At 34.6% G+C, this 57,671-nt stretch carries 50 protein-coding genes (1 of these 50 running past the window's edge); 33 read left to right on the top strand and 17 right to left on the bottom strand.

Going from position 1 to position 57,671, the window contains the following annotated elements; translation table 11 throughout:
* A protein-coding gene (locus tag K8B81_RS11775) for a GumC family protein (protein ID WP_223681708.1) crosses the window boundary here: on the top strand, positions 1-1,431 show its 3' portion. It extends 963 nt beyond the left edge of the window; 1,431 of the gene's 2,394 nt are visible here — the last part of the coding sequence; the start codon falls outside the window, past its left edge; the stop codon is at positions 1,429-1,431.
* Between the two features lie 79 nt (positions 1,432-1,510).
* On the opposite strand, the gene K8B81_RS11770 is transcribed toward K8B81_RS11775, so the two are convergent.
* Positions 1,511-2,248: a tyrosine-protein phosphatase gene (locus tag K8B81_RS11770; protein ID WP_223681706.1), complete on the bottom strand. Its 738-nt coding sequence runs from the start codon at positions 2,246-2,248 to the stop codon at positions 1,511-1,513.
* Between the two features lie 253 nt (positions 2,249-2,501).
* Here K8B81_RS11770 and K8B81_RS11765 point away from each other — a divergent pair, with 253 nt between their 5' ends.
* From K8B81_RS11765 to K8B81_RS11715, 11 genes are all read left to right on the top strand, one after another.
* Positions 2,502-3,665 carry a glycosyltransferase family 2 protein gene (locus K8B81_RS11765; protein ID WP_223681704.1) on the top strand — a complete coding sequence of 388 codons (1,164 nt, stop codon included), beginning with the start codon at positions 2,502-2,504 and terminating at the stop codon, positions 3,663-3,665.
* 83 nt (positions 3,666-3,748) lie between these two features.
* Positions 3,749-5,059: a dihydrolipoamide acetyltransferase family protein gene (locus K8B81_RS11760; RefSeq protein WP_223681702.1), complete on the top strand. Its 1,311-nt coding sequence runs from the start codon at positions 3,749-3,751 to the stop codon at positions 5,057-5,059.
* Positions 5,060-5,220: 161 nt separating this feature from the next.
* Positions 5,221-5,991: a 3'-5' exonuclease gene (locus tag K8B81_RS11755; RefSeq protein ID WP_223681700.1), complete on the top strand. Its 771-nt coding sequence runs from the start codon at positions 5,221-5,223 to the stop codon at positions 5,989-5,991.
* 67 nt (positions 5,992-6,058) lie between these two features.
* Positions 6,059-6,670 (top strand): fumarylacetoacetate hydrolase family protein, encoded by a 612-nt coding sequence (locus K8B81_RS11750; protein ID WP_025572170.1) that lies wholly within the window; start codon positions 6,059-6,061, stop codon positions 6,668-6,670.
* Positions 6,670-7,014 (top strand): Hpt domain-containing protein, encoded by a 345-nt coding sequence (locus K8B81_RS11745; protein ID WP_025572169.1) that lies wholly within the window; start codon positions 6,670-6,672, stop codon positions 7,012-7,014. The genes K8B81_RS11750 and K8B81_RS11745 overlap by 1 nt, the downstream gene beginning before the upstream one ends.
* Positions 7,015-7,202: 188 nt before the next feature.
* Positions 7,203-8,453, top strand: coding sequence for a CinA family nicotinamide mononucleotide deamidase-related protein (locus K8B81_RS11740; protein ID WP_223681698.1), 1,251 nt, complete (start codon positions 7,203-7,205; stop codon positions 8,451-8,453).
* Positions 8,454-8,526: 73 nt separating this feature from the next.
* Positions 8,527-8,763 (top strand): 50S ribosomal protein L28, encoded by a 237-nt coding sequence (rpmB, locus tag K8B81_RS11735; protein ID WP_008468080.1) that lies wholly within the window; start codon positions 8,527-8,529, stop codon positions 8,761-8,763.
* A gap of 27 nt (positions 8,764-8,790) precedes the next feature.
* The gene (rpmG, locus tag K8B81_RS11730) at positions 8,791-8,973 is read left to right on the top strand and encodes a 50S ribosomal protein L33 (RefSeq protein ID WP_017495179.1); all 183 of its coding nucleotides are present in this window, start codon (positions 8,791-8,793) and stop codon (positions 8,971-8,973) included.
* A 70-nt stretch (positions 8,974-9,043) separates the two neighbouring features.
* On the top strand, positions 9,044-9,196 hold the full coding sequence (locus K8B81_RS11725) for a DUF4295 domain-containing protein (protein WP_070261881.1): 153 nt from the start codon (positions 9,044-9,046) through the stop codon (positions 9,194-9,196).
* A gap of 304 nt (positions 9,197-9,500) precedes the next feature.
* Positions 9,501-10,454, top strand: a complete 954-nt coding sequence (gene ftsY, locus K8B81_RS11720) for a signal recognition particle-docking protein FtsY (protein ID WP_025572163.1) — start codon at positions 9,501-9,503, stop codon at positions 10,452-10,454.
* A gap of 15 nt (positions 10,455-10,469) precedes the next feature.
* Complete coding sequence (locus K8B81_RS11715; protein ID WP_223681696.1) at positions 10,470-10,634, top strand: hypothetical protein; 165 nt, start codon at positions 10,470-10,472, stop codon at positions 10,632-10,634.
* A gap of 97 nt (positions 10,635-10,731) precedes the next feature.
* Here K8B81_RS11715 and K8B81_RS11710 read toward each other — a convergent pair whose 3' ends face one another.
* Positions 10,732-11,796, bottom strand: coding sequence for a serine hydrolase domain-containing protein (locus K8B81_RS11710; protein ID WP_223681693.1), 1,065 nt, complete (start codon positions 11,794-11,796; stop codon positions 10,732-10,734).
* A 249-nt stretch (positions 11,797-12,045) separates the two neighbouring features.
* On the opposite strand from K8B81_RS11710, the gene K8B81_RS11705 reads away from it, so the two are divergent.
* The gene (locus tag K8B81_RS11705) at positions 12,046-12,486 is read left to right on the top strand and encodes a hypothetical protein (protein ID WP_223681691.1); all 441 of its coding nucleotides are present in this window, start codon (positions 12,046-12,048) and stop codon (positions 12,484-12,486) included.
* Positions 12,467-12,763 carry a DUF721 domain-containing protein gene (locus K8B81_RS11700; RefSeq protein WP_223681689.1) on the top strand — a complete coding sequence of 99 codons (297 nt, stop codon included), beginning with the start codon at positions 12,467-12,469 and terminating at the stop codon, positions 12,761-12,763. Before K8B81_RS11705 ends, K8B81_RS11700 begins: the two co-directional genes overlap by 20 nt.
* A gap of 154 nt (positions 12,764-12,917) precedes the next feature.
* Here the strand turns inward: K8B81_RS11700 and K8B81_RS11695 are convergent, their stop codons facing one another.
* From K8B81_RS11695 to bshC, 3 genes are all read right to left on the bottom strand, one after another.
* Positions 12,918-13,337 carry a nucleoside-diphosphate kinase gene (locus tag K8B81_RS11695; RefSeq protein ID WP_223681687.1) on the bottom strand — a complete coding sequence of 140 codons (420 nt, stop codon included), beginning with the start codon at positions 13,335-13,337 and terminating at the stop codon, positions 12,918-12,920.
* A gap of 177 nt (positions 13,338-13,514) precedes the next feature.
* Positions 13,515-14,786, bottom strand: coding sequence for an acyltransferase family protein (locus K8B81_RS11690; protein WP_223681685.1), 1,272 nt, complete (start codon positions 14,784-14,786; stop codon positions 13,515-13,517).
* Between the two features lie 115 nt (positions 14,787-14,901).
* Positions 14,902-16,491 carry a bacillithiol biosynthesis cysteine-adding enzyme BshC gene (gene bshC, locus K8B81_RS11685; protein ID WP_223681683.1) on the bottom strand — a complete coding sequence of 530 codons (1,590 nt, stop codon included), beginning with the start codon at positions 16,489-16,491 and terminating at the stop codon, positions 14,902-14,904.
* A 262-nt stretch (positions 16,492-16,753) separates the two neighbouring features.
* Between bshC and K8B81_RS11680 the strand changes: the two genes are divergently transcribed.
* From K8B81_RS11680 to K8B81_RS11660, 5 genes are all read left to right on the top strand, one after another.
* The gene (locus K8B81_RS11680) at positions 16,754-18,031 is read left to right on the top strand and encodes an MFS transporter (RefSeq protein WP_223681681.1); all 1,278 of its coding nucleotides are present in this window, start codon (positions 16,754-16,756) and stop codon (positions 18,029-18,031) included.
* Positions 18,032-18,618: 587 nt separating this feature from the next.
* On the top strand, positions 18,619-20,010 hold the full coding sequence (locus K8B81_RS11675) for an RtcB family protein (protein WP_223681679.1): 1,392 nt from the start codon (positions 18,619-18,621) through the stop codon (positions 20,008-20,010).
* A 2-nt stretch (positions 20,011-20,012) separates the two neighbouring features.
* Positions 20,013-20,702, top strand: coding sequence for a peptide chain release factor H (gene prfH / locus K8B81_RS11670; protein WP_025572149.1), 690 nt, complete (start codon positions 20,013-20,015; stop codon positions 20,700-20,702).
* Positions 20,703-20,736: 34 nt separating this feature from the next.
* Positions 20,737-21,270 carry a tetratricopeptide repeat protein gene (locus K8B81_RS11665; protein ID WP_223681677.1) on the top strand — a complete coding sequence of 178 codons (534 nt, stop codon included), beginning with the start codon at positions 20,737-20,739 and terminating at the stop codon, positions 21,268-21,270.
* A 109-nt stretch (positions 21,271-21,379) separates the two neighbouring features.
* Complete coding sequence (locus K8B81_RS11660; protein ID WP_223681676.1) at positions 21,380-23,566, top strand: B12-binding domain-containing radical SAM protein; 2,187 nt, start codon at positions 21,380-21,382, stop codon at positions 23,564-23,566.
* Here K8B81_RS11660 and K8B81_RS11655 read toward each other — a convergent pair whose 3' ends face one another.
* From K8B81_RS11655 to K8B81_RS11645, 3 genes are read right to left on the bottom strand one after another with little or no spacing between them, the layout of a single operon-like run.
* On the bottom strand, positions 23,567-24,331 hold the full coding sequence (locus K8B81_RS11655; protein WP_025572141.1) for an MBL fold metallo-hydrolase: 765 nt from the start codon (positions 24,329-24,331) through the stop codon (positions 23,567-23,569).
* A 54-nt stretch (positions 24,332-24,385) separates the two neighbouring features.
* Positions 24,386-25,069 (bottom strand): response regulator transcription factor, encoded by a 684-nt coding sequence (locus K8B81_RS11650; protein WP_025572139.1) that lies wholly within the window; start codon positions 25,067-25,069, stop codon positions 24,386-24,388.
* A gap of 2 nt (positions 25,070-25,071) precedes the next feature.
* A complete protein-coding gene (locus K8B81_RS11645; RefSeq protein WP_223681675.1) occupies positions 25,072-26,328 on the bottom strand; it encodes a sensor histidine kinase in 1,257 nt (418 codons plus the stop codon).
* Between the two features lie 165 nt (positions 26,329-26,493).
* On the opposite strand from K8B81_RS11645, the gene K8B81_RS11640 reads away from it, so the two are divergent.
* Positions 26,494-26,907 carry a DUF1573 domain-containing protein gene (locus K8B81_RS11640; protein WP_223681674.1) on the top strand — a complete coding sequence of 138 codons (414 nt, stop codon included), beginning with the start codon at positions 26,494-26,496 and terminating at the stop codon, positions 26,905-26,907.
* A gap of 130 nt (positions 26,908-27,037) precedes the next feature.
* Positions 27,038-28,615 carry a L,D-transpeptidase family protein gene (locus K8B81_RS11635; protein ID WP_223681673.1) on the top strand — a complete coding sequence of 526 codons (1,578 nt, stop codon included), beginning with the start codon at positions 27,038-27,040 and terminating at the stop codon, positions 28,613-28,615.
* Between the two features lie 165 nt (positions 28,616-28,780).
* Here K8B81_RS11635 and K8B81_RS11630 read toward each other — a convergent pair whose 3' ends face one another.
* Positions 28,781-29,293 (bottom strand): C40 family peptidase, encoded by a 513-nt coding sequence (locus K8B81_RS11630; protein ID WP_223681671.1) that lies wholly within the window; start codon positions 29,291-29,293, stop codon positions 28,781-28,783.
* Between the two features lie 180 nt (positions 29,294-29,473).
* Here K8B81_RS11630 and K8B81_RS11625 point away from each other — a divergent pair, with 180 nt between their 5' ends.
* The 4 genes from K8B81_RS11625 to K8B81_RS11610 all read left to right on the top strand — a co-directional run bounded on the left by K8B81_RS11625 (position 29,474) and on the right by K8B81_RS11610 (position 35,797).
* Entirely contained in the window at positions 29,474-30,568 is a 1,095-nt protein-coding gene (locus K8B81_RS11625) for an SGNH/GDSL hydrolase family protein (RefSeq protein WP_223681670.1), read from the top strand.
* Complete coding sequence (locus K8B81_RS11620) at positions 30,558-31,934, top strand: sialate O-acetylesterase (RefSeq protein WP_223681669.1); 1,377 nt, start codon at positions 30,558-30,560, stop codon at positions 31,932-31,934. Before K8B81_RS11625 ends, K8B81_RS11620 begins: the two co-directional genes overlap by 11 nt.
* A 271-nt stretch (positions 31,935-32,205) precedes the next feature.
* Complete coding sequence (gene bglX / locus K8B81_RS11615; RefSeq protein ID WP_223681668.1) at positions 32,206-34,503, top strand: beta-glucosidase BglX; 2,298 nt, start codon at positions 32,206-32,208, stop codon at positions 34,501-34,503.
* Between the two features lie 337 nt (positions 34,504-34,840).
* Positions 34,841-35,797: an aldo/keto reductase gene (locus tag K8B81_RS11610; protein ID WP_223681667.1), complete on the top strand. Its 957-nt coding sequence runs from the start codon at positions 34,841-34,843 to the stop codon at positions 35,795-35,797.
* A 119-nt stretch (positions 35,798-35,916) separates the two neighbouring features.
* Here the strand turns inward: K8B81_RS11610 and K8B81_RS20960 are convergent, their stop codons facing one another.
* The 8 genes from K8B81_RS20960 to K8B81_RS11570 form a co-directional block, all read right to left on the bottom strand.
* Positions 35,917-36,642 carry a glycoside hydrolase family 97 catalytic domain-containing protein gene (locus K8B81_RS20960; RefSeq protein ID WP_262902718.1) on the bottom strand — a complete coding sequence of 242 codons (726 nt, stop codon included), beginning with the start codon at positions 36,640-36,642 and terminating at the stop codon, positions 35,917-35,919.
* A complete protein-coding gene (locus tag K8B81_RS11600) occupies positions 36,623-37,903 on the bottom strand; it encodes a glycoside hydrolase family 97 N-terminal domain-containing protein (RefSeq protein ID WP_262902717.1) in 1,281 nt (426 codons plus the stop codon). Before K8B81_RS11600 ends, K8B81_RS20960 begins: the two co-directional genes overlap by 20 nt.
* Positions 37,904-37,978: 75 nt before the next feature.
* Positions 37,979-39,268 carry a glycoside hydrolase 5 family protein gene (locus K8B81_RS11595; protein WP_223681666.1) on the bottom strand — a complete coding sequence of 430 codons (1,290 nt, stop codon included), beginning with the start codon at positions 39,266-39,268 and terminating at the stop codon, positions 37,979-37,981.
* Between the two features lie 113 nt (positions 39,269-39,381).
* Positions 39,382-40,587 carry a glycoside hydrolase family 26 protein gene (locus K8B81_RS11590; protein WP_223681664.1) on the bottom strand — a complete coding sequence of 402 codons (1,206 nt, stop codon included), beginning with the start codon at positions 40,585-40,587 and terminating at the stop codon, positions 39,382-39,384.
* A gap of 135 nt (positions 40,588-40,722) precedes the next feature.
* The gene (locus K8B81_RS11585; protein ID WP_223681663.1) at positions 40,723-41,913 is read right to left on the bottom strand and encodes an AGE family epimerase/isomerase; all 1,191 of its coding nucleotides are present in this window, start codon (positions 41,911-41,913) and stop codon (positions 40,723-40,725) included.
* 6 nt (positions 41,914-41,919) lie between these two features.
* Positions 41,920-43,107, bottom strand: coding sequence for a glycoside hydrolase family 130 protein (locus K8B81_RS11580; protein WP_223681662.1), 1,188 nt, complete (start codon positions 43,105-43,107; stop codon positions 41,920-41,922).
* Between the two features lie 12 nt (positions 43,108-43,119).
* Complete coding sequence (locus tag K8B81_RS11575) at positions 43,120-44,523, bottom strand: MFS transporter (RefSeq protein ID WP_223681661.1); 1,404 nt, start codon at positions 44,521-44,523, stop codon at positions 43,120-43,122.
* A 34-nt stretch (positions 44,524-44,557) separates the two neighbouring features.
* The gene (locus tag K8B81_RS11570) at positions 44,558-45,697 is read right to left on the bottom strand and encodes a glycoside hydrolase family 26 protein (protein ID WP_223681660.1); all 1,140 of its coding nucleotides are present in this window, start codon (positions 45,695-45,697) and stop codon (positions 44,558-44,560) included.
* Between the two features lie 301 nt (positions 45,698-45,998).
* On the opposite strand from K8B81_RS11570, the gene K8B81_RS11565 reads away from it, so the two are divergent.
* From K8B81_RS11565 to K8B81_RS11530, 8 genes are all read left to right on the top strand, one after another.
* A complete protein-coding gene (locus K8B81_RS11565; RefSeq protein WP_223681659.1) occupies positions 45,999-46,877 on the top strand; it encodes a helix-turn-helix domain-containing protein in 879 nt (292 codons plus the stop codon).
* 313 nt (positions 46,878-47,190) lie between these two features.
* The gene (locus tag K8B81_RS11560) at positions 47,191-50,355 is read left to right on the top strand and encodes a SusC/RagA family TonB-linked outer membrane protein (protein WP_223681658.1); all 3,165 of its coding nucleotides are present in this window, start codon (positions 47,191-47,193) and stop codon (positions 50,353-50,355) included.
* 11 nt (positions 50,356-50,366) lie between these two features.
* The gene (locus tag K8B81_RS11555) at positions 50,367-51,917 is read left to right on the top strand and encodes a RagB/SusD family nutrient uptake outer membrane protein (protein ID WP_223681656.1); all 1,551 of its coding nucleotides are present in this window, start codon (positions 50,367-50,369) and stop codon (positions 51,915-51,917) included.
* 29 nt (positions 51,918-51,946) lie between these two features.
* Positions 51,947-53,008, top strand: a complete 1,062-nt coding sequence (locus tag K8B81_RS11550) for an IPT/TIG domain-containing protein (RefSeq protein ID WP_223681654.1) — start codon at positions 51,947-51,949, stop codon at positions 53,006-53,008.
* 88 nt (positions 53,009-53,096) lie between these two features.
* Positions 53,097-54,329, top strand: a complete 1,233-nt coding sequence (locus K8B81_RS11545; RefSeq protein WP_223681652.1) for a glycoside hydrolase family 27 protein — start codon at positions 53,097-53,099, stop codon at positions 54,327-54,329.
* An 11-nt stretch (positions 54,330-54,340) separates the two neighbouring features.
* On the top strand, positions 54,341-55,303 hold the full coding sequence (locus K8B81_RS11540) for a glycoside hydrolase family 5 protein (RefSeq protein ID WP_223681651.1): 963 nt from the start codon (positions 54,341-54,343) through the stop codon (positions 55,301-55,303).
* Between the two features lie 584 nt (positions 55,304-55,887).
* On the top strand, positions 55,888-56,946 hold the full coding sequence (locus K8B81_RS11535) for an outer membrane beta-barrel protein (RefSeq protein ID WP_223681649.1): 1,059 nt from the start codon (positions 55,888-55,890) through the stop codon (positions 56,944-56,946).
* A 543-nt stretch (positions 56,947-57,489) separates the two neighbouring features.
* Positions 57,490-57,671 (top strand): transposase (locus tag K8B81_RS11530; RefSeq protein WP_223681647.1); only part of this gene is annotated, 182 nt, incomplete at its 3' end.

Genomic DNA, 57,671 nt, shown 5'->3' with positions numbered 1-57,671 from the left:
GCCAAGCTTTTTATTGAGGGTTCGAATGAATATGATAAAAAGGGTGTGGAGACTGAAATTCAGTTGAATGTAGTTTCGTCCTTGCTGGATTTTATTAAAAAAAGTACAAATTCAGATTTACTTCCAACCAACATCATAACGGATAATGGGGAAACTGGTGGATTAATCACGTCATACAATCAGTTAGTTTTAGACCGTAACCGAATTTTAAAATCGGCTACTACCGAGAATCCTTCAGTAGTAAAATTAGATGCACAGATTTCATCACTTAAAGCCAATGTTGCGACAAGTTTAAAAAGGATGCAGTCTAATTTACAGATCCAAAACCGCGATTTAAAAAGTCAGGAAAGAATTTTGAATAGTAAAATTGGTAAAATTCCGGTACAGGAGCGTCAGTTTAGGGTGATTGCCAGACAGCAAAAAGTAAAAGAAGAATTGTATTTGTATTTGCTGCAGAAACGGGAGGAAACTGCGATTTCTTTGGCTGCTACTGAACCTAATGCACGTGTTATTGATGCTGCTAAAGCAAATAAGATTCCAGTAAGCCCAAAGAAAAAAGTTATTTATCTTGCAGGTTTGTTAATAGGTCTTTTGATCCCCTTTGGAATTATCTACGGACATGATTTGTTAGATACTAAAATTAAAAGCAGACTAGATCTGGAGGGAAAAACCCAGATACCTTTTATTGGCGATATCCCTACTTCTGAAGATGCAAATGAACTGATCAAAACTGAGAGCAGGACAAGTTCAGCAGAGGCGATACGTATTGTCAGGACAAACCTAGAATTTATGTTGACAAATGTCCCGGATGGTTTAGCAAAAACTATTTTTGTGACCTCTACTTTTCCTGCGGAAGGTAAAACATTAGTATCTGTAAATCTGGCTGCTACTTTCGCATTATCCGGAAGAAAGGTTTTGTTGATAGGAATGGATATTAGAAATCCAAAATTTATGGACTATTTTGCGATGCCAAATTTTGGATTAACGAATTATTTGTCTTCCAATGATACAGATATAAGCAAATACATTATTAAGCATAATGATTATGAGAATTTCTACATACTGCCTTCTGGCGTAATCCCTCCTAATCCTGCAGAGTTGTTGATGAGTAAAAATGTAGATACTCTATTTGAAACATTAAAAAAGGAATACGATTACATTATAGTAGATACAGCTCCTGTCAGTTTAGTAGCTGATACATTACTGGTAGCTAAAAATGCAGATACTTTTGTATATGTAATGCGTGCGAATGTTTTAGAGAAAAGAATGTTATCTATCGCAAATACATTTTATAGAGAAAAGAAATTGCCAAATATGTGTATTGTGCTTAATGACACTGATTCGACCAAAGGATATGGCTATGGTTATGGCTATGGTGTTAAAATAGAAAAAAAATCATGGTTTAGAAAAATCAAAAAAGATATAAGTTAAATATAGTCTGTTTTATGAAAAATTAAAAGGTTCAAATAATTTTGAACCTTTTTTTAGTTATAGGTAAAACTAATGAATTTTAAAATTTAAAAAATTGATTATTGGATATGATTTCCTTCAATCCTTCAATTGCATTTATTTTTACTCTTTTATCAAAGGCAGCTATGTGATTGTTATGATGTACATCTGTACCCACAAAATCATACATTCTCTTTTTCAATAACTGTTCAGAGATTTTAGTAACTTCTTCACCGTAGTAGCCTACAACAGCCAATAAATTCAATTGAAACAAACACCCTGCTTTTTTTAGTCTTTCGTATTCAATGAAATTTTTATGATAAAATAAATATCGTTCCGGATGCGCTAAAACGGGTTTGTATCCTGCGACCTGTAAATCAAATAAAATTTTATACAACTGTATTGGTGCATTTATATATGACATTTCTACCAAGACATAATTGTCTTTTAATGGAAGAAGCTTTTCATTTTGAAAATGCTTTTCAAACCAGTCGTCCATAAAGTATTCTGCTGCAGCCAAAAAAGGTTTGGATGCATTAGTGTTGCTTAATAGTGTGCTTGTTTCGGCATGATTTTTTTGAATAGTCTGAGGAGAATTATTCCATATATAATGACTAATATGGGGCGTCGTTATAAATTGCGAAACCCCAATCTTTTCGAATGATTTTATTAAGCTCTCTGTGTCAGATATTGTTTTGGCACCATCGTCTATGCCTGGCAATAAATGCGAGTGGATATCAATATAATCACCTGATAAAAGATCCTTTAAATGTGGTTTTTGTTTTAAGAATGATAGCATGAGGCAAAAGTAGAAAAAATGCAACAACTTTTTTTGTTTATTGCCGGAGTTTTACCATTGAGATGTGAAGAAATATGAATTAACATTTATCCGAATATTTTGAGTTCTATTGCAAGAATCATTTCTAAAATTATATAAATAAAAAATAGTGGTATCTGGTGCCGTATCTTCTGAAGAGCGAAAATGTCTTTTATCACTTTGGGTTTGATTGAAAATTTTTAACTTTCCCAAATATTTCAACTTAAATTTTTTGATGCAGTTATCAGTTGTTATTCTTAATTATAATGTACGCTATTTTTTGGAACTGTGCGTATTGAGTGTGCAGGAAGCCCTTTCTGGTATTGATGGGGAAATCATTGTGGTGGATAATAATTCTGATGATGATAGCTGCATAATGATGAAAAACAGGTTTCCGAAGGTACGACTAATAGAAAATAAAGAAAATTCAGGATTTCCAAGAGGAAATAATATTGGTGTAGCTGAGGCTAAAGGCAAATATATTTGTATTCTTAATCCCGATACAGTAGTTGCAGAAGATACTTTTATAAAAATTCTGGCTTTCGCCGAAGAAAAAAAGAATCTCGGTATTATCGGCTGTAAATTAATTGACGGGACAGGAAATTTTCTGCCTGAAAGCAAACGCGGAACCCCAACGCCGTGGGTTGCTTTTACAAAAATTTTTGGTTTATATAAGTTTTTTCCAAATCAAAAGCTTTTCAATCAGTATTATGCACAGCATTTGTCAGAAAATAAAACAGGAAAGGTTGATATTTTGGTAGGTGCATTTATGGTGATGGAACGCGAATTGTACTTGCAAATCGGAGGTTTTGATGAAAATTGTTTTATGTATGCAGACGATATAGATTTATCTTATTCTGTTTTACAAAAGCAAAAAAATAATTATTATTTTCATGAAACATCAGTACTACATTATAAAGGAGAAAGTACTGTTAAGGACGAAAAATACATGAGACGATTTCAGGAGGCAATGGAATTTTTCTATAAAAAACATTTTAGAAAATCCTTATTTTTTTCGGTTTTTATTAAAGTTGGAATTCTTCTTTTTTCGGTTGTAAAAATGTTTCAGGGAAAACCTAAGTCAAATCCATTACCAGAAAGTTATGTTTTCTTTTCGGAAAATGAAATTTTGAGTACCCAATTGTCTTCAGTTTTAAAAAATAATGTCAATTTTTTAGATTTCAAAAAGGAAAAAATGGTAAATTCGTGCCTCCTTTCAGGGGGTAAAAGAATTGAGATTATTTTAGATAATCAATACGTTTCTTTTAAAAAATGTATCGAAATCTTAGAAAGTCTTAAACGTACTAATATTACTTTTAAAATTTTACCTAAAAAAACTAGTTTTATAATTGGAAGTAATTCTAAAAATGAACGTGGTGAAATAATAAAAATTCAGTAAAAATTAAATTTTATGTAATTTATATTTTGAATATTTAGTAATTTCGCAATCTTAAAATCAAAATCACCTTTTAGGTTAATAATATGGCAAGATTTGAATTGAGACTTCCGAAAATGGGAGAAAGTGTAGCTGAAGCAACCATTACAAACTGGTTGAAAGAAGTTGGAGACAAAATTGAAGCTGACGAAGCGGTACTGGAAATTGCAACAGACAAGGTTGATAGTGAAGTACCAAGTGAAGTGTCGGGGATTTTAGTTGAACAATTATTTGGCAAAGATGATCTGGTTCAGGTTGGACAAGTTATAGCAATTATTGAAACAGAAGGAGATAATGCTTCAGAAGTAAAATCGATTGAAAAAACAGTAATTCCTGCTGAGGCAATTGAAATTGAGAAAACAATTGATGCTGCAAGAGAAGCTGTTTCAACTCCTCAGAATTTCTCTGATTCGGATAAATTCTTTTCCCCATTGGTGAAAAATATAGCTAAGGAAGAAGGTATTTCTGTTTCTGAATTAGAAGCTATTCCAGGTTCAGGAAAAGAAGGACGTGTTACGAAAGAAGATATTTTAAAATACATTGAAAACCGTAAATCTGATGATAAAAAAGTAGAAGTTGTACTTTCTCCAAAATCAGCAGAACTAATACCTCAAAAAACGCAACACACAGTTCCGGTTTCTGTTAATGGAGAGGATGAAATTGTTGAAATGGACAGAATGCGTAAATTAATTTCTGGCTATATGACAGCATCGCTTCAAACTTCTGCGCATGTTCAGTCTTTCATTGAAGTGGATGTGACGAATATTGTCAAATGGAGAGAAAGGGTTAAAGCTGCTTTTGAAAAAAGAGAAGGCGAAAAACTTACCTTTACACCTATTTTTATGGAAGCTGTTGCAAAAGCAATAAAAGATTTTCCTGGAATTAATATATCAGTTGAGGGAGATTACATTATCAAAAAAAAGAATATAAATTTAGGAATGGCTGCAGCTTTGCCAAATGGCAATCTGATTGTGCCTGTTATTAAAAATGCAGATCAGTTAAATCTTGTCGGAATGGCAAAAGCGGTAAATGACTTGGCAAATCGTGCTAAAACCGGAAAGCTAAAACCTGATGATACTCAGGGAGGCACATATACTGTGACAAATGTAGGTACTTTTGGAAGTGTTTTTGGAACTCCAATTATCAATCAGCCACAAGTTGGAATCCTGGCTTTAGGTGCTATTCGAAAAGTTCCTGCAGTTATAGAAACGCCTGAAGGTGATTTTATAGGAATTCGTCAGAAGATGTTTTTATCGCATTCTTATGATCATAGGGTAGTAGATGGTGCTTTAGGCGGAAGCTTTGTGAAACGTGTGGCGGAGTATTTAGAAGCATTTGATGTTGATAGGGATTTTTAAAATAATATATTTTAGAATGTTAAATCCGGCATAATTCAATTTTGCCGGATTTTTTATTTTCGTAATATCTGCCTTTATAAAATAATTTAACAGTTGTTTGCGGTAATTGTTAGTGATAATTCGGCTTTAAAAATTACTTTTGTAAATTCAAAAATAAAAAAATGGAACTCAAACTCAGCAGACCAATCTGCTTTTTCGATTTAGAAACGACCGGAATTGATATCGGGAAAGACAGGATTGTAGAAATTTCAATATTTAAAGTTTTTCCAAACGGAAATAAAGAAAGCAAAACCTGGTTAGTTAATCCAACAATTCCAATTCCACCGCATACAACCGAAGTACATGGCATAACAGATGAAAAAGTGGCGAACGAACCAACGTTTAATGAGTTGGCTCTTCAAGTATACAATATGATTAAAGACAGTGATCTGGGAGGTTTTAATTCAGATCGTTTTGACATTCCTTTATTAGCTGAAGAATTACTTCGTGCAGGAGTTGATTTTGATATGAAAAATAAAGTTTCTGTAGATGTTCAGACTATTTTTCATAAAATGGAAGAGCGTACATTAAGTGCTGCATTCAAATTTTATTGCGGAAAAAGTCTTGAAAACGCACATTCTGCAGAAGCAGACACAATGGCAACTTATGAAATATTGAAAGCGCAGTTAGATCGCTATCCTGAACTGGAAAATGATATTAAGTCATTGTCAGAATTTACAACCCGCAAAAAAATTGCTGATTTTGCCGGAATGATTGCTTTTGATAAAGACAATGAAGAAGTTTTTACTTTCGGAAAACATAAAGGTGCAAAAGTTGAAAAAGTTTTAGAGTCAGAACCTGGCTATTTTAGCTGGATTCAAAATGCTGATTTTCCTCTATATACGAAAAAAGTTTTGACAGCAATTAAATTAAGAAAGTTAAACACCAAGTAAGTTAATAGTTGTTTGTTGATTGTTTTTGTAACTAGCAACCGACAACTGGAAACCAACAACAATTGATATGAAAATAATCTGCATCGGGAGAAATTATACCAATCATATTGAAGAATTAAAAAATGAAAGGCCTTCAGAACCTGTTATTTTTATGAAACCGGATTCGGCGGTTTTATTAAAGCAGCATCCGTTTGTTATTCCGGAATTTTCAGAAGATATTCATCATGAAATCGAGATTGTTGTAAAAATTAATAAGGTGGGTAAGTATATAGAGCCTAAATTTGCACATAAATATTACGATGAAATTAGCGTAGGGATTGATTTTACAGCTCGTGATTTACAAACAAAGTTAAAAGAGAAGGGACTGCCGTGGGAAAAGGCCAAAGCTTTTGATGGTTCTGCAGTAATTGGGGATTTTTTATCAAAGACACTTTTTAATTCTGTTGAAAATATTAATTTTGAACTTCTGAACAACAACAAGACAGTTCAGAAGGGGAATACAAGTCTTATGTTGTGGAAAATAGACGAGCTTATTTCGTATGTATCACAGTATTTTACTCTAAAAATAGGTGATGTTATATTTACCGGAACGCCGGCAGGAGTTGCGGCGGTTAAGCCAAATGATGTTTTAGAAGGCTTTTTAGAAGATAAAAAATTATTTAGAATACAAGTAAAATAATGGCATTAAAATATAATTTATCAAAAGTTTACGCGCTTTCAGACAATGATTCGGAATTTGTAAATGAAATTCTAAGGTTGTTTGTTACTGAAGTGCCGGAAGATTTGAAGCAAATAAAAGAGGGGATTAAGAAGAAAGATCACAAACATGCCTATTCTTATGCGCATAAAATAAAACCAACCCTTGATTTGATGGGTTTGAATGTAGCTTTTGAGGAAATTTTGCAGGTTGAGGCCTGGACCAAGGCTGAAGGTAAAAAGAAAGAAATTATAGAAACTTTTAAAAGCATCAAAAAACAAGTAAATGATGCTGTTAAAGAGATAAAAAAAGACTTCGATGTTTAATACTTGGCATTATTTTAGCCTTAAAAAGCAGGATTAAAATTAGCAAGGTGCTGCTATGCCTCTTGTCCGGAAATTTTTCGACAAGCCGTTTTTTAATGTCGCAAAGGATTCCGTTTCTACTATCGCGCAATTCTGCTCACAGTTTTACTTCTGCAAACAGCTTAAAGTTGAATAGAAAAAAATCAAAAATGAAAGCAACAATCGTTACTATTGGTGATGAAATTTTAATAGGTCAGATTATTGATACTAACTCCGGATTCATTGCTAAAGCATTAGATCGAATTGGAGTTGAGGTCAGGGAGATGATTTCGATAAGCGATGATAAAAAGCATATTTTAGATGCTTTTTCACAACTCCAGAATAAAGTCGATCTAGTGATTGTAACAGGAGGATTAGGCCCAACTAAGGATGATGTCACAAAAAAAACTTTTTGTGAATATTTTGATGACCAGCTGGTTGTAAATCCGGAAGTTTTGGCTCATGTTACCCAATTAATCGAAGGTTATTTTAAGCGTCCGATTACGCAGATGAATAAAGATCAGGCTCTGGTTCCTTCCACTTGTACTATACTTCATAATAAAGTTGGTACAGCGCCCGGAATGTGGATGAAAAAAGAAAATACTGTTTTTATTTCACTCCCTGGTGTGCCATATGAAATGAAATATCTGGTTGAAGAAGAGATAATTCCTAAAATTGTCCGCGAATATAAACGCCCTTATATTATTCATAAAACCATTTTGACTTACGGGCAGGGCGAGAGTTTAGTTGCAGAACGTATTGAGCATTGGGAAAATAATTTACCGGATTTTATTAAGCTTGCCTATCTTCCAAATCCCGGTCGTGTTCGTTTGAGATTGACCGCGAGAGGTACAGATAAAGATGTTTTGGAGGCTGCAATAGAAGAAAATGTAAAGTCGTTGGATGCTATAATTCACGATATTATAGTAGGTTTTGATGACGATGAAACTATCGAAGTTGCGGTAGGGAAATTGCTGGTTCAGCAAAATAAAACTATTTCGACTGCTGAGAGTTTTACTGGCGGGAAAATAGCTTCATTGTTATCAGCTGTTCCAGGTGCGTCTAACTACTTTAAAGGCAGTGTTGTTTCCTATGCAACAGAGGCAAAAGTTAATGTTCTTGGTATTTCGCAGGATTTGGTAGATGAATTTTCGGTAGTAAGTGCAGAGGTAGCATTGGCTATGGCTTTGAATGTAAAACAGTTGCTTAAAACTGACTATGCTATTGCTACGACTGGGAATGCGGGTCCTTCCAAAGGTGATTCAGATGCTGAAATTGGAACTGTGTTTATTGCTTTGGCCACGCCAAATGGAGTCATTACAGAAGAATTTAACTTTGGGCAACCTCGTGAAAAAGTGATAGATAGGGCTACCATTAAGAGTCTGGAAATATTGCAGAAAGAAATTTTGAAAATTGTGTAATATTTTTTTGTTAAATGGTTTATTTTTCTTTTCTTTGCACCCTGATTTTGAATAACGATAAAAGATAAGTATAATGTCAAGAGTTTGTGACCTTACAGGTAAAAGAGCGATGGTAGGAAATAACGTTTCTCACGCTATGAACAAAACTAAGAGAAAGTTTTCTGTAAACTTAGTTAAAAAGCGTTTTTATCTTCCAGAAGAAGATAGATGGATTACTCTTAGAGTAGCAGCATCTACGATAAAAACAATTAATAAAAATGGAATCACTGCTGTTTTGAAAAAAGCGCAGTCAGAAGGATTTATCAAATAATCTTTTCCTAAATAAATATATAGCAAGATGGCAAAGAAAGGTAATAGAATCCAGGTAATTTTAGAATGTACTGAACACAAAACTTCTGGTGTTGCAGGGACTTCAAGATACATCACAACAAAGAACAAAAAAAATACTCCGGACAGATTAGAGATTAAAAAATTTAATCCTATCTTGAAAAGAGTAACTGTTCACAAAGAAATTAAGTAATAATTAGAGGTTTAATAAAATTTCAAATCCAGTCATTTGTTTTTTTATTAATTTCAATAACATTTGAATCATGGCAAAGAAAACCGTAGCATCGTTACAAACAGCTTCTAAGAGATTGTCAAAAGCCATCAAAATGGTAAAATCTCCTAAAACTGGTGCATATACATTCGTAGAATCTATTATGGCTCCTGAAGAAGTTGATGAATTCTTGAAAAAGAAATAATTACAATTACATTATATAGAAAAGCTACTTTCATTCGGAAGTAGCTTTTTTATTTTTTATATTTGTTTAAAATTTAAAGAAGCATTGCAAATTGGCTTTTTTTGATAATGGATTCCTGCTTTTTGCTACAAGTTTTATTCTGAAGTCCAGAATAAAGGTGTTTTGGCTAAAAACGTAGTTCACTGAACTCCGATCGAAATGTAAATTATGTGAAGTAATCGGGGCTAAATTATGCAATGGGCTTTCTTTAAAGATTTGGATTTCAGATTATCTAAAATCTTAACATCTTAAACCTACAAAATAAATGAGTTTTTTTAAAAAATTATTCTCTTCCGATAAAAAAGAGACTTTAGACAAAGGTCTTGAAAAAACAAAAACAACTTTTTTCTCAAAGTTAAGCAAGGCTGTAGCCGGAAAATCCAAAGTTGATGATGATGTATTAGATAATCTGGAAGAGATTCTGGTAGCATCTGATGTAGGGGTAAATACTACTCTGAAAATTATCGAAAGAATTGAAAAACGTGTTGCTGAAGATAAATATTTAGGGACAGACGAATTAAACCAGATTCTTCGAGATGAAATCGGGGCTTTATTGTCTGAAACCAATACAGGTGAAGCAACAGAATTCGAAATTCCAAAAGATAAAAAACCATATGTTTTAATGGTTGTCGGGGTAAACGGAGTAGGTAAGACCACTACTATTGGTAAGTTGGCGTATCAATTTAAAAAAGCCGGACACAAAGTGGTTTTGGGAGCTGCAGATACTTTTCGTGCGGCTGCAATCGATCAATTACAGGTTTGGGCGGACCGTGTTGATGTTCCAATTGTGAGACAAAATATGGGAAGCGATCCTGCTTCTGTCGCTTTTGATACTTTGCAGTCAGCCGTAGCACAAAATGCTGATGTGGTAATTATTGACACAGCAGGCCGTTTGCATAATAAAATTAATCTGATGAACGAACTTTCAAAAGTAAAACGTGTAATGCAGAAAGTTATAGCTGATGCTCCTCACGATGTACTTTTGGTTTTGGATGGTTCTACAGGTCAAAATGCTTTTGAGCAGGCAAAACAGTTTACAGCAGCAACTGAGGTAACTTCCCTGGCTGTTACAAAATTAGACGGAACTGCAAAAGGCGGTGTTGTAATTGGTATTTCAGACCAGTTTCAAATTCCGGTTAAATACATTGGCGTTGGCGAAGGAATTGAAGATTTGCAAGTCTTTAATAAATATGAATTCGTTGACAGTTTTTTTAAATAATTCCTTAAACATAAAATGAAAAATATACCTCCTGTTGCATTTTATTTTGCAAGTGTTCTTTGTTTTGTTATTGCAAATGTCTCAAAAGATAAAAGCTTGTCTTTTTATTATGTTCTATTGGTATTGGGGCTGGCTTTCTTTTTTGCAGGAATGTTGAAAAGAATCCGTACAAAAAGATAGTTTTCTATTTGCTTTTTTTATTTATTCAAAAAGCTTCTGCAGGGAATGCAAAAGCTTTTTGAAAGTAAGGGATGGAAATTACTGTAATTATTTTGTGTTATTGGTATAATGCACTAATTTTCTGCCATAAGACCTTATCAAAATCAGATAAGGCCAGATTTACATTGTCAGCAGCATCTCCCATTCTAATGACAACCATTTTTTTGCTTGGAATAACATAGATTTTTTGATCGTTTTTTCCCAGGGCCATAAACATATCGCTTGGAGCAGTTGGAATTACACTTCCCTGAAAAGTAAGTTGTGACTGAGGAAGATGATAATTCGCTTTTCCGTTTAGCCACCAGAGGTAACCGTATCCTAAATTAATGTTTTGAGATGTATTAGTGGCTTCATTGAAATAAGTTTCATTCAAAATAGTATTGTTATCCCATTTTCCTTTATTCAGCATCAGTAAACCAAAACGCGCCATGCTTCTGGTAGTACTTGTATAAACGCTGTTTACGCCTAATTGAACCCAAGCGCCATCCATCCCAATTTTATCTCTCAATTTAGCGTTGAAATAGGCTGACCAGTTCTGTTTGCTCGCTGCTGCGACAACATCCTGAAGTTTTACGTAAACATTATGATATGCCCAGCGTGTACCTGCATCGGCTTTGTAGATTAGATTGGCTGGTTCAACATCATCAGTGCTGTCATCAAGACCTGATGTCATTGTTAATAGATGTTTGCAGGTAATTAAATTCTCTTTCGCAAGTGTTTCGCTTGTCCACCCAGTGCCTAGATATTGTGAGACTTTATTGTTAATGTTGATGAGGTCTTCTTGTTGGGCAATTCCTGTAACGGTAGAGGTTAATGTTTTTCCTGCACTTGCCCAATACCAGTTTTTGGTTGCTGAATGGTCTCCGAAGTAATTTTCTAAAACGATTCGGCCATTAACCAAGATGATAAATGATTTAGAGTTTTTGAGTTCTAAATAATCTAAAAGCGGCTGAACAGCATTTTGGTTCCACTTTAGGTCTGAAATAGATTGGGTTTCCCAAGTATTTCCTGTCAGAGGAGGAAAATACATGTTTTGTGTTGGAGTGGTGTCAGAGCTGTTGTCTTCTTTACTACAGCTGATGCATACTAACAGAATCAGAATCTTGTAAATTGTTTTAGTCATGGTTTATGTTTTTGGTTTGTGGTATGACCAAAAATATATAAAATAGTTTAATGTGTTTAGCAGATTTTTATTTCTTTTAAAGTTTATAAAGTTAACTTTGTAGTTCTCTAAAAATCTTTTGAAAACCGGAGCCCTAGCCCTGATGGAAGCGGCATCTCCCGATTTAGAAAAACAAGGCTTTTAGCCGTAGTTTTTGTTAATAGGGAATACAGCGGACAGCAGGAATAGCTTCTTATTAAAATATATAGTATGAAAAACACTTTTATGATTTTAGTTGTATCGCTTTTGTTTGTGGGCTGCAAGCAGGAAATTAAACCGGCAGATATTGCAAAACTGAATGGCTATTGGGAAATTGAAAAGGTGGTTTTTGATAAAGGTGAGGAGAAGTTATACGGAATGAATGAGAACTTCGATTATTTTCAGATTAAAGGGGCTAAAGGGACGCGGACAAAAGTGATGGCGCAGCTTGACGGAACTTTTTTGACAACAAATACTTTTGAAAATGTATCTGTTCGTTTTACAGATAAAGGAGCGTTTCTGGATTATAAAACGGATTATGCAAAGTGGAGCGAAGAGCTGATTGCAATTTCAGATGAGACTTTTGTTGTGAAAAATAATCAGAATAAAGAATATCATTATAAAAAATCAGGACCAGTAAATTTATTAAAAGATGGCGAAAAGACTAAATAACGAAAGTACGATTGGAGCTGTTTTGCAGCAGATTATTCAGGTAAATAAATTGCAGCCCGGAATGGATCAGATTGATGTAAAAGAGGCGTGGGCAAATTTGATGGGGAATGGCGTAAAAACGTATACAAGAAATGTTATCCTTAAAGGGACTACACTTTATGTAGAACTGGCATCAGCTGTTTTACGTGAAGAATTAAGCCACGGAAAATCTAAAATCGTTAAAATGATAAATGAAGAACTTGGTCGTGAGGTTGTGAAGGATGTGGTTTTGAGATAGATTTACTTAGACTTATTAGATTTTTAGACTGACTTAGATTAAAAGATTGTTAGATATAAAAAAAACAGACCCACTTCATTGAAAGTGAGTCTGTTTTTTTATAAGATCTATCTAAGTAAGTCTAAAAATCTAACCATCTAAGATGATGTCTAAATTAAAATTGTTCTCTTCCTGCAAAGTGGAATGCACTTTCGATAGCGGCATTTTCATCGCTATCAGATCCGTGAACTGCATTTTCTCCAATAGAAGTTGCGTATGCTTTACGAATAGTTCCTTCAGCAGCTTCAGCAGGATTTGTAGCTCCGATTAGAGTTCTAAAATCTTCTACAGCGTTTTCTTTTTCTAAAATTGCCGCAACAATTGGGCCGCGTGACATGAATTCAACTAATTCTCCGTAGAAAGGTCTTTCTGCGTGAACTGCGTAAAATGCTTTTGCATCGGCAACAGTTAATTGTGTTAATTTTAATGAAACGATTTTGAAACCTGCGTTAGTAATCATTGCCAGGATATTACCGATATGTCCGTTTGCAACAGCATCCGGCTTAATCATGGTAAAAGTTCTATTTGTAGCCATTTTTTGTGTTTTTTAAATTTGGTGCAAAAATAGAACTTTTTTGCGAATTGATTTTAATAAATTCATAATTAAAGTACAGCAGAATGATGTTTTGGTTAAGAAAATTGAGAATTGAGAATTGCGGATCAAAAAAAAGAAGATGTACTGCTGTGCGTCTCTACAAATTTTAAATGTTATTTAAACTTTGAAAATCAACTTGTTTCTGTAGAAAATCCATAGAATAAAGGTCCAGATGCAAACGTAAACTAATGCACCGGCTAATGAGGCTGTCATTGGGTTACTGAAGAATGGCGCAATCCAGAAACGATATAAGAAATCTAAAAGATTAGTTTGTTCTTCGGGATTTTTTGGATTTTGAAACTGGATCATTACCAAAGCCTGCGGTATAATTTGAGAACTAAAAAATACAATCATCGGATTTACACCCCAGATAAGGAAGGGTTTAAATCCTTTTTTGTAATCGGCAATATCAATCAGATAATACAAAATGGTAAAAAATACGGTTGCCAATCCAGTTGTAAATAAAACGTAACTGCTTGTCCAAAGCGATTTGTTTATTGGAAAAAACAAATCCCAAAGTAATCCTGAAATGATAAGAAAAGCGCCAATCCTGCCCATTTTTAATGCTTTTTTTAATTTAGAACTATCACTTTGTAGAAATTGTCCAATTAATAGTCCGATAATTCCATTTACAATTGATGGAATAGTACTTAAAATTCCTTCCGGATCCCAGGTGACAGTACCGCTGTACATATGGCCTTCCAGTAAAATGCTATCCAGCCATGAAGCCAGATTGGTTCCTTTTTCAAGATTAGCAGCTCCAATTCCGGGAACGGGTATTAGTGTCATTGCAGCCCAATATCCTAATAATAAAACAGCTCCGGTTATAATTTGTGTTTTTTGTGTCGTTTTTAAATATAAAAGCGAGACTACGAAATATACAATGGCAATTCGTTGTAAAACCCCAGGAAGCCTTACATCATGATAGGCTTCGATACCGCTGTAAGCCAAAACCAAATAAATAAGCAGAATTGAAAAGGCTAAAATATTTTTGACTTTAGAATTAAAACTTCCCATTAAAGCATAACCAACAGCAATAGTTATGGCTAAACGTCCAATTAAAAGTGGAATTCCATCAAGCCTAAATAATTGAATTTTACCAAAAAAGTTGAAGAAAATCCCCAAGCATAACATTCGAAGTGAGCGGACTAAAATTTTATTGAATGTTGTACTGTCATAAAATTTTTCAGGCATCGCAAGCGGAACTGCCACTCCCATAATAAAAACAAAAAAAGGAAATACCAAATCGGTTAGGGTGCATCCGTGCCAGTCGGCATGTAAGAGAGGAGGATAAACATTGCCCCAGTCTCCCGGATTATTGACAATTGTCATTAATAAAATAGTGAGTCCACGAAAGACATCTAGCGAAATTAAGCGTTCTTTTACCATTTGTTTTGGGTAAATTGGTTAGTTAATTATTTTAAAAATCGCTATTTGGTTTGCAACAATAATCCGGAACGGAGTGGTTATTTTATTCTGAATTATTGTCGTATTTTGTATGTAATTATATTGTAATAATAGAAAAATTAGTTTCTAAAGGTCTTAATTTTTGAGTTAGTAATGGAATTAATTGTTCGCCTTTTTCTAAATAAAATTCAGAGAAATTGGCCTGACGTTCCTGCAAACTGCTATTTGGAAAAAGCTCACACTGCAAATCAGTAACTCTTTCTAATTGATCCTGCAGTTTTCTTTTTTGTGCTTTAAGCAAACGTTTTTCAAGATTCTCAAGACCTTTTGTTTGTTTAATTTCCTGTGCTTTTACTGCGCCTGAAAAAGATTTATCGGTTTGATCCGCTAATTCGTAAAGATATTGAAACTGGGTTTTCAGAATTTCTTTTTGAGCCGATAAATCAATCGGAAAAGCTGATATTTTATGTGTTACAGCGTTTAATAAATCTTCTTGTTTTGTAAATAGGTCTTTCCAGTTTAAATGCAGCTGATCTGCTTTTTTAACCTGTTTTTCAGTTGCTAAAAGTACCGAATTACGGACTAAAAGGATTGGGAAAGTTATGTTTACGGCATCAAAAAATGATTTCAATTCCAGCCAGTAAGCAATTTCTCCGCCTCCGCCAATGTAGCATAAATTAGGTAGGATAATTTCCTGATACAACGGACGCATAATCACATTTGGACTGAATTTTTCAGGATTGCGTTCTAATAATTTTAGGATCTCGTCTTTAGAAAATGAAATTTTGGTATTGTTTACGTAATATTTTTCGTTCTCAAAAATAATTCTCTCACGAAGATTGTCTTCGATATAAAACAAATTGATCTCGCGCGGATTTACCTGAACACTATAATCGGTCAGTTTTTCGATTGTTTCCTGTACTGCTTTGAAGGAAGTTTGTTCCACTAATTCTTCTTTTGCATACGGTATAAAAGCTCGTTTCAGGTCGGCATCATCTGCATCAATTATAACCAAGCTCTGAGATGCAAATAAACTATTGGCTAAAAAACGTGTTGCATCAGCAAGATTATCATGTTTTAGATAAGCATCTTCAAACAGTTTTTTCAGCGTATTGGCATTTGTACTTGATCCCAATTCCAAAGCATAAATTTCGAGAAACTCGGCTAAACCTTCCGTTGAGAGCCTTCCTACAGGACCGGTACTTTCCTTATTCCATCTGAATTTTTTTCCTTTAAAATTAAAATAATTAATCTCTTCAAAATCATGGTCTTCTGTTGCCATCCAATAGACCGGAACAAAATTATAAGTTGGATATTTTGATTTTAATTCTTTGGTCAGGTTAATTGTTGAAATGATTTTATATAAAAAATACAAAGGGCCGCTAAACAAATTTAGCTGATGTCCGGTTGTAATCGTAAAGGTGTTTTGCAGTGCTAAAAGCTCAATATTTTGCTTAGTCGCATCAGAAATTTCGATATTTTGATATTGCTTCTTCAGCGTATTTACTAGCGCAATTCGGTTTGCATTATCAAAATTTGATTGCTTTTCTATAATTTGTTTTTCAAAATTTTCAAGTGTTGGAAAGCGATTGTACAGCGGTTTTAATTCTGATTTCTGATCTAAATAATCTTGCATCAATTTAGAGAAATATCCTGAGTTTTGATAGCTGATACAGTCGCTTGGCATAATCTTGATTTTATTTTTGACAGCTGTAAATTTAATGAAAATATACAGTTAAAAATGGTTTTAACGATAGCTTATGATTTGATTTTTATTTTTGTATTTAAAAACTTTATAATCAGGTTTTTAGTTTTTAAAAAGTTGTGTAATGTTGAAAATTTATAAAATTTGTTAAAAAACGCGAGTGTTGTGAAACTAATTTTTCTAAAACTGAATTATTTACAATGAAACTCTATTTTTGCAAGTAAAAAAGTTATATCACAGTAATATGAAAAGTAATCCCAATCAAAAGAACTCCTTAAAGCATGTTCTGTTTGGAAGCCTTATTGGCACCACAATTGAATTTTTTGATTTTTATATTTATGCCAATGCAGCCGTATTGGTTTTTCCTCAATTATTTTTTCCCGGTTCAGATGCTACCATGGCAACTTTGGAATCCTTAGCTACTTTTTCCATTGCATTTTTATCACGTCCGTTGGGATCTGCTTTTTTTGGACATTACGGAGATAAAATCGGACGTAAATTCACTTTAGTTGCAGCCTTATTGACTATGGGAATTTCGACAGTCACCATCGGATTTTTGCCTGGTTATGCTAGTATTGGTGTTGCCGCTCCTTTATTATTGATGCTCTGCCGATTCGGGCAAGGTGTTGGTTTAGGAGGAGAGTGGGGAGGAGCTGTTTTGTTAGCGATTGAAAATGCACCGCCGCATAAACGTGCCTGGTACGGAATGTTTCCGCAATTGGGAGCACCTATTGGATTACTGCTTTCCGGAGGGACTTTTTTATTGCTGACGGATTCAATGAGTAATGAAGATTTCATGAATTATGGCTGGAGAATTCCTTTTATCGCCAGTTCGTTATTGGTTATAGTTGGTTTTTATATCCGAACTAAAATCTCTGAAACGCCATCCTTTGAAAATTCTAAAAATGAGCACGAAGAAGTAAAAGTTCCCTTTTTAACTTTGGTAAAATCGTATAAAAATCAATTGATTTTTGGGACATTAGGAGCTGTAACAACCTTCCTGGTATTTTATTTAATGACAGTGTTTACCCTGAGTTGGGTTACTTCAGATTTAGGTTATGTAAAAAGAGATGCTTTGCTGATTCAATTGTTTTCGGTATTGTTTTTCGCTCTTTTTATTCCCATTTCAGCTTTGGTTGCCGATAAAATTGGCCGTCGTAAAATATTAATTTTCACTACAATTGCTATTGCTGCTTTTGGATTTTTCTTTTCGTTATTCCTTAATTCCGGAAGTCCGTTTTTAGTAACCGCTTTTGTTTGTATCGGAATGTCTTTGATGGGATTTACTTACGGACCTCTGGGAACATTTTTATCAGAGTTGTTTCCTACCACTGTTCGTTATTCAGGTGCATCTTTAACGTTTAATCTGGCTGGAATTCTAGGAGCAGCATTTGCACCCATGATTGCAATTTGGCTGGCAAGTACGTATGGTTTGAATTATGTTGGTTTTTACCTGACCATTGCAGCTATTATTTCATTAATTTCCTTTTTAGTGATTTCTAAAAAAGTACATCAGTTTTAATATTTCTGAAAACTAATTTATACAGAGGTAATGAATTATTCATTACCTATTTTTTTGAAAAAATCTTAAGATTACCTGATTTTTTTATGTTTATGGAATATTTATTATGTATTAAATAATTGTTATTCAGTGTTTTAAAGATATTTTTAAGAAAATTTTGTGATTTAATTTGTTTATTCAAAAAATAATTTACAAAATTTGCATCAGAAAATAAGTAATTAACTATTAATAAACGAAGACAATGTTTGTATTAAACCTTACCTCTCAAAACATCGCATCAGGATCAGATTCTGTTGGCATGTGTCTTCGTGGCTTTTCTCAATCATAGTAAATCAATTTAGAGATATGAACAAGCCCGAAGGAAAATAACTTTCGGGCTTTTTTTATTCTAGACACTTCAAAATTCCCGGATACCAGAACTGAATTTATCTGTTTCAGATAAAATGTTTATCAAGATCTATTGCTCAGATTTTGCATGATGTTTTGTGCGTATTCTTATGCCTTAAATGTTTAAGATAAAGCATTTCATTTTGTGAAAGAGAAACAGGCAATATTGATTTTGGAAGAATTTCAATAGTAAAAAACAAATGGGAAATAAATTATCCGGAAAAGACCTGATTAAAATAGGCTTTCCAAAAAATAATAGTATCAATATCGCCTTGGGTCAAATCAACCGATACAGAAAACGAGAAAAAAAAGAAAGTATATTAACCGAAGCCAAAGAAGTTTTACTGTTTCCGGAAAAATTTACCGGACATGGAACCTGGGGAAAAGTGGCAGAAGGATTAGTAAATCCGGTACAGGTCAGAATGCATCAGCTTAATAATACAAGAGCACCTTTCTCTATTTTCGGAGAAAATGAAATTGATGAACAGGCGAAATATCAGTTATATGATGCCTTAAAATTACCAATTTCAGTAGCCGGAGCTTTAATGCCAGATGCGCATTCCGGTTACGGATTACCAATTGGCGGAGTTCTGGCAACAGATAATGCCGTAATTCCGTATGGAGTTGGAGTGGATATAGGCTGCCGAATGAGTTTGTCAATTTTTGATATACCAGCTTCTTTCTTTAAAGGAAAAGAGCATCAGCTACAGGCTATTTTAAAAGACAATACAAAGTTTGGAATGTATGAAACCCACACCATTCGGGCAGATCACGAAGTGTTCATCCGAAGTGAATTTCAGGATATCCCGCTTTTGAAAAACCTTTTGAATAAAGCTTACAAGCAATTGGGAACTTCCGGCGGAGGGAATCATTTTGTAGAATTTGGAATTGCGAAAATCACTAATCCTCTCAACGAATGGAAGATTGGAGTTGGGGAATATTTTGCAGTGCTTTCGCATAGTGGTTCAAGAGGTTTAGGGGCTAATATCGCAAAACATTACACCTATCTGGCAACCAAACAATGTCCGCTGCCTAAAAATGTACAGCATTTGGCCTGGCTCGATTTGAATACGCACGATGGTCAGGAATATTGGCTGGCTATGAATTTAGCAGGCGATTATGCCAAAGCCTGTCATGACGATATTCACCGCCGAATTGCGAAAGGGATAGGAAAACGAGTGGTTGTAACGATTGAAAACCATCACAATTTTGCATGGAAAGAAATCGTAAATGGCAAAGAAGCAATTGTGCATCGAAAAGGAGCTACTCCTGCAAACGTTGGTGAACTGGGCATTATTCCGGGTTCGATGACTGCTCCGGGATTTATTGTTCAGGGGAAAGGAAATGCTCAAAGTTTAAATTCTGCTTCTCACGGTGCCGGAAGACTATTTTCTCGTAAAAAGTGTAAAGAATCATTTACTCAAAGCGAAATCAACAAAGTCTTAAAAGCAAACGATGTGACTTTGATTGGCGGTAATATTGACGAAGCGCCAATGGCATACAAAGACATTAATAAAGTTATGGCAAACCAAACGGAACTGGTGGATGTGTTAGGCACATTTACACCAAAAATCGTTAGAATGGACAGATAATTATGGAAAAAATAATTCAAATAACATCAGGGCGCGGCCCGGCTGAATGCAGCTGGGTGGTGGCTCAGGTACTGAAAACTTTTCTGGAAGAAGCAAATGATAATAAAATAAAAACCACTTTGCTTCAACGGGAAAAAGGAATCGAAAACGGAACCGTAGAAACAGCCACGATTTTACTCGAAAGTGACAATCTGAATACATTTGTTAATTCATGGATAGGAACCATTCAGTGGATTGGACAGAGTCAGTTTCGAAAATTTCATAAACGTAAAAATTGGTTTATCGGAATTTTTGAAGTTGATAAAGCGACAACGACCGAAATTACAGAGAAAGATATCCAGTATCAGGCCATGCGAAGTTCCGGTGCGGGAGGACAACATGTAAATAAAGTCAGCTCGGCAGTAAGAGCGACTCATCTCCCAACAGGAATTAGTGTTGTGGCAATGGATTCTCGGTCTCAGCATCAGAATAAAAAACTGGCAACCGAAAGATTGCTGCAGAAATTTAAAGATGAAACCGTCAAACAATTCAAAGCCGAATTTCAGGCACAATGGATCAACCAATTGCAAATTCAGCGCGGGAATCCGGTTCGGGTTTTTCAGGGTACAGATTTTAAAAAACAAAAACAAGTTAAAAAGTACAAACAAGAACGGCAACGATTAAAACGGGAAGATTATTTCGACCGGGAATAAGATTTGATTTTTGCATTTCCAAATAGAAAAAATTATGAAAACAGTAGATAAATATCTTTTTCAGGCATTGGACAATTATCCATATTGGTTGGAAGGAACCATCGAATCGTTGGATTATGCCTTGTCTTACGATGATAAAAATACCATGGCATTGTGTTTATACGGTCAGGTTTTTTCAGATCAGTTATTCAAATATGAAGAAGCAAAAGAGTATTTTCAGAGAGCACTTTCGATTAATATTTATGCTTTAGAGGTGTATCCTTTTTATATTCATACTTTGATTTTGAATGAAGATTACGAAGAAGCATCTAAACTGATTGATTTTGCATTGACAGTCAAAGGAATCAATAAAGCAGAAATCCTTTTGAAGAAAGTCATGCTTTTAGAACGTCAGCAAGAGTTTAAGAAAGCCTTGAAAGTGATTAAAAAAGTAAAACTTACCACAATCAATACTTCTTATGACTACACGATTGAAGAATCTGAAAAAAGGCTGAACAAAAAATTGAATGGTGATTCGAAAAAGGATAAATCGGCCAAGAAGAAAAAGAAGAAAAAGAAGAAAAAGTAAAAAAGAAAGGATGTCTATTATGGCATCCTTTTTTGGTTTTAAATAGAGTAGTAAATCTTTTCCTGAAAGATTATAAATATCCCGTATTTTTGCAGAAAATAAAATCCCTTTGAAAACAAAACTTTTTGTAATAACACCACCATTTACCCAACTGAATACTCCGTATCCGGCTACCGCTTATATAAAAGGTTTTCTGAATACCAAAAATATAGAATCCGTTCAGGCAGATTTGGGTATTGATGTGATTTTGAAATTGTTTTCGAAAGAAGGTTTACAGGATTTATTTACATCCATCAGCCAACAACCAACAACGGAAAACTGCAAAAGAATTTTCGCATTACAGGACGAATACATTAAAACGATTGATTCTGTAATTCAGTTTTTGCAGGGAAAAAATCCAACCTTGGCACTGCAGATTTGTCAGGAAGATTTTCTGCCGGAGGCTTCCCGTTTTGCACAATTAGAAGAACTCGACTGGGCTTTCGGAACCATGGGAACTCAGGACAAGGCAAAACACCTGGCAACTTTGTATCTCGAAGATATTTCGGATTTTATTGTTGAGTGTGTCGATGAAAATTTTGGCTTTAGCCGATATGCAGAACGTTTAGGCCGAAGTGCCAATTCTTTTGATGAATTGTACGAAGCTTTACAACAGGAACCGACTTATATTGATTCGATTTTAATTTCACTTCTGAAAGAAAAAATAGAAGCTGTAAAACCAACCTTGTTTTTAATTTCTGTTCCCTTTCCGGGGAATTTATATAGTGCTTTTCGATCTGCGCAATGGGTCAAACAAAACCATCCCGAAATCAAAATTTCGATGGGAGGCGGTTTCCCGAATACCGAATTACGCTCACTTTCTGACAAGCGTGTTTTCGAATTCTTCGATTTTATCACTTTGGATGATGGCGAAGTGCCAATCGAAGAATTAATTTTCAATTTAGAAAAACCGTATTACAATTCTTATAAGCGAACTTTTCTTTTAGAAAACGGAGAAGTTGTCTATAAAAATAATTCTTTAAAACATGATTACAAGCAGGCATTTGTAGGAACTCCGGATTATTCTGATCTGCCTTTGGATAAATACATTTCGGTTATCGAAATCGTGAATCCGATGCACCGAATGTGGAGTGACGGGCGTTGGAACAAACTCACTATGGCTCACGGCTGCTATTGGGGAAAATGTACTTTCTGCGATATTTCATTAGATTATATAAAAGTTTACGAGCCCGTTGCGGCCAGTTTACTTTGTGACCGAATAGAAGAATTAATTGAAAAAACAGGGCAAAATGGCTTTCATTTCGTAGATGAAGCCGCACCGCCAGCCTTGATGCGGGCGCTGGCTCTAGAAATCATAAAACGAAAACTGGCTGTAACATGGTGGACAAACATTCGATTCGAAAAAAGCTTTTCAAAAGATTTGTGTTTATTATTGAAAGCTTCCGGCTGTATTGCCGTTTCGGGAGGATTAGAAGTAGCTTCAGACCGATTGTTGAAATTAATAGATAAAGGCGTAACCGTAGAACAGGTGGCAAAAGTAACCCGAAATTTTACAGAAGCCGGAATCATGGTGCATGCGTATTTAATGTATGGATATCCAACACAAACGATTCAGGAAACTATTGACAGTCTCGAAATGGTGCGTCAGCTATTTGAAGCCGGGGTTTTACAGTCCGGATTTTGGCATCAGTTTGCCTTAACAGCGCACAGTCCGGTCGGGTTATATCCGGAACAATTTGGCGTCACCAAAAAGACGGAAGCAATTGGAACTTTTGCTAATAACGACATTGATTATACCGATTCGACAGGAATCAATCATGATAAATTTAGTTTCGGGTTAAAGAAATCGCTTTTTAATTTCATGCACGGAATCTGTTTTGATTATGAATTGCAGGATTGGTTCGACTTCAAAATTCCAAAAACAAAAATTCATCCAGATTTTATTTTTAATGCTTTAGAAGAACAAAACGATTTCAATACAAAACCAAATGCAAAAGTGGTCTGGCTGGGCGGAAAACCTTTAGCAGAAACCTTTACAAAATCAAAAAAAGGAAAAAGCTGGGAAATGATGTCCCTGACTTTTCATGATAAAAAAGAAAGTTTTACCATTCAGACCAGTAAGGAAGAAGGAAAATGGCTGATCGAAATCCTGAAAAAAATCACGGTTTCAAATAGTAAAAATTATACTTTTCAGGAAGTGAAAAATGATTTTGAAACTTCGCTTGAGGATTTTGAATTGTTCTGGTACTCAAAGCCGATTAATACGTTACGTGAATTTGGGTTATTAGTTTTATAATCAATATTCCACACATTCTCCATCATTAGGAACAGTAGTTTTTGACAAAAGATTATTCTCGGCTAAAGCTTTTTTTAATTCTTCCCTTGTTGTCGGACAATGATTTAAAGCTTCTAAATGATTGGCAAAAACTTTTCCGGGAGCCAGAGCTGTAAATTTTAGTATATCATTCATTCTCATTAATAATGGCTGACCAAAATCTAATCTTGCGGTACCGCAGGCTACAGTTGCAATATCAGGTTTTAATTCTGTAAGGACTCTTTCTGTGTCTTTTGTGAAAATAGTATCAGAGCTGATGTAAATTGTTTTTTCGTTCAGAAGTTCTATAAAAAAGCCTGTCACATTTCCCATTAATTTGGCGATAAAGCCATATCCGTGAACGGCAGGAATTCCTGTTATTTTTCCGTCCAGAAAATTTTGTGGTTGCCAGTAATCTAAAGTTTGAATGACAGTCAAACCTCGCTGTATTATCTTTTTTTCGTCTTTACTACTGCAAATTACCGGAATTGATTTTCTTTTTAGAAAAACTTCCCCGGCTTTGTCAAGATGATCAGGGTGCAAATGTGTTATCAGGCAATGCGTGACTTTACTCAAAATTTCCCTGCTGTTTTTGGGAAGTGCTGTCAGCGGGTTTCTCTTTGGCGGATAACGAAAAAGAGTAAAAGGAGCTATAGTTTTCCTTTTTCCTAACATAGGATCAATTAAGATGACATGTTTTTCTGTTTCAATGACTAAAGTGGCATTTCGTAAATGATGCAGTTTCATATCTAAAAGTTTACTATTAAAAATACGAAATTTTTTATAATCATAATCTGTAAATTACATTACAAATCGAAACCCGATTCCATGTAAGTTTTCAATAGAAATATCTTTTTCATTTGCCAGAATTTTTCGAAGGCGCGAAATAAAAACGTCCAGGCTTCGTCCCATAAAATAATCGTCGGTTCCCCAGAGTGCGGTTAAAATCTGTTCTCTTTTTAAAACAGAATTTTTATTGTCCAGAAACAATTTCAACAATTCGGCTTCTCGTTGTGTAAGGCCAATCTTTTCTTCATTATTAAAGAGAATAAAATTTTTGGTATCAAACTGGTATTTTCCTATTTCATAAATCGCTTTTTCGGGTTTGCTTTTTTTCTGCGAACGTTTTAGAAAAACTTCAATTTTCAGGATCAGTTCCTCAATGCTAAAAGGTTTCACAAGATAATCATCTGCACCCAGACGCAAACCTTTAATTCGGTCTTCTTTTAAAGTTTTAGCAGAGAGAAAAATAATCGGAATATCAGTATTGAGTTTTCTGATTTCTGTTGCCAATTCAAAACCATCCATTTTTGGCATCATAATATCAAAAATACAAATATCAAAATCGTTGTTTTTAAAACTTTCCAAACCTGATTTTCCATCAGGACAATGAATAACTTCATAGTCATTTTGCTCCAGATTGTCTTTGGTTAAAAAAGCTAATGTTTCATCATCTTCGGTATAAAGAATTTTAAAGCTTCTCATTTTTATATTGGGATTGACAAAGTTATGGTGACACCTTTTGTACTGTTTTCTGTTGCTGAAATTTTCCAGTTTTGAAGGTCGCAAATCTTTTTTACATAATACAAACCTAATCCGAAACCGTTAACCTCGTTGCTTTTTTCATTCTGTATTCGGTAAAATTTATCAAATATAAATGAAATATTTTTAGAAGCAATTCCGATTCCGTTATCTTCAAAGGACAGCTTTAATAGCTTATTTTCTGTAAAAATTCCAACCGTAATTTCAGGCTTTTCATTGCAGTACTTTACAGCATTATCGAGTAAATTATAAACCAGATTGGTAAAATGAAATCTATCGGTTTCGAGTTCGTAATGGTTTGAATCTGTTTTAATTTTAATGGAAGCTTCCGGATATTTTAAACGAATATTTTCAATTACTTCCTCAATAACAGGGATGATTAATAAGAATTCTTTTTTTAATTCCAGTGGTGTATAATCAGATTTTGCGATGTTTAAAATCTGCTCAATATGACTGTTTAGTTTGTTACTCTGGTTAATGATGATATCGGTATAAGTGTACAGCTTTTTGTCTTCCTTAATTTTATCTTGTCCGATTAAATATTTTGATGCAATTAAAATCGAAGATAAAGGCGTTTTAAATTCATGGGTCATATTATTGATGAAATCACGCTGGAGTTCTGAATATTTTTTTTGCTGCAGAAGAGTCAAAATCGAATAGACGTAAATCAGTAAAATGAAAATCAAAACGATAGATAATACAAACCAAAACCGCATAGAACTAAACAGATAAGTCGTTTCATGCGGAAAACGTACAGCAAAATAATAGACCAGATTTTTGTGTTTCGGAAAATAAACCGATTGTTTCGCTCTTCCTTTATCAGATAATGAAATGTAATTACCATAAACCATTTCGTCGCTTTGGCAATTATACATAGCATATTCAAAATCAGTGGTGATATTCATTTTTTTGAATTCGGTTTTCAAATAAAATTCCAGAATATCAGGTTCAAAATCGTTGTCGATGTTTACGATATAATAATCATTTGCAATTTTTTGTACCGGATTTTGTGCGGGCAATTCATGATTGGTTCCTTCATGCAGTTTTTTGACTACTTCGAGAAGTGCGATATGAGTTTTTTGACTTAGTTTTTTCTGTTCTAATGTAAAAGCCTCTTTTGTCCAAAGCAATTGTGCGATCAATATGCCAATTATGGCTATTAATCCCAGTATAATAATGCTGTTAAGTCTGTTAATTTTCAAGGAAATCTTTTTTTGAGGGTGTAATATTAATCAAATTTAGAATTAAAAATCACGCTTAACAAGTCATTAACAAACATTTGAAACCGGTTAACAGCGAATTGTTTTTTTGTAAAGTAATTTTGAAATATAAAATTTAACCCTATCACCAATTTAAAATAACAGACTATGAAAATTATTAAAATTTCGACGCTCATCTTAGCTTTAGGATTAATGTCATTCTCAGCAATCTCTCCCGTTAAAGCATTAATTTCAAATTCTGTTGGAGCGACTGCAGAAAGCACTATCGTATGGAAAGCAGAAACGATTGATGTTGGACAGATCCCACAAGGAACCCCAAAAGCAATTGTTTACGAATTTAAAAATACCGGAAAAACAGCTGTAGTAATTACAAATGTACAAGGATCATGCGGTTGTACTGCTACAGATTATACTAAAGAACCAATCCTTCCCGGGAAATCTGCAAAAGTCACAGCAACTTATAATGCGGCAAATAAAGGAGGTTTTACTAAAACAGTTACGGTTACAACAAGTGCCGAAACAACTCCAAAAATCCTTACTTTAAAAGGCACAGTTATCTAAAATAAAGTTGATTATATAAAGGTGGAAAACTCCCGACATGTGATGTGCCGGGAGTTTTTTTTGCCAAAATATTATTTTGAAATGAATTTGTTTTTACGGAAACTTTTCTAATTTTATTCAAAAAATTATTATGAAAATTTGGTGCAGTTTTACTGTTATTATACTCGTTTCTATTGCTGTGTCATGCAATTCAAAAGGGGATAAAAAAGAAGAAAATCTAAAGAAAACAGAGGTCGTCATTCCGGAATTAAAACTTACCATAGACAGTTTGGCAATCGCCGGATTTTATGAAGCGTATCCTAAATTGAAAAATTTTCAGGATGAGGTTGCCGCTTTGTACGCAAAAAAACAATCTACCCAATTATGGCTTGATAATAAAGGAGTTGTTGAGTTTGGAAATACGTTGTATGATAAATATAAAGGTTTAGAAAATGAAGGTTTAAAAGCCAATTTTCCGTATAAAGAAATCAATTTAATTTTTGAGAACAATTCGGTTAATAAACTTTCAAAAGTCAATACCGATTTGATGATCACCAATTTGTATTTCTATTATGCTGAAAAAGTATACAGAGGTTTTGACGAGAAAACATCCATTTCATTAGAATGGCTGCTTCCGCGAAAAAAACTCAATTATCAGGTTTTAACCGATTCTCTTTTTGAAAAATCGACTATAAGTGATGATAAGAAAAGCAAGATGTTCAGTCAGTATTACAAGCTTCGTGATGCACTTCATCAATACAGAGATATTGAAAAAAACGGAGACTGGAAAACAATTGAAGTTGATGAAGATTACAAAGGACTAAAATTAGGAGATTCTTCGGCAACAATTGCACAAATAAGGGAAAGGCTTTTTGTAACCGGAGATATTAAGGAGGATAACAAAAGTGCTGTTTGTGATACGGTTTTGATGAAAGCAGTCAAAAACTATGAATTACGACATGGCTATGCACCAAAGAATACTATTTTATTAGAACATATTAATGATTTGAATATCCCTGTTTCAGACCGAATTAAAACCATCATTGCCAATATGGAACGCTGCCGCTGGATTGATCCTGAACTGGAAAAAGGTAAAAAGTATATTGAAGTCAATATTCCCGAATTTAGATTGTATATAGTCGAAGATGGTAAAATTGCTTTTATATCACCCGTTGTGGTGGGTAGGACAATGACCAAGACGGTTGTTTTTAGCGGAATGATGAATAATATTGTTTTCAGTCCATATTGGAATGTTCCGCCAAGTATTATCAAAAGCGAAATCAAACCCGGAATGGCGAAAGACAAAAACTACCTCGCAAAGAAAAATCTGGAATGGAATAATGGAGCGGTTCGGCAGCTTCCGGGGAAAAATAACTCACTTGGACTTGTAAAGTTTTTATTTCCGAATTCCAGTAACATTTATCTGCATGATACGCCTTCAAAAAGTTTGTTCGAAAGAGAAAGCAGGGCTTTTAGCCATGGCTGCGTGCGTGTAGCAAAACCACGTGAACTGGCCATTGAATTGTTGAAAGATGACCCAAAATGGACTCCGGAAAGAATTGACAAAGCCATGCATGCCGGAAAAGAAAGCTGGTACACCCTGAAGAAAAAAGTTCCGGTTTATATTGGTTATTTCACCGCTTGGGTAGATCGCGAAGGTCAGCTGAATTTCTATAAAGATATTTACCAGAGAGATGAAAGTCTGATTAAATTATTGACTGAAGAATAAAGTAGTTATATTAATTTTTTCACGCAGATTTTGGCATATAACAGCAGATTTAATTAGATTTTGATCTTATTCAATAAAAAATCTGCACACATCTGCTTAAATCTTTTTAAAATCTGCGTGAAAAAACATTTCGTGAAATTCTTAGCTTGTTAAAGATGTAACAAACTATTCAGACAAAACATCAACACATTTATAAAAACGTTTTGTGTAATGTTCTTCGTCAAGTCCTGTAATGGTGACTTTTTGTGCTTTTCCTGATGAAGCGTGAATAAATTTCGATTGCATTCCGTTGGCTTCACAGATGATGCCAACGTGACCTATTACACTTTTGTCCTTATAACCATAAAATACTAATACATCCCCAACTTTAAATTCATCAGGTTTTAAGGTCTTGCCCACATTTTTATAACCACCGGAACTTCTTGGTAAGGTCAAACCAAAATTTTTGAAAACGTAAGATACAAAACCCGAACAGTCAAATCCTTTGTCTGGATTACTGCTTGCATACAAATATCGTGTTCCTAAATATTGTTTTGCATACGAAATGACAGAATCCCGTTCAATTTTAGTCTGGATTTTTTTAACCGAATCAGATTGTGTTTTGTTGTCTTTTTTTAAAGTAAAAGAAGAAAATAAAATAGTAATCAAAAGAAACAGGATGGGAATAGTAGTTTTCATATGAGCGGGCAGATAATTATTAGCTTATAAAGATAAAGCGTTTGTTTAGAATAGCAAAAAGAGGTTGGTTTAATAAACGTTTTTGGTATTTTTTTATTGCTTTTTGATATTTTAGTATCTTTCTGTAAAATGTAATTCGGATATATTTGTGAAATGTATTTATATTTTAACGAATAAATTATGTTTATCAAAAAAATAACGCTTTTAATTTTGTTTTTGCTGATTTCGCAAATGTCGGTTTCACAAACTAAAGCAAAAAACTTTTTATATGCCGGAAGAGTAGATGTGCTGGAGGATAATAAAGCAGTATTGATCGGGACTGCAGCTTCGGTATCGTTTAATTTTTCAGGCGAAAAATGTGCTGTTTTACTTCAAAGTATTGACACCTGGGAACATCATAATTATGTGGTTTTAGAACTTGATGGACAATACATTGGAAAAGTAAGAGTCGAAAAGGGGCCGGTTCAGTCTTTTGAGATTAAAGCTGTTTCAAAGCAAAAAGTACATACCCTAAATATTTATAAGGGTACTGAAGCCACAATGGGCAATGTTTTATTTGCCGGAACTACAGCGAAATTAATGACAATAACTCCAGTCAGAAAGAAAAAAATCGAATTTATTGGAGATTCCATAACAAGTGGTGCAGCAAATGATCCGTCCACAACTCCGTGTGATCAGGGCGAATATTTTGACCATCACAATGGTTTTTATGCTTACGGACCCATCTTGTCCAGAAATATTGATGCAGATTATTTATTGAGTTCAGTTTCCGGAATCGGAATTTATCGCAATTGGAATGACGAGGGGCCTGAAGTTCCGATTATGCCAGCTGTTTATGAAAATTTATATCTGACAAAAGACAATTCTAAACCTAAATATAATTTTGCTTTTCAACCGGACATAATTAGTATTGCGATAGGAACGAATGATTTTTCGAATGGGGATGGTAAAAAAGAGCGCCTGTCTTTTGATCCTGAAAAATATGTTTCGAGTTATGTCAATTTTATAAAAATGCTTTATAAACACAATCCGAATGCGCAATTGGTGTTGACAAATAGTCCAATGGTAAATGGAGAAAAAGCAGTGATTTTTGAAAATTGCCTGAATAAAATAAAAGCCGAAGTCGATATGGATAAGTCACACAAACCCATTCTGATTTTCAAATTTAAGCCTATGACACCAAGCGGTTGTTCCGGACATCCAAACATTACTGAACATAAAATTATGGCTGCGGAATACGGACCATTTTTAAAAAAACTGCTAAATGAAAAATAATATATTTAAGTTTGTTTTCTTACTGATTTCCGGCACTATGATGGCAAACGTTTCCCTTCCGAATATTTTTGGCGACAATATGGTATTGCAGCGCAATGCTGAGGTCAAAATATGGGGCTGGGCTAATCCAAAAGAGGAAATCAAACTCGTTTCCAGTTGGAACAATCAGGAATATAAAGTTACTGCAAACAATCAGGCGCAATGGGAACTCAAAATCAAAACGCCCGAAGCCGGTGGACCTTATACGATTTCCATAAAAGGGTATAATGAAGTAATCCTGAAAAATATTTTAATTGGCGAAGTCTGGGTTTGCTCCGGACAATCCAATATGGAAATGTCGGTAAGCTGGGGAATTGATAACGGAGAAGAAGAAGCAAAAAATGCAACAAATCCTAACATTCGTTTTTTTACCGTTCCAAAATTAACCGCGACAACACCTCAAAACAACTTACTCGGAAACTGGACAGAATCGACTCCGGAAACCATGAAAAACTTTAGTGCGGTTGGTTACTTTTTTGCCAAACGTTTACGAGAAGATTTAAAAAATGTCCCTATCGGATTAATTTCTTCAAACTGGGGCGGAACTCCAGCAGAAATCTGGATGCCGGAAGAAGTGGTACAAAACGACCCCGTTTTATTGGAAAATGCCAAAAAACTAAACGAACAGGAATACGGACCAAAACAGCCAGGGCGTGCTTACAATGCCATGATTTCTCCTTTTGTGGGATTTAAAATCGCCGGAACACTCTGGTATCAGGGCGAATCGAATGTTGGATCATTGGTTTACGATAAAACGTTAGGAGCTTTGATTACTTCGTGGCGAAAAGCCTGGCAGGATGATTTTCCGTTTTATTTTGTACAGATTGCCCCTTTTAAAAACGGCAGTAACAATTTCTCAAATGTTATTGTAAGAGATTCCCAAAGAAAATTACTTCAACAAATAAATAACACCGGAATGGTTGTGATCAGCGATGTTTCAGATACGATTGATATTCATCCAAAGGATAAAAAATCGGTTGGAATTCGTCTGGCAAATTTAGCGCTGGCAAATACGTATAAAACCAATTCTAATTTGGTTAATGGTCCGCTTTTTAAAGATATTAAAATTGATAAAAACAAAGTGATTGTTTCTTTTGATTTTGCTGAAGGATTGTATTTTAAAGATAAAATCTCAAAACAATTTGAAGTTGCGGTAACAGACGGTACTTTTTATCCTGCTGAAGCTTCGATAAAAAACAATCAGGTAATTGTAACGAGTAAAAAAGTACCGAATCCTGTAAAAGTGAGATTTGCATGGGGAAATACGATTCAGTCCGATTTGTTTAATAAAGCGAATCTGCCGGCTTCCTGTTTTATTTCGGAGTGAAGGTTTACACGTTTTTTTGTCTCATTTCGACGAAGGAGAAATCAAACAAGAGGCTCAACAAAGATTGGCGATTTTGATTGTGGAGTTCCTAGTGTGATTTCTCGTTCCTCGAAATGACAAGATTGTAAAAAAACCAAGGACTTCTCGTTACCGTAAACCGCGTGAGGGATAGAAGAGGAAAGCCCACAGCCTGACGAAGGAAGTGCGAGGACTTGAAACGGATAGCCCGACCCGGAGGGACACGCCCAAAATATGATACTTTTTAACCACTATGAAAAATAAAAAAATACTAATTATTGGGGTTTTTGCCCTTTTTATTGCTGGAAATATGAATGCACAGAAGAAACCGTATCTGGATAAAAATAAAACGATTGAACAACGCATTGATTTGCTTTTGCCATTGATGACCCTTGAAGAAAAAGTAGGTCAGATGAATCAATATAACGGTTTTTGGGACGTGACCGGTCCCGCTCCGAAAGGTGGAAATGCCGAGTTAAAATACGAACATCTTCGGAAAGGATGGGTGGGAAGCATGCTGACGGTTCGTGGCGTGAAAGAAGTTCGTGCCGTTCAGAAAATTGCGGTGGAAGAAACCCGTTTGGGGATTCCGCTGATTATTGGTTTTGATGTGATTCATGGTTACAAAACGTTAAGCCCGATTCCGTTGGCAGAAGCGGCTAGCTGGGATTTAGAAGCCATTAAAAAATCGGCGGCGATTGCAGCAGATGAGGCTTCGGCATCCGGAATTAACTGGACTTTTGGACCAAATGTAGATATTACAAACGATGCCCGCTGGGGACGTGTAATGGAAGGGGCAGGGGAAGATCCATACCTTGGAAGCAAAATTGCGGTAGCGAGAGTAACAGGTTTTCAGGGGGAAACAACTGCCGATCTGGCAAAAGTAAACACCATTGCAGCCTGTGCCAAACATTTTGCAGCTTATGGTTATGTAGAATCAGGACGTGATTATAATTTGGTTGACATTAGTAATTCGAAATTATTCAATACTGTTTTGCCGCCGTTTGAAGCGGCGACAAAAGCAGGTGTGAGAACTTTTATGAACTCGTTTAATCTCGTAAACGGAATTCCGGCAACGGGGAATGTTTTCTTGCAAAGAGACATTTTAAAAGGCAAATGGAAGTTTGATGGTTTTGTGGTTTCAGACTGGGCTTCGGTTCGTGAAATGATTCCGCATGGGTATGCTAAAGATGGAGCAGATGCAACGGTGAAAGCCGTTACAGCCGGTTCTGATATGGACATGGAATCCCATTTGTATGTTACAGAACTAGCGAAATTGGTTAAGGACGGAAAAGTAAAAGAAGCTTTGGTAGATGATGCGGTGAGAAGGATTTTACGCGTGAAATTTGAACTGGGTTTATTTGATGATCCGTACAAATACTGTGATGAAAAACGTGAAAAAGCAACTATTGGAAATAAAGCGAATAATGATGGTGTTTTGGACATGGCGAAAAAGTCAATTGTTTTATTGAAGAATGATAAAAATCTGCTTCCGCTAAAAAAAACCGGACAAAAAATTGCTTTGATCGGAGCTTTAGCGAATGATAAAAACAGTCCGTTGGGAAGCTGGAGAATTGCTGCGGAGGATAATACGGCGGTTTCTGTTCTGGAAGGAATGCAGCAATATAAAGACAATCAGCTGGTTTTTGAAAAAGGAGCTTATTTGATTGTTGGCAAAGCAACTTTCCTTGATGAGGTCGTTTTTAACACAACAGACAAAAGTGGATTCGAAGCAGCAAAAATAGCAGCTAAAAATGCAGATGTGGTAGTAATGGTTTTAGGTGAACACGGTTTTCAGAGTGGGGAAGGACGCAGCAGAACGAACCTTGATTTGCCGGGATTACAGCAGGAATTGTTAGAAGAAATTTATAAAGTGAATCCAAACATCGTTTTAGTTTTAAACAATGGCCGCCCGTTGACTATTCCGTGGGCAGCAGAACATATTCCGGCAATTGTTGAAGCCTGGCATTTGGGAACCCAAACCGGAAATGCTGTAGCTCAGGTTTTATACGGGGATTATAACCCAAGCGGGAAACTGCCAATTTCTTTTCCGAGAAATGTAGGGCAGGTTCCAATTTATTATAACAATTACAGTACAGGAAGACCTGTAAATGCTGATAAAAACGTGTTTTGGTCACACTTTTCAGATGTAGAAAAAACACCTCAGTTTCCTTTTGGCTTCGGATTGAGTTATACCACTTTCGATTATAAAAAGCTGAAATTAAATAAGACAACTTTTGCAAAAGGAGAGCCGGTTCAGGTAAGTGTCGACGTTACCAATTCAGGTAATTATGACGGAAAAGAAGTCGTTCAGTTGTACATTCACGATGATTTTGCCAGCATCGCCAGACCGGTTGAAGAGTTAAAAGGTTTTGAATTAGTGAATTTGAAAAAAGGAGAAACTAAGACTGTAACTTTTACTTTAACAGATAAGGAACTTGGTTTTTATGATAACAACGGGAATTATCTGGTCGAACCGGGAACTTTTAAACTTAAAATAGGAGGCAGTTCTGATAAAGGTTTGGAAAGCGGATTTGAGATAAAAGAATAAACTTAAAGTTTTAATCTCGCAAAGACGGAGAGGCGCAAAGTTTAATTGTATAATTGAATAGCGTCCAGCTTTAGCTGGATGGTAAAATGATCGAAAAAAAGGCTTTAGCCAAACAATCAATGTTTTGGCTAAAGCCTTTTTCAAATCAAATTTATTGCTCCAGCTAAAGCTGGAGACTATTGAGGAAAAACTTTCAAACTTAAATAAAAAGACCATTTTCTCTCACAGATTTTGAAGATCAGGAAGATTTTTTTATCTCCTAAATCTGCAAAATCTGCGAGAGTTTTTTTTATCTTTAAAAACTAAAAAAAAAACGAAACTATTAAACTTTTAATTAATGAAATACAACAGATGTGGAAAAAGCGGATTGCTTTTGCCTGAAATTTCTTTAGGATTATGGCATAATTTCGGATCAGTAGATAATTTTGAAAATGCAGAAAGTATAGCTGTGGAAGCTTTTGATAAAGGAATTACGCATTTTGATTTAGCCAACAACTATGGTCCGGTTCCAGGCTCGGCAGAAACCAATTTTGGAAAAATATTATGGCATAATTTTCAGGGAAATTTACGTGATGAAATCATTATTTCCACAAAAGCAGGTTACACAATGTGGGATGGACCTTATGGGGACTGGGGTTCCAGAAAATATCTTTTATCCAGTTTAGATCAGAGTTTGAAAAGAATGAAGATTGATTATGTAGATATTTTTTACTCACACCGCCCGGATCCTGAAACCCCTATTGAAGAAACGATGATGGCGCTTGATTACGCTGTAAGAAGTGGAAAAGCATTATATGTTGGAATCAGTAATTACTCTGCAGAGCAGACCCTGGTGGCTGTTGATGTTTTGAAACAATTAGGAACACCATGTTTGATCCATCAGGCTAAATATTCCATGCTGGTACGCTGGGTTGAAGAAGGTTTATTGGATGTTTTAGAAGAAAAAGGAGTAGGCTGTATTGCATTTTCACCTTTGGCACAAGGACTTTTGACCGATAAATACTTAAACGGAATTCCTGAAAATTCCCGAGCTCACAATCCAAACGGGCATTTAAAAGAAGATGAAGTTACGCCGGAAAGGATTGAGAAATTAATTCAGCTGAATGAAATTGCCCAGAATAGAAATCAGTCTTTGGCACAAATGGCACTGGCCTGGCTGCAAAAAGACAAACGAATTACTTCGGTTTTAATTGGTGCCAGTTCAGTAAAGCAGTTAAATAATAATATTGAATGTTTACAAAATCTTGAATTCACTCATGATGAACTGAATGAGATTGAGAAGATTTTAGCGTAAAATATATATTCTAGCAGGTGAATTGTAAAAATGTATACTGTAAGATGTAAAAATGAAAAATATAAACCCGACAGGTTCTAAAACTTGTCGGGTTTAATATTTAAACAAAACTACATTTGTTATTTCGTTTGAATAATCATCGCCAATCCGCCACCGCTTGCTAATTTATATGCCAATTTGGTTGTCGAATCAACTGTTACAATTTCTCTTTTGTAATCATTCGCAGCCTTATCTGCATTCAATCCGTCTGAGAAAATTTCTGCTTCGTATTTTTTCTCTTTTTCAAGGAAAGAAAAATCAATTGTAATGTCTCTGGAATCCCAATTAGTAATAGCTCCTAGATACCAAGTATTAGATTTTTTTCTTGCAATTGAAACAAATTTTCCAACTTCTCCATCAAGAGCAACTGTTTCATCAAATGTGGTTGGAATCTTAGCAATGAAATCAGTGCTTTCCTGTTCTTTCATATAAGCTGTTGGACTGTCTGCCATCATTTGCAGGGGTGCTTCAAAAATCGTGTATAATGCTAATTGATGAGATCTTGTTCCCTGACTTACCGGATTGGAATTACTAGGCTTAAATTCGCTTTTGGTTGCATTTCGCATAGCTCCTGGTGTGTAATCCATTGGTCCTGCCATCATACGGATAAACGGAATCGAACAATCGTATAACGGAACATCATCGTTTGGTGTCCATTTATTGTTTTCCAGTCCTTTTACGCCTTCAAAGTTTAAAATGTTGGGGAAAGTTCTCTGAATTCCGGTTGGTTTATACATGCCATGAAAATCCAAAAGCAATTTATAATCGGCAGCTTTTTGAGCAATGTCATAAACTGAATTTACCATTTTTGGCATCGTCCCGATCTAGAAAATCAACTTTAAAACCTTTGATTCCTAAATCGGCATAATTTTTTAAAATTCCTGCTGTGTTTTTGGTTAATGCCATCCACGAACTCCACAAAATAATTCCAACGTTTTTCTCTTTTCCATAAGCGATTAAAGCTTCCAGATCAACGTTTGGATTGTGTTTCATAATGTCTTCTTCCAGACTCCAGCCTTCATCTAAAACTACATATTCGACTTTGTTTTTCGAGGCAAAATCAATATAATATTTATAAGTCTGCGTATTTATTCCGGCTTTAAAATCAATGTTGTAAATGTTCCAGTCGTTCCACCAGTCCCAGGCTACTTTTCCGGGCTTTATCCACGAAATGTCTTTTATTTTGGCTGGCTCAGATAATTTCTGAACCATATCATTATTCGCTAATTCAGTATCATTTTCAGAGATGACTAAAATTCTCCACGGAAAATTTCGTGTTCCTTTGGTTTTAACTAAATAATCTGCCCTCTCCGTAATTAATAGGTTGATGTTGTTGAATCCGCCGTTCGCTTCCTGTAACGGATATCTGGAAAAACGTGCTTCAAAACCAGCTTTCGATTTAGTATTGGTAACGAATAATCCCGGGTAATCTTCCAGGTTGGCTTCAAGAAAAACAGCTTTTTTAAGGTTTTTAAAATCAATTAAAAATGGTAGAAATGCTAAAGTATCTTTTGCAAATTCACTGATTTTTTTGTTTTCGTACTGCGCCTCAAAAGACGAAATATAAGGATCTTTCGGGTTTCTTAAATCGCGAACATACGGCATTAAAGTATTGTAATCCTGATCAAAATTCAAAGTAACTTCTTCTCCTTTTACAGTAATGTCTTTTTTCTTTTTGGTTATAAATCGATACGCGACACCATCATCAAAAGCGCGATATTCAATACTGAAATCATTTTTGAAATTTAAAACCAAAAGATTGTATTGATTTTGTACAATGCTTTTTTTGTAAAATGGAGATGCAAATGAAGTGTTTGCTTTTTCTCTTTTTGAATTCAAAAGCAACGAATTTTTACCTAAAACTTCATTCTGATCAAGTGTCATTGAAATTACAGACGGAGCCAAAATCAAATCTTTTTCATGCAAAACAGACCAGGTTATTTTGTTGTTAATTATTATATTGACTTTAATTTTTCCGTTTGGAGAAGCTAAACTGAAATCCTGTGGCTGTTGCGATAAACAGATATTAAAAAGAAAAAGGAACAAGGCAGGAAATATTTTTTTCATGATAGATGCATTAAACGAAGAAGTGATTACAAGTTCAGTTAAATGTACTTATAATCACTTATATGGTTAAGGAAATTATTTTTTATTCAGTTTCAAATTGTATCTTTTTACAATTTCCAATGTCGATTTATCACCATTAAAAACTGAATTCAGCCCTTGTGGTTCCTGTGGAGGATCAGTTGTGAGAGGTTCTCCCGGATTCCATTTTCCGGTTTCATTTACTGCTTTTCCCTCACCGCCAAATCCCCAAAAATTCGCGGCCCGCAGCGGACCTTTATTGGCAACACTTTCGGCAACCCTTCCAAAAATATAGCTATAAAACTGATCGCGGTAAATTGAAGATGCTCCGGCATTCAGATTTTCGTTTTCCCTTGGTAATCCAAACTCCTCAATAATGATTGGTCTTTGTAGATTGTTGGCCACTTTAACATGGGCATCAATATACTTTCCTGCATTTTCAATAGTGACAGGAATTGTAGCTTTGGCATTATCGGCTTTAAACCAGTTCCAGTTTTTAGGCCAAATGTGCATGGTCAAATAATCGATGTTGGGGTTTTTATGTGTTCTTTCGAAAATTCCGATATCATCATTCGAACTGTTCAAACCTTCAGAACCTGTAGAAATCAGGTGGTTTTTATCTAAACTGTCCATTAAATTGACAATGTTATTCAGCCAGATAGTAAATTTTTCTTCGTTTTCAACCGTAAAAAGCCTCGGTTCATTTCCAACCTGCCAGGCCATGATGGTATTGTCTTCGTTATATTTTTTTTTCGAATATTTATTGGTTCTTCCCATAATAAATTTCACATGATTCTCCAGTGCTTTCATGCAGGGATCACAGCTGTGAAATTGCTCTGTGTACGACATAAACTGAGGCCATGTATTCGGTATAATGTTTGGAATAGGAATAGCTCCTTTACCATTCCACTCCAGATATTGCGACATTCCGCCTGACCATTCCCAGTTATTGGTCAGGTACAAAACCGCATACATTTTGCGTTTTCTCATTTCATTCATCAGGAAATCCAGTCCGTCAAGTAAATCCTCATCATATTTTCCCTGCTCATACTGTAAAGCCGGACGAACCGTAAAATCATATTTTCCACCATCCGCACCCACTAAAATTCGCAAATTATCGATTCCGTTTTTTTGCATGAAATCCAGTTCCCGAAGCAGCCTTTTTCGATCGCCTACTTTTTTGGAGGCCAGTAAACTTCCATACCAATAATTGGTTCCAATGTAAGAATAGGGTTTGTCTCCCTTATAAAATTGCGTTCCTTTTACCGTAATTCTTTCCTGCGCCTGACATGACATTGTCGAAATGAGCAATGCTAATCGGAGTATTTTAAAAAGTTTGTTTTTCATAATTTATATTTTTAGAAGCTATTCCTGCTATCCGCTTTATCTTTTGTTTTTTAAAGAAAAAAACAAAAGGATACCGCTTCTATCAGGGCTAGGACTTTACGTTTATAAAGAAACTATTTTGGTAATTCATACATTTTTGGTAATGAATTTACTAATGCCGATTTGGGTTTTGAAGCAAAGGTTTTAAAATCAGCTGCATTCGAAACACTGGAATTTGGAACATAGTATCCATCACTATCATTAGTCCAGAACATCATATAGCTTACTTCTATACTATTTGATGTCAAAGCATCATATAAATAGGTAGAAAACCAATCATTTATTGGTGTGTTTGAACTTGTAACTCTATAACCTGTTTCTGTTAAAGCTGCAATTTTTACTTTGGATTTAGCTAAATCTGATATAATTTTTAATTTAGAATTTGCTGTATTGGCTCCGGTTGTACCCTGATTGTCAAAATCCCCGTAATTATCCATTCCTAAAACATCAACATATTTATCGCCCGGATATCTGCTTAAATAATCGGTTGAGGTTAAATAGGTTCTGTCAGGTGAAAAAGCATATAAAATATTGTGGACGCCTTTAGTATTTTTTAAATAATCAACCGTAAATTTATAAGCTGTTTTATATTCTTCAGCAGTACAAAAATTAGCACCCCACCAGAACCAGCTTCCGTCAAATTCATGGAAAGGCCTGAAGATTACCGGAATCAATTCGCCTTTTGAACCTTTTAAATTTAAGAATACGCTGGCAACTTTATCCAGTTTTTTCTTGTACCATTCGTGGTTGGCTCCGCCAGGCAAAATACTTTTAAAAGCTGTGTTTTTTTGCTCGGTTGTCATATCAGAAGTATAGAAAGAAGTTTCATTATTAGGTTCCCTCAAATGCCAGGAAAAAGTATTAATTATTCCTTTTGCATAAGCTGCTTTTGTATCGCTGATAATCTTTTGCTCTTGTTGGTAAAACCAGTTGTTGGACTGATTATTGTTGTTTTTATCTGTAATAAACATAAAATCTGACCCTAGGATAGCAGGATCAAAACCCGTATTTTTTTTGATATCCGAATCACCGCCGGCATCCTGATAAAAGTTATTGAAAGCATCCTGCTGTCCAATGGCTACTTTAGTTTTTCCTAATATTTTAAGGTTATAAAACAAAGCAACGGTTTCTGCAGTTGCTTTTTTGTCAACCATATAAGTGATGACGTTTTTGGTTGTCAAAACATCAGTTTGCGGTTCAGTTTCATCAACTTCTGAACCTTTATCCGATGAGCAGCCAATCACAGCAATAAATAAGCTAAAGAAAAAGAATTGTTTCATATATGTAAAATTTTATTTTGTAGTTGGCATAATATGGTATCGTCTTTTATTGTATGTATTCCTGGACAACCTTTTTTGTTAATGGCGATTTCATTGCTTTTTAATGCAATAATCAAATTTTATAATAATCAATATTTAGGTTTTTATTCTTTGCATCAGTTCCAGACAGGCGCGGCTGTTGTGGTAAGGACATTTCCAGAAGCCGGCTTTGTCTTTCTGGATCAGGCTGTAATCCTTGTAAACTCCCCAAAACCATTCTCCATTTTGCTGGTCTAAAATGTGATTTTTTATAAATTCCCAGTTTTTCAATACAATATCTAAAAACTTTTCATCACGGGTTAATTGGTATGCATTGTAAAAACCTATTAAAGCTTCGGCCTGTACCCACCAGTGTTTCTCAGCAATTAGTTCATTTTTTCCAGGGTCAAATTCATACCACAAACCGCCGTCATAATCTAAGCCTTCCTGCGTAACTTCTGCTATTTGAATGGCATGTCTTTTATAATTAGCAATAAGGTTTTCATCTTCTGAAATTTCAGCACACTGCAATAAAAGCCATGCAGCTTCAATATCATGGCCGTACGAAATAACATCTGGTTTTTCAATCCAGTTTTCGTCAAAAAACAAATGCAAATGTCCTGTTCTGGTATTGATAAAATGTTCTTCGATGGTTTGCAATAATTCTATAATATCACTTTGCAGTTTTGGATTTTTCCAAACCCTGAATAAATTCGCATAAGCTTCAATAATATGCAGATGCGTGTTCATGGTTTTCTTTTCATTAGCATCTTTACTGCTCAGCCGCAAATCTTCAATAGGCTGCCAGCTTCTTGTAAAAGCCTCTAAATATCCTTTGTTTACAGGGTCGTAACTGTATTTTTGGATCGTTAAATACAGATTGATTGCAATTGCCAGAGCTTTTTCATCTTTTGAAATCTTATAATATTCAGACAAACCATAAATCGCAAAAGCTAAACCATAAATTTGATTTTTAGTATCTTTTGGTGTTGTATCTGAATTGATGCTCCAAAATAAACCTCCAAATTCAGGATCATAAAAATGATTTGAAATACATTTAAAAGCCCTTTCCGCTATTTTTTTATGTTCTTCATTTTGAGTAACCTGATAACTGGCTGAGAAAGACCATAAAATCCTGGCGTTTAGAACAGAACCTTTGTCAGCATCAGGAATTATTTTTTCATTGCTATCAATCTGACCAACAAAACCATCGTTTTTATTATCAATTGCGTTTTTTGCCCAATAGTTTAAAATAGCATCAAGTTCAGCTGATAATTCGGTTTTTAGCTGGTGTAATATTGATGACACCACGAATTATATTGCGTTATTTTTTTCAATCTGACTGATGATTGTTTCTACTGATCCTGCAGAAATAAAGGTGTCCTCAGGAGTATTCGTAACATAATCAACCAGTTTTTCTGTAGATGAAACAGCAACATGCATTCTCGTGTCTGATGATGCATAATAGATGTAAACAGTTCTATCAGTGTCTTCAATCCATCCGTTAGAAAATAATACATTAGATACATCGCCAACTCTTTCTATACCTTCTGGTCCCATGAAATGTCCGGCAGGAACGTGGGTAACTTTCGAAATATCATTCAGATCGGTCATAAACATATACAAAGTGTAGCGTAAACCTGCAGCAGTGTTACGAACGCCATGTGCTAAATGCAGCCAGCCTTTTTCTGTTTTAATAGGAGCAGGGCCAAGACCGTTTTTTAATTCATATATGGTGTGATATTGTTTTCCGAAGATAATTTTTTCTTCTTTTACAACCGGATTTGCCATGTCATCAACATAGCCTAAACCAATTCCGCCGCCAGCTCCAACATCAATAAAACCATCCTGCGGGCGCGTGTATAATGCGTATTTTCCGTTTACGAATTCAGGGTGTAAAACCACATTGCGCTGTTGGCCTGTGTTCGAAATCAAATCAGGCAGTCTTTCCCAGTTTACCAAATCTTTTGAACGCACTATTCCTGCATTGGCTACAGCCGAGCTGGTATCGCCTTTTGGTGCTTTAGGGTCTTTTCTTTCTGTACAAAAAATACCGTAAACCCAGCCGTCTTCATGATGAGTCAGGCGCATGTCGTACACATTGGTATCCGGTTCTTCTGTTTGCGGAATCACGCACGGTTTGTCCCAAAATTTGAAATTATCAATCCCGTTTGGACTTTCGGCAATGGCAAAAAAAGATTTTCTGTCAATACCTTCAACACGAACAGCGAGTAAATATTTGCCGTTCCATTTGATGGCGCCAGCATTAAACGCAGCATTCATGCCAATACGTTCCTGTAAAAAAGGGTTTGTATTTTCGTTGAAATCAAATCGCCAGTTCAATGGTACATGAGCAGCTGTCATTACCGGATTTTTATATCGCTGATAAATACCGTTTCCGATTGTATTTTGAGGTTCATTTTTTAGTTCAATGAGTGTTTGATGTTCCTTTTCTAATGCTACTTTTCTACCCTGAAATGTAGCGGCCGTTATTGTTGTCATATAAATTGATTTCTAAATCTGTATTTTATTTTTTTTGTCTCTTTTTGCATTCAAGTCCTGTTCTATAGTTTGCAGCTTTTGTTCTGTTAAAGGATAAAATGCTATAAAACCTACTGATATTGCTGCAGCAATGGCAGGTAGAATACTTAACATTAACTGAATTCCGTTTTGGGCGGTAGCTGTTTGCTCAACATTTGCCTGAAAACCGTAGTAGCCCAAAAGCCATCCTGCCCCGGCACCACCAATGGTCCATCCGAATTTTTGTGACATTGATGATGCTGAAAAAACCAATCCCGTAGCCCTGCGTCCTTGTTTCCATTCTGAATAATCGGCGCTGTCAGCATACATAGACCAGATAAGAGGAAAGATACAGCCGGCACAAATGCTAATTAATATTTGAAAACTCATGATTAAGAAAACATCTTCTTTTCCGAAGACATAGAAAATTAAACTCAGGACTGCAGCAAAAGTCATTGCGCCAAAAAAGGTTTTCTTTTTCCCGAATTTATTAGCAATCGGTGTTGCTGCAATGACTCCAATAATATTGGCTGCCTGTCCCAATACTAAATAAATAGAGGTTGGCGTCATGTGAAAATCTGTTCCGAAAAGGTTAAAATCAAAATTTACATTGCTGCTTACATAATATTTAAAATAATAAACTGCTGCACCATCACGGATAGAGTTGAATACTAATGCGCCAATTCCGGCTCCCAGTAAAATCCACCAGGGCCTGTTCTTTACTAAATCTTTTAAATCTTCTTTTAGATTTGTTTGTTCCTCATCAATTGGTTTTATTCTTTCTTTTGTCCAGAAAAAACAAGCCCAGAAAAACACGGTTGTTATAATTCCGAATATAGCTATTGTAGCCAGCCAGCCGTTTTTTGAATTAAGGTTTCCTCCAAAATAATTCACAAGAGGTTCAATTAACCAAAGCGCCAAAAGGCTTCCTCCAAAGGCAAAAACCATTCGGTAAGAGGATAATGTGTTTCTGTCTTTTCGGTCAGAAGACATTACTCCTAAAAGCGAAGCATACGGAACATTTATCAAAGAATAAATCATCATCATTAATGAGTATGTTACGTAGGCATAGATTATTTTTCCTTTTTCATCAAAATCAGGAGTGTAAAAAGTTAAAACTCCAATTACAGCAAAAGGTATAGCAACCCATAATAAATAAGGTCTGAATTTTCCCCATTTGGATTTGGTTCTGTCAGCTATAATTCCAACAATTGGATCAAAGCAGGAATCCCAGATTCGGGTAATTAAAAACATAGTTCCAACTACTGCTGGTGCCAGTCCGAAAACATCGGTGTAGAAAAATAGCAGATACATGCTGAATATTTTCCAGAACATAGAAGAGGCGGCGTCTCCAAGTCCGTAACCTATTTTTTCTTTTAAGCTGATTTTTTCGTGCATTTAGATTTATTTTAAAGGTTGTAGTTAAGTTGGTTTATTTTTTTGATAGTTTTTGAATGTCTTTTTCAAATAAAGTTTTATCAAGATTGTAAAATTCGACAAAATCTTTTTCACTGATCTGGCCAGGATAGGGACCATAATAATGCATTTTTTGTTCTTTTTCCTGCCAGCCATGATTTCTCCAGAGCAAAGCGTATGAAATTTTATAATCCCCAATAGCTTTAGAAAAAGTGCCTGTCCACCATTTGGGATCTGGAATGGCTTCATACCCCGCTTCTGCCAAAGCAATTAATTTATGCTTTTTTTGAGCAATTTCATTTATGATTCTAAACTGACTTTGGACTTCGGCTATGAATTTTTCACCGTTTTTGTCATCAGCATTTTGATAAGTGTCAAAGCTTAAAATATCAGCATAGCCATCACCCGGATAGTTTTCTAAAAAAGTTTCTTTGGAGTTGAAACTACTCGTGTTATATACGTAAATTAAATTATGAACTCCTTTTTTTTGGAGGTATTCGAAAGTGAATTTCCAGATAGCTTTAAATTCTTCGGGAGTACAGTTTTCTTTTCCCCACCAGAACCAGCCTCCGGTTAATTCATGGTAAGGCCTGAAAAGAATCGGAATGCTTTTTCCTTTTTTATCTTTTAATGACAAAAAGAAACCGGCTGCTTTATCAAGCCAGGATGTGAATTTTGCATGATTTTTTTCACCCGGTAAAATCGTTTTTAGAGAATTTGGAGTGTTATCCCAGGCATTTTTTCCGGTTGCCGGATTGTCAAAATGCCAGCTTATTGTTGAAATCCCTCCTCGTTCATTCGCCTCTTTTATGTATTGCTTCATTTTTTCAAAAGGAACTCCGTCAATATTATTATGTTTGTCATTTTCCAGGCCCGCGATATCCCATCCGTAAACGGCGGGATAGTCGCCGCAAACTTCTTTTACATCACTTCTTCCATTTTGATATTTCCAGTTTACACCATAAGCCAGGTCGTCCTGATGGCCAAAAAGATATCCTTTTTGAGTTAATATATTCAGTTTTTTATAAAGTAAAACTGTTTCGGGTGTAGATTTTTTATCTGAAAGTGACAAATTAATATTATCTGTAACGGTCTGTGATGAACATGAAATTCCCGTAAAGGCTGATATAATAAGGATTATTATGTTTTTTTTCATTTAGACTACTTTGTTTTACATAAAGTAGAAAGTAATTTCTACTAAAATAGTGTATTGTGATTTCCTTGATTTTCTAAATAAGAATTAATGTCATATTTCATTTAAAATTATTAAAACTATAAAAAAATATTAGGTTAAAAATCATTAATGCTTAATATTAATATTGTTTTAAAGGAAATGATAATTTTATTTTTCAAAGATAATCGGATGTTTATACTCCAATTAATATTATTTTATCAATTATATATCATATTATTGCAATTGAATTTATGGTTTTATACAGTTTAAAAAATACTAATAGATGAGTGCAACTAAAAATTTTTACAGAGAGATAGCGCCACTGTCAAGTGGAGATAGTTTTTTAGTCTTTGACAGAATTAAAGATAGTTTTGATTTTCCAGTTCATTATCATCCTGAATTTGAAATTAATTTTATTTTAAACGGAAAAGGAGTTAGGCGTGTCGTGGGAGATAATATTGAGGAAATTGATAATGTCGAATTGGTTCTTATTGGTCCAAATTTATATCACGGCTGGGAATTAAATAAATGTACAAGTAAAAAAATTCATGAAATTACGATCCAGTTTCATAATGATTTGTTTCACGAATCCTTACTTTCAAGACGGATTATGAATCCGATCCGGGATATGTTTAATCGCTCTATTCATGGTATTTTGTTTTCTAAAAAAGTAGCCGAAGAGCTAGCTCCTAGATTGATAAAGCTCTCTAAATTAGATGGTATGGATTATTTTTTAGAAATTACTTCGCTGTTATATGATTTAGCAAATTCCAGAAATCAGAGGCTCCTTTCTACGTATACAGTAGATTACGATACTTTTGATGATTATGATAAAATGAAGCTCGTTTATGAATATGTGCAAAAACATTTTTCAGATAAAATTACTTTAGAAGACGCAGCTAATGTTGCGAATATGTCTATAATTTCTTTTAACCGGTTTATTAAAAAGCGTACCGGAAAAACTTTTGTAAACTATATTAATGATATCCGGGTAGGCTATGCTGCCCGATGGCTGGTTGAAAAAGACATGAGCGTTTCAGAAGTGGCTTTTAAATCCGGATTTAATAATATAGCAAATTTCAATCGGAGTTTTAAAGCTATTAAAAACTGTACGCCTAGTCAGTATAGAGAGGATTTTTCAGGATTAAAGCGAATTCTATAGTGATACTTTTTTTTCATAAATAAATATTATTTTTAACGAAATCGTTTTAATTTTTTTGGTTTCATTAATTATTGTTTATTGGTTGTTGGGTTTTTAAGGTATTTAATTACGAATATTTTAATAAAATGGTATTTTTATTTTGTTATATGTTTTTTTAAAACAGCATAGTAAAAATATTATCATTAAATGATATAATACTATTAACTTCCTATATTCTTCTGTTATAGATTTGTTAAAAATAAATCGGTAAAAATATAACTTCCTTTTTACTGCTTTATAAAGGATTAAACTTTCAACTAACCAAACATTTATTATGAAAAAACTAATGACTAATTTTATTCATTGGAATGCTAACCACAAGGCGATTCCATTGATGTTATTTCTGTTGCTGACTAGTAACTTTATTACTGCTCAGGTAAAAGTATCAGGTATTGTGTCTGATGATAAAGGACTTTCTATACCAGGAGCTAACATTACTGTTCTAGGGTCAAAGCTTTCTGCGTCAACTGATTTTGACGGGAAATACAATATTGATGTTCCTGCTAATGCTACATTACAATTTACATTTATTGGGTTTGACTCCAAAACAATCGCAGTGAATGGACAGACAAAAATTAATGTCACTTTATCAAGTACTTCTCAAAACCTAAAAGATGTAGTTGTAATTGGTTATGGAACCCAAAAAAGAGGAGATATTAATGGAGCTGTTTCAAGCGTAAAAGCAGTTGATATTGCAGACTCAAGGCAGGTTACTGTAGATCAGATGCTACAGGGTAGGGCTGCAGGAGTTGTGGTAACCAATAATTCAGGACAACCAGGAGGGAATGTTTCTATAAGGATTCGTGGGGCTACTTCATTATCAGGTTCAAACGAGCCGTTGTATATAATAGATGGTGTACCTTTTTCAGGGGATGCAACCAATTCATCTACTAGCGGAAAGCCTATTGCCGGAGGGTATGTTGGAGGAAATGCAGGAAGTGTGACCGTTAGTCCATTATCGTTAATCAATCCAAATGATATAGAGTCTTTTGATGTTTTGAAAGATGCTTCAGCTACAGCGATTTATGGTTCAAGAGGAGCAAATGGAGTTGTTGTAATTACGACAAAATCAGGAAAAAAAGGAACAGGGAGATTGACATATGATAGTTATATTTCAACTCAAAAAGTAGCTAAATTTCTAGATGCAATGTCACTAAGCCAATACGCTACTCAACAAAACGAATTGTCAAAAGTATATGGATATGGTACTAGACCAGAATTTGTGAAACCGGAATTATTAGGTCCAGGTACAGACTGGCAGGATGAAATTTATAAGACAGCTATATTGGTTAATCATCAATTATCATTTTCTGGAGGTAGCGAAAATGTTACATATTATGTGTCAGGTGGGTATACCAATCAGGAAGGTGTTGTTATTGGCTCTGGTTACAAACGTTACAATTTTAAGACTAATCTGGATGCAAAAGTTAAGGAATGGTTTAAAATAGGAGCTAATATTTCGGCAGGTATTTCTAATGAAGAAATTACTTTTAACGGCTCCAGTGATGGTATTATCAGTACCTCTTTGCTTAGTACTCCGGATGTTGCAGTACGGGATTCTGAAGGGAAATTCTCAGGCCCACCTGCTGATGGTTCAGTTGGATCTTTTATAAATCCTGTTGCACAGGCGATGCTTAATAGTAATGATTTGGTTAGGAAAAACTTTGTTGGGAACTTTTATTCTGAATTAAAATTAGCAAAAGGATTGGAATATCGATTTGAAATTGGAGCTAATACAGAATTTACTGAAAATACAGAGTTTCAGCCTACTTATGTCTGGGGTTCTGCCAAGAATGAACATGCGTCTTATACAGCAAGAAGTCAAAATTCTTATAGTCTTAATATTAAAAATTATTTGACATATAAAAATGTTTTTGGTAAACATAGTTTAAATGTTATGGTTGGACAGGAGGCTAATGATAATCATTGGTCGGGTAATTCGTACAATGTAAGGGATTTTGTAAGTAACAGTAATCCAAATATACATTTAGGCGATCAGACTACTTTGACAGGTACTGATTATAAAGGAAGTACTGCTTTATATTCTTATTATGGCAGGTTAATGTATGATTTTGAAAATAAATATAATGTGAGTGCTACAATGCGTGCTGATGGTAGTTCTAAATTTGCTGAAGGACGTAAATGGGGGTATTTTCCGGCAGTTGCATTTTCTTGGAAATTAACTAATGAAGCCTTTATGGATGCGGTTAAGAAATATGTAGACATAAAGTTTAGAATTGGATACGGTGAAAGTGGAAATCAAAATGTACCTAATGGGGCTTATTCTGCTGGTATAACTACATTGCCAACTTATGATGGTAATGGTTTCTTGGCAGCAAACATCGCTAATCCTGATTTAACTTGGGAGACATCTAAACAAACCAATTTAGGATTGGATTTTACGCTTTTTCAGTCGAAATTAACGGCTTCCTTTGATATTTACCGAAAAAAATCATCCGATTTTCTTTTGGCTTTGCCTCTGCCTGCTTACTTAACAGGATATGAACAATGGAATGGAGGGCTAGCAGCTCCATTGTCAAATATTGGTAGTATGGAAAACAAAGGTGTTGAATTTACTATTAATTATTCTAATAGGTTTTCTGATAATTTTTCATGGAATTCAAATTTTATTTTTGGAAAAAATGTTAATAAATTACTAGACGTTGTAAATGGAGTAAATCTAACCCAAATTGCTTTTTTAAATGGATATACACCTGCAGTAGTAACAAATACAACTGTTGGTGGTCCAATTGGTCAGTTGTATGGTTATAAAAGTGTAGGTATCATAAGAACTCAGGAGCAATTAAATCAGGCACCGGTACCTCGTTTAGGTAATAAACCGGCCCCAAGTTCATTAGGTGATGTTGAATATGTAGATATTAATGGTGATGGTTTTATTGATGAATCAGATGCAGGGGTGATAGGGAATCCGCAAGCAGATTTTACATATGGTTTTTCAAATACTTTTAAATACAAAACTATTGACCTGACTGTTTTTCTTCAAGGCTCTCAAGGTGGTGATATTCTAAATCTTACAAGAAGGGCAGGTACATCAAATGTTGCTTTGTATCAGAATCAATTAGCTGAAGCTGCGGATTTTTACACTGCTGATAATACTGATGCGAAATATCCAAGGCCAGTGCAAGGTTTAGGGCATGCCAATTTATTAATTTCTGATCGTTATGTTGAGGATGCATCTTATTTGCGAATTCAAAATGTTACTTTGGGCTACTCCTTACCATCCAGTCTGCTTTCAAAGACAAAATTTTCAAGAGTTAGATTGTATGCCGGAGCTCAAAATCTATACACTTTTACTAAATATAATGGTTATGATCCTGAGGTAGGAGTTTTGAATCAGAACGAATTATTGAGGGGAATTGATAACGGTCGCTACCCTAACTATAAAACATATACATTAGGTTTGAATGTTGAATTTTAATAATAATAAAAATGAAAAGATATAGATATAGTTTAATAACTCTGTTCATTGTTCTTGTTTTGGCAACGACTTCATGTTCAGAAGAATTTTTAGATCGTCCTTCAGAAGATGGGTATACAATTGATAACTTTTATTCAACAGATGAGCAGGTGATAGCAAGTACTGCGCCTATGTATGGTAAAATGTGGGCTCCTTTTGCAACAAAATGGCAGTCTGCACTTGGTGAATTGCCATCAGGGAACTGTCAGGCCGGGGCTGATGCTGTAGAATTAGTTGATTTTAAACTGACTTCAGAAAGTGATGCTTTGCTTTTGCCATGGAGTACATGTTTTGCCGTAGTAGCTCAAGCTAATAATCTAATCAATAATTTAGAATCTAATGTAGGTCCTGGTGTTAGTAAAGGAGTTATTAATACAACAATTGCCGAAGCACACTTTATGAGGGCAATGGCTTATTTTTATTTAGTACGCATTTATGGGGCTGTTCCAATAATAGAGAATAATCTGGATTATGTGTCAAATCCTAAAATAAATACCAACCCTGTTGAAGATGTCTATAAATTTATAAAAATGGATTTTCAATATGCTGTAAATAATCTTCCAGATAAAGTCAGAACAGCGGCTTATTCTAATAACATAAGATTATCAAGCGGTTCTGCAAAATCGTTATTGGCAAAAGTAAATTTATATACTAAAGATTATGCTGAGGCAAAAAAGCTCGCAGAAGAAGTAATTGCTAGTGGTGAATTTAAATTATTAGGTAGTGTTGAATTGCCTTCTAAAACTTTTGGAGATCTTTTTTTGGTTAAGAACAACAATAATGAAGAATCTATATTTTCATGGCAATTTATTACTAAAGGATATTATTTTAGTAATTATTCTAATATACAGTATGGTATTGACGCTCTAAACGAAGCAACTTATGGAGGAACATATGTTCCTACTAAAGATATTCAGAAAGCTTTTGAGCCAGGTGATCTTCGAAGAAAAGAAACATACATGGTTGCAAATGATTTTTATCCAAATTTAGCAAGTGATCAGGGAGCTAGTTTTTTACTTGACCCAACAAAATATAACCTTAATGGTACAGGAGCATTTGTTAAAAAATATGTAGTAGGGAAACAGTCAGCAGAAACTGGGCCTCAGGATAATAATGGATCAAGTGCTTGTATGTATATAATGAGATATGCAGATTTGTTGTTGATTCATGCGGAGGCTATATTAGGAAACAATGCAGAGACATCAGATGCTGCAGCTTTAAATTCATATAATAAAGTAAGAAACAGAGCAGGGCTGAATTCAGCGGTAAAAATCACTCAGGCTGATATTATTCACGAAAGGAGAGTAGAATTTGCTTTTGAAGGTGAATATTGGTATGACTTATGTCGCATTCCTAGGGCTGTAGCTATAGACTTGATTTCAAAGCAAGACAGATCATATTTTAGTGACACACCAAAATATGTTACTCCTGTTGAATCAGATTTTGTTTTTCCTAAACCTGCTAATGAGGTGAAATACAATCCGAAATTAAATGAAGCTCCGGTTCCTTATATTTTTAAATAAGAGGTATAACAAGTAAAAGTAAAAAAAAAATGAAAAATAATAAAATTTCAAGTTTATTGGGCTTTCTGATGTTGGCTTCAATAGTAGTAAGTTTATTAAGCGCTTGTAATAATGATGATGGCGCATCATCAACACAACTTGAGGTGGTGAGTGTTAGTAAAGCAATGAGTAGTTCTACGCCTGTGAAAGCTGAAGATAATGATTCAATTACAGCAATTGGTTATCCTGGTATGACCTATATTATTAAAGGTAGTGGTTTTAGAAATTTAAAACATATTTACTTTAATGATAAGGAGTCTTATTTTAATCCTACAATGGTAACGGATAACACCATTTTTGTTGCTATTAATTCCAGTACTCCTTATGAAAATGGATCTAGTGAATTAAAACTAGTTACAGATGCAGGGACTATCGTTTATCCTTTTGTGATAGGTCCGCCTGCACCAGTAATCCATAGCTTTAATCCAGTTAATGCTGCAGAAGGTGATATTATTACAATAAGAGGAAATTTCTTTTTAAGTCCATCAGTAACTTTTGGAACTACAGTTGTAGCACCTGTATCTTCAACTTTAGAAGAGATAAAGGTAAAAGTACCGGCTGGTGCTGATAAAAAATATATAAAAGTAACCAATATTACAGGTTTTGCTACAACTCAATATGCAATTAATACTGCAGTTTTTGATGATGTATCTTATAATAGTTTTGATTTTCCAGATTGGAACAATTACACCTATGAGAAAGATGGTACTGCACCACAGGGCTTGGTGTATATTAGAAAAAAAATGGGAGCTTGGGATAATTTACAAGGTAATTGGTCCTGGAACGATCAGTTGTCTGATTATGCAGGAATAAGGGTTACTATAAAAGGATCGGTTCCGGGAACAGTTAAATTTATTTTTAATGGCGATTGGTCTGAAAGAAATATGCTTTCTATAACTACTGATTGGAAAACATTCTATATTCCATGGTCAGAATTAGGAAATCCGACAGCTGTACAAAATTTTTCTTTCCAGAATATGACTAAGGATTCCAATGGTGACGGTTTAGCCAATACTATTGATATTGATAATATTGGTTATTATTTGAAATAATAATAAATCAGTTTGAGTTAGTCTAAAATGTTCCCTGATTGAAAAATTAGGGAACATTTTTTATAAACTGTTTTAAAATTTTAAAAAAATGAAAAAGATAATTTTAGTATTGGCTTTACATATATCAATATTAACCTTCAGCCAGGGAAATACCCATACGCAATCAGCAGGAAAATTCGAAGGTCTCGCCATGACCCCGCCAATGGGCTGGAATTCATGGAACACTTTCGCAACTAATATTGATGAAAAACTGGTAAAAGAAACAGCAGATATTATGGTTTCTTCAGGGTTGGCAGCTGCAGGCTACAATTATATAGTACTGGATGATGGCTGGATGACCAGAGAACGTGACGTAAACGGAGATTTAGTTCCCGATCCGGCTAAATTCCCAAACGGAATGAAATTACTTATTGATTATGTGCATAGCAAAGGTTTGAAATTTGGTTTGTATAATTGTGCCGGAACAAAAACTTGTGCCGGTTATCCTGGAACACGAGGATATGAATATCAGGATGCACGATTTTATGCGAAATTAGGAGTCGATTTCTTGAAATACGATTGGTGTAATACGGAAGGAATCACTGCTAAAGAAGCTTACACTACTATGAGTAATGCGTTAAAAACTGCCGGAAGACCAATTGTTTTCAGTCTTTGCGAGTGGGGCGACAATCAGCCATGGGAATGGGGAAAACCGGTTGGGAATCTTTGGAGGATTTCTGGAGATATTTATCCTTGTTTTGACTGCGAATTCAAACATCCGGAAAATTGGTCATCATGGGGATTTATGAAAATTGCAGATATGCGTAAAGACATTCGTAAATATTCCGGTCCGGATCACTGGAATGATTTTGATATGATGGAAGTGGGCAATGAAATGAATGATACCGAAGATAAGGCGCATTTTAGTCTGTGGTGTATGCTGGCGTCACCATTGTTCAGTGGGAATGATTATAGAAAAATGTCTAAAGAAACACTAGCAATTTTAACTAATAAAGAATTGATTGCTGTGAATCAGGATAAACTAGGAATACAGGGTTTTAAATATCTTGCTGAAGATGGTATTGAAGTTTGGGTAAAACCCTTATCAAATGATAATTGGGCGATTACTTTTTTGAACAGAAGCGATGTTGCTAAAAAAATCAATTTTGACTGGAAAAAGCATTTAATAAAAGACGCTGATTTTGGTTATGAAGCAAATTTGGGTAAAACCGTTTATAAATTGAAAGATCTTTGGAAAAATAAAGAAATCGGTAATACTAAAAAGAATTTTAAAGCTGATCTTGGATCTCATGATGTAATTACATTACGATTAATTCCATAACACTCTTTAATATGAAAACAGAAGCTGGACTTTTTGTCTATACCTTATTATTAATGTTTTGTTTCACCAATGCTCAATTTGTGAAAAAACATGGTCAGTTAAGTGTTCAGGGGACTCAATTAGTTGATCAGAATAATAATCCGGTAGTTTTACGCGGAATGAGTTTTGGATGGCATAGCATGTGGCCCAGATTTTACAATGAAAAAGCCGTAAGCTGGTTAAAGAAGGATTTTAATTGCAATGTGGTTCGTGCTGCTATGGGAATTGAATTAGGAAACATGTCTTATATAAAGGAGCCGCAGTTTTCGAAAGATAAAATTGAGGCAGTTATAAAAGGGGCTATAAAATCGGATATCTATGTAATTATAGACTGGCATAGTCATAATATAAATTTAGAAGAAGCAAAAGCCTTTTTTGCTGAGATATCTAAAAAGTATTCGAAGTATCCAAATATTATTTATGAGGTTTTCAATGAACCGGATGATGAAACATGGCCGGAAGTGAAGGCTTACGCCGAAGAAATTATCAGTGTAATTAGAGAAAATGATCCTAAAAATATTATTCTGGTAGGATCTCCGCACTGGGATCAGGATGTTCATCTTCCGGCAGCAGATCCTATTTTAGGATATACTAATATAATGTATACAATGCATTTTTATGCCGCCACTCATGGCAAAGAGTTAAGAGACAGCACCGATGCGGCCATAAAAAGTGGTCTGCCAGTATTTATATCTGAATCTGCCGGAATGGAAGCTTCTGGAGATGGACCTTTAAATGTAAAAGCATGGCAGGAATATATAGATTGGATGAAAAGTAATAAACTAAGCTGGATTACATGGTCGGTTTCAGATAAAGATGAAACCTGTTCTATTCTAAAGAAATCGGCAAAATCAGGAGGAAAATGGAAAGAAGAGGATTTAAAAAAATCGGGAATCAAAGTTCGAGAGCTTTTAAGGAAATATAATAAGAAATAAAAAGTAATCTTTTAAAACGATAAAGCCTGTTCAAATTGAGCAGGCTTTTTGTGTTTTGAAAGGAAAGATAATGCTGATGATAATCTTGGATTATAGGTTTTAAGTTGTTTGCATTTTTGTAAGAATTTTGACGTGTTGCCAGGCAAGGTGTATTATACCTATGTGTTAAGTCTTAATTTTGTTTATTATTTTAATTTTTAAAACAACCCCTATTTTTATATGGGTACTTTGCTTTTTTTTTGTAAAATTAAGTTATTTTTAGGTGTTAATACATGTTTTAATTTTTAAAAACCCTTGTTTTTTGTTTGTTTTCCTTGTTTTTGTGTTGTTGATTTTTCAAAAACAAATCTCTATAAATATGAAATAACGATTATTTTTGATTTAATTTTTGTAATCCATAATTCTGCTCTCAAAACATGAAAAAAATGGTTTTCGATTCTTCTACTCATACAAAAGTTAATAAATTCGCTGAAGAAAATGATGATGATTTAGACCGATTTAAAGTTCAAAAAAAGCAATCGTAATTATAAAAAGATAAAAATTTAACTAACCAGAATCAATTAATAACTAAAACCAATTTACACATGAAAAAAGTATTATGTATTTTATCATTAGCCCTAACAACAAGTTTTGCATTTGCACAAGATGAAACATCAGAAACCACTCCATTAGAAATTTCAGGTTCAGGTGATATATATTACAAATATGATTTTGCTAAAGTTCCTAACATTCCGACAAGTTTTGCAACAGACCAGAATTCAGTTTCTTTAGGGATGTTGGATATCGCTTTGAAGAAAAAAATAAAAAACATTTCTTTTGTTGGTGAAATTTCTTTTGGACCAAGAGGACAAAGACAATCACTCCCAAGTGAGCCGGGTTTCGTATTTGATGATAATGGTGATATTATTCCTAATGCGAATACTTCTGGAGAATCATTCCATATTCAAAATTTGTATGCTAGTTATGCAGTTACGGATAAGCTTAGCCTGACTGCAGGTTATATGGGTACATTTATTGGTTATGAGGTAATCTCGCCTGTAGGTAACTTTCATTACTCAACTTCTTATATGTTTACCAATGGCCCATTCCAAAATGCAGGCATTAAAGCGAATTATGCCATAACGGAGAAATTTGGAGCAATGGTAGGTTTGTTTAATGATACTTGGAATTCCTATAAAGCGGATCCAATAAAAGGATTAAATGCTGTAGGAGGTCAATTGTCTTATGTAACTGATAAAGCAAGTGCTTATTTGAATTTTATGGATGGCTCAGTAAGTGGTACTATTGTTGATTTGACTGCAACATTCCAATTAACGGATAAATTCAAATTAGGTTTAAACGCTGCTGATTTTTCAAACGAAGGTGATGTAGGTTATACAGGGGGAGCTTTATATCCATCTTATGCAATTAGTGATGCTTTTGCTCTTGGATTGCGTGCTGAATACTTTAAGTCTAAAGAAGGTTCTTTAGATACTGATGTTACAGCTTTTACGTTATCAGGGAATTACAAAATAAACGGTTTGACTATAATCCCGGAGTTTAGACTTGATTCTAATTCAGATAAAGTTATGTTCGTAGATTCTAATTTAGCTCCTGCTAAATCTGCTTCTCAAGTACTTCTGGCTTTAGTTTACGGATTCTAAAATCAATATAAAACATACTCTTTCTGGAAAAGAGATAAAGATTGATATTTTTTTTTTTTTTTTGGAAGCTGTCAAAAATTATAAATTTTTGGCAGCTTTTTTATATGTAATTGAATTTGAGTTTATAATTCTCATTCGGTGTGATTAGTCAATAGGTAAAGAAAATTATGCTTAAGAAAAATCTTTAATCTAAATAAGTCTTTGTGTATGACTTTGTATGGAAAAAAAGATTAGGATGAACTGGATCAAATCATTTTTATGATGATAAACCATCTTCAAATACTCAAAGTTTTTATTTATTTCTAATGATATAAAGTAGTACTTAAGTTTTATATGTAAGGATTTTTTTTGCCTCAGGCATTGCTGTTAATTGTGAATGAATAGTGTTAAGGCTTCGGATAAACTTTTTTGATAGTATTTGAAGGTCTTGAAAATCTAAGAATAAAAAAACGCATTCTCTAAATTTTATCAGGAATGCGTTATTTATTTTGTTTGAGTTAATCATTTAGCTTCTGTATATTTATGCCTTTAAAATCAACTACTATGGAAGTATTTCAAGGACAAAGCATACTAAACTTTATAAAAGAACTGCCGGATTATGAAGCTTGCAAAGCATATTTAGCACAAATAAAATGGAAAGAAGGCTTTATTTGTATGAAATGTGGTCATACAAAAGGATGTCAAAAATCAGGATATAATTATCAATGTTACGGTTGCCAACATGT

It is taken from the genome of Flavobacterium hibisci, assembly GCF_020026925.1.
Lineage (GTDB): Bacteria > Bacteroidota > Bacteroidia > Flavobacteriales > Flavobacteriaceae > Flavobacterium > Flavobacterium hibisci.
Note: the sequence above shows the minus strand (reverse complement) of the source record. Positions and strands in the feature narration are given on the sequence as shown.

What these genes read in the sequence shown, in the direction of transcription:
- K8B81_RS11725 (WP_070261881.1), top strand. Translation starts at nt 9,044, where the DNA reads ATGGCAAAGAAAACCGTAGCATCGTTACAAACAGCTTCTAAGAGATTG.
- K8B81_RS11545 (WP_223681652.1), top strand. Translation starts at nt 53,097, where the DNA reads ATGAAAAAGATAATTTTAGTATTGGCTTTACATATATCAATATTAACC.
- K8B81_RS11630 (WP_223681671.1), bottom strand. Translation starts at nt 29,293, where the DNA reads ATGAAAACTACTATTCCCATCCTGTTTCTTTTGATTACTATTTTATTT.
- rpmB (WP_008468080.1), top strand. Translation starts at nt 8,527, where the DNA reads ATGTCAAGAGTTTGTGACCTTACAGGTAAAAGAGCGATGGTAGGAAAT.
- K8B81_RS11595 (WP_223681666.1), bottom strand. Translation starts at nt 39,268, where the DNA reads ATGAAAAACAAACTTTTTAAAATACTCCGATTAGCATTGCTCATTTCG.
- K8B81_RS11700 (WP_223681689.1), top strand. Translation starts at nt 12,467, where the DNA reads ATGGCGAAAAGACTAAATAACGAAAGTACGATTGGAGCTGTTTTGCAG.
- ftsY (WP_025572163.1), top strand. Translation starts at nt 9,501, where the DNA reads ATGAGTTTTTTTAAAAAATTATTCTCTTCCGATAAAAAAGAGACTTTA.
- K8B81_RS11770 (WP_223681706.1), bottom strand. Translation starts at nt 2,248, where the DNA reads ATGCTATCATTCTTAAAACAAAAACCACATTTAAAGGATCTTTTATCA.
- K8B81_RS11665 (WP_223681677.1), top strand. Translation starts at nt 20,737, where the DNA reads ATGAAAACAGTAGATAAATATCTTTTTCAGGCATTGGACAATTATCCA.
- K8B81_RS11650 (WP_025572139.1), bottom strand. Translation starts at nt 25,069, where the DNA reads ATGAGAAGCTTTAAAATTCTTTATACCGAAGATGATGAAACATTAGCT.
- K8B81_RS11550 (WP_223681654.1), top strand. Translation starts at nt 51,947, where the DNA reads ATGAAAAATAATAAAATTTCAAGTTTATTGGGCTTTCTGATGTTGGCT.
- K8B81_RS11695 (WP_223681687.1), bottom strand. Translation starts at nt 13,337, where the DNA reads ATGGCTACAAATAGAACTTTTACCATGATTAAGCCGGATGCTGTTGCA.
- K8B81_RS11760 (WP_223681702.1), top strand. Translation starts at nt 3,749, where the DNA reads ATGGCAAGATTTGAATTGAGACTTCCGAAAATGGGAGAAAGTGTAGCT.
- K8B81_RS11690 (WP_223681685.1), bottom strand. Translation starts at nt 14,786, where the DNA reads ATGGTAAAAGAACGCTTAATTTCGCTAGATGTCTTTCGTGGACTCACT.
- K8B81_RS11560 (WP_223681658.1), top strand. Translation starts at nt 47,191, where the DNA reads ATGAAAAAACTAATGACTAATTTTATTCATTGGAATGCTAACCACAAG.
- K8B81_RS11755 (WP_223681700.1), top strand. Translation starts at nt 5,221, where the DNA reads ATGGAACTCAAACTCAGCAGACCAATCTGCTTTTTCGATTTAGAAACG.
- K8B81_RS11565 (WP_223681659.1), top strand. Translation starts at nt 45,999, where the DNA reads ATGAGTGCAACTAAAAATTTTTACAGAGAGATAGCGCCACTGTCAAGT.
- K8B81_RS11655 (WP_025572141.1), bottom strand. Translation starts at nt 24,331, where the DNA reads ATGAAACTGCATCATTTACGAAATGCCACTTTAGTCATTGAAACAGAA.
- K8B81_RS11580 (WP_223681662.1), bottom strand. Translation starts at nt 43,107, where the DNA reads ATGACAACAATAACGGCCGCTACATTTCAGGGTAGAAAAGTAGCATTA.
- prfH (WP_025572149.1), top strand. Translation starts at nt 20,013, where the DNA reads ATGGAAAAAATAATTCAAATAACATCAGGGCGCGGCCCGGCTGAATGC.
- K8B81_RS11625 (WP_223681670.1), top strand. Translation starts at nt 29,474, where the DNA reads ATGTTTATCAAAAAAATAACGCTTTTAATTTTGTTTTTGCTGATTTCG.
- K8B81_RS11535 (WP_223681649.1), top strand. Translation starts at nt 55,888, where the DNA reads ATGAAAAAAGTATTATGTATTTTATCATTAGCCCTAACAACAAGTTTT.
- bshC (WP_223681683.1), bottom strand. Translation starts at nt 16,491, where the DNA reads ATGCCAAGCGACTGTATCAGCTATCAAAACTCAGGATATTTCTCTAAA.
- K8B81_RS11740 (WP_223681698.1), top strand. Translation starts at nt 7,203, where the DNA reads ATGAAAGCAACAATCGTTACTATTGGTGATGAAATTTTAATAGGTCAG.
- K8B81_RS11575 (WP_223681661.1), bottom strand. Translation starts at nt 44,523, where the DNA reads ATGCACGAAAAAATCAGCTTAAAAGAAAAAATAGGTTACGGACTTGGA.
- K8B81_RS11620 (WP_223681669.1), top strand. Translation starts at nt 30,558, where the DNA reads ATGAAAAATAATATATTTAAGTTTGTTTTCTTACTGATTTCCGGCACT.
- K8B81_RS11570 (WP_223681660.1), bottom strand. Translation starts at nt 45,697, where the DNA reads ATGAAAAAAAACATAATAATCCTTATTATATCAGCCTTTACGGGAATT.
- K8B81_RS11680 (WP_223681681.1), top strand. Translation starts at nt 16,754, where the DNA reads ATGAAAAGTAATCCCAATCAAAAGAACTCCTTAAAGCATGTTCTGTTT.
- K8B81_RS11600 (WP_262902717.1), bottom strand. Translation starts at nt 37,903, where the DNA reads ATGAAAAAAATATTTCCTGCCTTGTTCCTTTTTCTTTTTAATATCTGT.
- K8B81_RS11640 (WP_223681674.1), top strand. Translation starts at nt 26,494, where the DNA reads ATGAAAATTATTAAAATTTCGACGCTCATCTTAGCTTTAGGATTAATG.
- K8B81_RS11590 (WP_223681664.1), bottom strand. Translation starts at nt 40,587, where the DNA reads ATGAAACAATTCTTTTTCTTTAGCTTATTTATTGCTGTGATTGGCTGC.
- K8B81_RS11555 (WP_223681656.1), top strand. Translation starts at nt 50,367, where the DNA reads ATGAAAAGATATAGATATAGTTTAATAACTCTGTTCATTGTTCTTGTT.
- K8B81_RS11750 (WP_025572170.1), top strand. Translation starts at nt 6,059, where the DNA reads ATGAAAATAATCTGCATCGGGAGAAATTATACCAATCATATTGAAGAA.
- K8B81_RS11765 (WP_223681704.1), top strand. Translation starts at nt 2,502, where the DNA reads ATGCAGTTATCAGTTGTTATTCTTAATTATAATGTACGCTATTTTTTG.
- K8B81_RS11610 (WP_223681667.1), top strand. Translation starts at nt 34,841, where the DNA reads ATGAAATACAACAGATGTGGAAAAAGCGGATTGCTTTTGCCTGAAATT.
- rpmG (WP_017495179.1), top strand. Translation starts at nt 8,791, where the DNA reads ATGGCAAAGAAAGGTAATAGAATCCAGGTAATTTTAGAATGTACTGAA.
- bglX (WP_223681668.1), top strand. Translation starts at nt 32,206, where the DNA reads ATGAAAAATAAAAAAATACTAATTATTGGGGTTTTTGCCCTTTTTATT.
- K8B81_RS11715 (WP_223681696.1), top strand. Translation starts at nt 10,470, where the DNA reads ATGAAAAATATACCTCCTGTTGCATTTTATTTTGCAAGTGTTCTTTGT.
- K8B81_RS11710 (WP_223681693.1), bottom strand. Translation starts at nt 11,796, where the DNA reads ATGACTAAAACAATTTACAAGATTCTGATTCTGTTAGTATGCATCAGC.
- K8B81_RS11635 (WP_223681673.1), top strand. Translation starts at nt 27,038, where the DNA reads ATGAAAATTTGGTGCAGTTTTACTGTTATTATACTCGTTTCTATTGCT.
- K8B81_RS11705 (WP_223681691.1), top strand. Translation starts at nt 12,046, where the DNA reads ATGAAAAACACTTTTATGATTTTAGTTGTATCGCTTTTGTTTGTGGGC.
- K8B81_RS11675 (WP_223681679.1), top strand. Translation starts at nt 18,619, where the DNA reads ATGGGAAATAAATTATCCGGAAAAGACCTGATTAAAATAGGCTTTCCA.
- K8B81_RS11540 (WP_223681651.1), top strand. Translation starts at nt 54,341, where the DNA reads ATGAAAACAGAAGCTGGACTTTTTGTCTATACCTTATTATTAATGTTT.
- K8B81_RS20960 (WP_262902718.1), bottom strand. Translation starts at nt 36,642, where the DNA reads ATGGTAAATTCAGTTTATGACATTGCTCAAAAAGCTGCCGATTATAAA.
- K8B81_RS11745 (WP_025572169.1), top strand. Translation starts at nt 6,670, where the DNA reads ATGGCATTAAAATATAATTTATCAAAAGTTTACGCGCTTTCAGACAAT.